Annotated in this window: 47 protein-coding genes and 1 pseudogene (1 of these 48 running past the window's edge); 43 read left to right on the top strand and 5 right to left on the bottom strand. The window is 60.0% G+C overall.

The window, feature by feature from the left end; all coding sequences use genetic code 11:
* The first annotated feature begins 213 nt into the window (after positions 1-213).
* Together HMPREF2919_RS04670 and HMPREF2919_RS04675 are read left to right on the top strand one after the other, a co-directional pair.
* The gene (locus tag HMPREF2919_RS04670; protein ID WP_049345492.1) at positions 214-951 is read left to right on the top strand and encodes a DUF6318 family protein; all 738 of its coding nucleotides are present in this window, start codon (positions 214-216) and stop codon (positions 949-951) included.
* Between the two features lie 126 nt (positions 952-1,077).
* On the top strand, positions 1,078-1,788 hold the full coding sequence (locus HMPREF2919_RS04675) for a DUF6318 family protein (protein WP_070666486.1): 711 nt from the start codon (positions 1,078-1,080) through the stop codon (positions 1,786-1,788).
* 185 nt (positions 1,789-1,973) lie between these two features.
* Here HMPREF2919_RS04675 and HMPREF2919_RS04680 read toward each other — a convergent pair whose 3' ends face one another.
* A complete protein-coding gene (locus HMPREF2919_RS04680; protein ID WP_044150409.1) occupies positions 1,974-3,242 on the bottom strand; it encodes a DUF349 domain-containing protein in 1,269 nt (422 codons plus the stop codon).
* Between the two features lie 302 nt (positions 3,243-3,544).
* Between HMPREF2919_RS04680 and hisS the strand changes: the two genes are divergently transcribed.
* Positions 3,545-4,906, top strand: a complete 1,362-nt coding sequence (gene hisS / locus HMPREF2919_RS04685; protein WP_049350086.1) for a histidine--tRNA ligase — start codon at positions 3,545-3,547, stop codon at positions 4,904-4,906.
* Positions 4,907-5,154: 248 nt separating this feature from the next.
* Here the strand turns inward: hisS and HMPREF2919_RS09280 are convergent, their stop codons facing one another.
* Positions 5,155-5,547: an endonuclease domain-containing protein gene (locus tag HMPREF2919_RS09280; protein WP_231840307.1), complete on the bottom strand. Its 393-nt coding sequence runs from the start codon at positions 5,545-5,547 to the stop codon at positions 5,155-5,157.
* 378 nt (positions 5,548-5,925) lie between these two features.
* A pseudogene (locus HMPREF2919_RS09365) lies at positions 5,926-6,111 on the bottom strand (type IV toxin-antitoxin system AbiEi family antitoxin domain-containing protein); the annotation flags it as partial.
* Positions 6,112-6,518: 407 nt separating this feature from the next.
* Between HMPREF2919_RS09365 and aspS the strand changes: the two are divergent.
* The 18 genes from aspS (at position 6,519) to HMPREF2919_RS09285 (ending at position 26,778) form a co-directional block, all read left to right on the top strand.
* A complete protein-coding gene (gene aspS / locus HMPREF2919_RS04695; protein ID WP_044145827.1) occupies positions 6,519-8,291 on the top strand; it encodes an aspartate--tRNA ligase in 1,773 nt (590 codons plus the stop codon).
* Positions 8,292-8,483: 192 nt separating this feature from the next.
* Positions 8,484-9,011 carry a P-loop NTPase family protein gene (locus tag HMPREF2919_RS04700; RefSeq protein WP_070666493.1) on the top strand — a complete coding sequence of 176 codons (528 nt, stop codon included), beginning with the start codon at positions 8,484-8,486 and terminating at the stop codon, positions 9,009-9,011.
* Between the two features lie 106 nt (positions 9,012-9,117).
* Positions 9,118-9,552 carry a D-aminoacyl-tRNA deacylase gene (gene dtd / locus HMPREF2919_RS04705; RefSeq protein ID WP_049327228.1) on the top strand — a complete coding sequence of 145 codons (435 nt, stop codon included), beginning with the start codon at positions 9,118-9,120 and terminating at the stop codon, positions 9,550-9,552.
* Positions 9,553-9,654: 102 nt separating this feature from the next.
* Positions 9,655-11,196 carry a replication-associated recombination protein A gene (locus tag HMPREF2919_RS04710; RefSeq protein ID WP_070666497.1) on the top strand — a complete coding sequence of 514 codons (1,542 nt, stop codon included), beginning with the start codon at positions 9,655-9,657 and terminating at the stop codon, positions 11,194-11,196.
* 37 nt (positions 11,197-11,233) lie between these two features.
* Positions 11,234-11,869: a hypothetical protein gene (locus HMPREF2919_RS04715; protein ID WP_070666500.1), complete on the top strand. Its 636-nt coding sequence runs from the start codon at positions 11,234-11,236 to the stop codon at positions 11,867-11,869.
* 666 nt (positions 11,870-12,535) lie between these two features.
* Positions 12,536-13,168, top strand: coding sequence for a 30S ribosomal protein S4 (gene rpsD, locus HMPREF2919_RS04720; RefSeq protein ID WP_005508739.1), 633 nt, complete (start codon positions 12,536-12,538; stop codon positions 13,166-13,168).
* Positions 13,169-13,473: 305 nt separating this feature from the next.
* Positions 13,474-13,911, top strand: coding sequence for a DUF948 domain-containing protein (locus HMPREF2919_RS04725; RefSeq protein ID WP_049327226.1), 438 nt, complete (start codon positions 13,474-13,476; stop codon positions 13,909-13,911).
* The gene (locus HMPREF2919_RS04730; protein WP_005508736.1) at positions 13,911-14,405 is read left to right on the top strand and encodes a hypothetical protein; all 495 of its coding nucleotides are present in this window, start codon (positions 13,911-13,913) and stop codon (positions 14,403-14,405) included. The genes HMPREF2919_RS04725 and HMPREF2919_RS04730 overlap by 1 nt, the downstream gene beginning before the upstream one ends.
* A 132-nt stretch (positions 14,406-14,537) precedes the next feature.
* Positions 14,538-17,225 (top strand): alanine--tRNA ligase, encoded by a 2,688-nt coding sequence (alaS, locus tag HMPREF2919_RS04735; protein ID WP_070666503.1) that lies wholly within the window; start codon positions 14,538-14,540, stop codon positions 17,223-17,225.
* A 2-nt stretch (positions 17,226-17,227) separates the two neighbouring features.
* Complete coding sequence (gene ruvX, locus HMPREF2919_RS04740) at positions 17,228-17,791, top strand: Holliday junction resolvase RuvX (protein WP_012903482.1); 564 nt, start codon at positions 17,228-17,230, stop codon at positions 17,789-17,791.
* Complete coding sequence (mltG, locus tag HMPREF2919_RS04745; protein WP_070666509.1) at positions 17,788-18,981, top strand: endolytic transglycosylase MltG; 1,194 nt, start codon at positions 17,788-17,790, stop codon at positions 18,979-18,981. Before ruvX ends, mltG begins: the two co-directional genes overlap by 4 nt.
* Positions 18,982-19,239: 258 nt before the next feature.
* A complete protein-coding gene (locus HMPREF2919_RS04750) occupies positions 19,240-20,175 on the top strand; it encodes a shikimate dehydrogenase (RefSeq protein ID WP_070666512.1) in 936 nt (311 codons plus the stop codon).
* Positions 20,176-20,294: 119 nt separating this feature from the next.
* Positions 20,295-21,512, top strand: a complete 1,218-nt coding sequence (gene aroC / locus HMPREF2919_RS04755; RefSeq protein ID WP_005508730.1) for a chorismate synthase — start codon at positions 20,295-20,297, stop codon at positions 21,510-21,512.
* Complete coding sequence (locus HMPREF2919_RS04760; RefSeq protein ID WP_070666515.1) at positions 21,512-23,137, top strand: shikimate kinase; 1,626 nt, start codon at positions 21,512-21,514, stop codon at positions 23,135-23,137. Before aroC ends, HMPREF2919_RS04760 begins: the two co-directional genes overlap by 1 nt.
* Positions 23,138-23,162: 25 nt before the next feature.
* Positions 23,163-24,293 (top strand): 3-dehydroquinate synthase, encoded by a 1,131-nt coding sequence (gene aroB, locus HMPREF2919_RS04765; RefSeq protein WP_049352486.1) that lies wholly within the window; start codon positions 23,163-23,165, stop codon positions 24,291-24,293.
* Positions 24,294-24,505: 212 nt separating this feature from the next.
* Entirely contained in the window at positions 24,506-25,069 is a 564-nt protein-coding gene (gene efp, locus HMPREF2919_RS04770; RefSeq protein ID WP_005505932.1) for an elongation factor P, read from the top strand.
* On the top strand, positions 25,069-25,479 hold the full coding sequence (nusB, locus tag HMPREF2919_RS04775; protein WP_005505934.1) for a transcription antitermination factor NusB: 411 nt from the start codon (positions 25,069-25,071) through the stop codon (positions 25,477-25,479). The genes efp and nusB overlap by 1 nt, the downstream gene beginning before the upstream one ends.
* A gap of 576 nt (positions 25,480-26,055) precedes the next feature.
* Positions 26,056-26,778 carry a hypothetical protein gene (locus tag HMPREF2919_RS09285; protein ID WP_070666518.1) on the top strand — a complete coding sequence of 241 codons (723 nt, stop codon included), beginning with the start codon at positions 26,056-26,058 and terminating at the stop codon, positions 26,776-26,778.
* A gap of 213 nt (positions 26,779-26,991) precedes the next feature.
* On the opposite strand, the gene HMPREF2919_RS04785 is transcribed toward HMPREF2919_RS09285, so the two are convergent.
* Positions 26,992-31,932, bottom strand: coding sequence for a DEAD/DEAH box helicase (locus tag HMPREF2919_RS04785; protein ID WP_070666521.1), 4,941 nt, complete (start codon positions 31,930-31,932; stop codon positions 26,992-26,994).
* A 272-nt stretch (positions 31,933-32,204) separates the two neighbouring features.
* On the opposite strand from HMPREF2919_RS04785, the gene pyrR reads away from it, so the two are divergent.
* The 19 genes from pyrR to rpsT all read left to right on the top strand — a co-directional run bounded on the left by pyrR (position 32,205) and on the right by rpsT (position 54,346).
* Positions 32,205-32,873 (top strand): bifunctional pyr operon transcriptional regulator/uracil phosphoribosyltransferase PyrR, encoded by a 669-nt coding sequence (pyrR, locus tag HMPREF2919_RS04790; protein WP_070666524.1) that lies wholly within the window; start codon positions 32,205-32,207, stop codon positions 32,871-32,873.
* Positions 32,870-33,871 (top strand): aspartate carbamoyltransferase catalytic subunit, encoded by a 1,002-nt coding sequence (locus tag HMPREF2919_RS04795; protein ID WP_070666527.1) that lies wholly within the window; start codon positions 32,870-32,872, stop codon positions 33,869-33,871. Before pyrR ends, HMPREF2919_RS04795 begins: the two co-directional genes overlap by 4 nt.
* A 30-nt stretch (positions 33,872-33,901) precedes the next feature.
* Positions 33,902-35,203, top strand: a complete 1,302-nt coding sequence (locus HMPREF2919_RS04800; protein ID WP_070506251.1) for a dihydroorotase — start codon at positions 33,902-33,904, stop codon at positions 35,201-35,203.
* Positions 35,204-35,347: 144 nt separating this feature from the next.
* Positions 35,348-35,887: a PH-like domain-containing protein gene (locus HMPREF2919_RS04805; protein ID WP_070604312.1), complete on the top strand. Its 540-nt coding sequence runs from the start codon at positions 35,348-35,350 to the stop codon at positions 35,885-35,887.
* 152 nt (positions 35,888-36,039) lie between these two features.
* Positions 36,040-37,227 carry a glutamine-hydrolyzing carbamoyl-phosphate synthase small subunit gene (gene carA / locus HMPREF2919_RS04810; protein WP_049327218.1) on the top strand — a complete coding sequence of 396 codons (1,188 nt, stop codon included), beginning with the start codon at positions 36,040-36,042 and terminating at the stop codon, positions 37,225-37,227.
* Positions 37,228-40,548 (top strand): carbamoyl-phosphate synthase large subunit, encoded by a 3,321-nt coding sequence (gene carB / locus HMPREF2919_RS04815; protein WP_070666530.1) that lies wholly within the window; start codon positions 37,228-37,230, stop codon positions 40,546-40,548.
* Entirely contained in the window at positions 40,548-41,444 is an 897-nt protein-coding gene (pyrF, locus tag HMPREF2919_RS04820) for an orotidine-5'-phosphate decarboxylase (RefSeq protein WP_070666533.1), read from the top strand. The genes carB and pyrF overlap by 1 nt, the downstream gene beginning before the upstream one ends.
* A 409-nt stretch (positions 41,445-41,853) precedes the next feature.
* Positions 41,854-42,234: an integration host factor, actinobacterial type gene (mihF, locus tag HMPREF2919_RS04825; protein WP_070666537.1), complete on the top strand. Its 381-nt coding sequence runs from the start codon at positions 41,854-41,856 to the stop codon at positions 42,232-42,234.
* A 41-nt stretch (positions 42,235-42,275) separates the two neighbouring features.
* A complete protein-coding gene (gmk, locus tag HMPREF2919_RS04830; RefSeq protein WP_012903499.1) occupies positions 42,276-42,833 on the top strand; it encodes a guanylate kinase in 558 nt (185 codons plus the stop codon).
* A gap of 299 nt (positions 42,834-43,132) precedes the next feature.
* On the top strand, positions 43,133-43,591 hold the full coding sequence (gene rpoZ / locus HMPREF2919_RS04835; protein ID WP_005505953.1) for a DNA-directed RNA polymerase subunit omega: 459 nt from the start codon (positions 43,133-43,135) through the stop codon (positions 43,589-43,591).
* A 37-nt stretch (positions 43,592-43,628) separates the two neighbouring features.
* On the top strand, positions 43,629-45,053 hold the full coding sequence (locus HMPREF2919_RS04840) for a bifunctional phosphopantothenoylcysteine decarboxylase/phosphopantothenate synthase (RefSeq protein ID WP_070666540.1): 1,425 nt from the start codon (positions 43,629-43,631) through the stop codon (positions 45,051-45,053).
* A 340-nt stretch (positions 45,054-45,393) separates the two neighbouring features.
* Positions 45,394-46,308 (top strand): RNase adapter RapZ, encoded by a 915-nt coding sequence (gene rapZ / locus HMPREF2919_RS04845; protein WP_049356891.1) that lies wholly within the window; start codon positions 45,394-45,396, stop codon positions 46,306-46,308.
* 107 nt (positions 46,309-46,415) lie between these two features.
* Complete coding sequence (gene yvcK, locus HMPREF2919_RS04850) at positions 46,416-47,468, top strand: gluconeogenesis factor YvcK family protein (protein WP_012903503.1); 1,053 nt, start codon at positions 46,416-46,418, stop codon at positions 47,466-47,468.
* 83 nt (positions 47,469-47,551) lie between these two features.
* Positions 47,552-48,517, top strand: a complete 966-nt coding sequence (gene whiA, locus HMPREF2919_RS04855) for a DNA-binding protein WhiA (protein ID WP_005505961.1) — start codon at positions 47,552-47,554, stop codon at positions 48,515-48,517.
* Positions 48,518-48,761: 244 nt separating this feature from the next.
* The gene (locus tag HMPREF2919_RS04860) at positions 48,762-49,904 is read left to right on the top strand and encodes a ComEA family DNA-binding protein (protein ID WP_070666542.1); all 1,143 of its coding nucleotides are present in this window, start codon (positions 48,762-48,764) and stop codon (positions 49,902-49,904) included.
* Positions 49,905-49,969: 65 nt separating this feature from the next.
* The gene (locus tag HMPREF2919_RS04865; protein WP_246824051.1) at positions 49,970-51,931 is read left to right on the top strand and encodes a ComEC/Rec2 family competence protein; all 1,962 of its coding nucleotides are present in this window, start codon (positions 49,970-49,972) and stop codon (positions 51,929-51,931) included.
* A gap of 197 nt (positions 51,932-52,128) precedes the next feature.
* Positions 52,129-53,163, top strand: coding sequence for a DNA polymerase III subunit delta (gene holA / locus HMPREF2919_RS04870; protein WP_005505965.1), 1,035 nt, complete (start codon positions 52,129-52,131; stop codon positions 53,161-53,163).
* Positions 53,164-53,178: 15 nt separating this feature from the next.
* Positions 53,179-53,826 carry a type II toxin-antitoxin system PemK/MazF family toxin gene (locus HMPREF2919_RS04875; protein ID WP_070593335.1) on the top strand — a complete coding sequence of 216 codons (648 nt, stop codon included), beginning with the start codon at positions 53,179-53,181 and terminating at the stop codon, positions 53,824-53,826.
* 256 nt (positions 53,827-54,082) lie between these two features.
* Positions 54,083-54,346 carry a 30S ribosomal protein S20 gene (gene rpsT / locus HMPREF2919_RS04880; RefSeq protein ID WP_005505969.1) on the top strand — a complete coding sequence of 88 codons (264 nt, stop codon included), beginning with the start codon at positions 54,083-54,085 and terminating at the stop codon, positions 54,344-54,346.
* 283 nt (positions 54,347-54,629) lie between these two features.
* Here rpsT and HMPREF2919_RS04885 read toward each other — a convergent pair whose 3' ends face one another.
* Positions 54,630-55,208, bottom strand: coding sequence for a hypothetical protein (locus HMPREF2919_RS04885; RefSeq protein WP_070593334.1), 579 nt, complete (start codon positions 55,206-55,208; stop codon positions 54,630-54,632).
* A 293-nt stretch (positions 55,209-55,501) separates the two neighbouring features.
* Between HMPREF2919_RS04885 and HMPREF2919_RS04890 the strand changes: the two genes are divergently transcribed.
* The 3 genes from HMPREF2919_RS04890 to lepA all read left to right on the top strand — a co-directional run.
* Entirely contained in the window at positions 55,502-55,837 is a 336-nt protein-coding gene (locus HMPREF2919_RS04890; protein ID WP_070593333.1) for a hypothetical protein, read from the top strand.
* Positions 55,838-56,206: 369 nt separating this feature from the next.
* Positions 56,207-57,229, top strand: coding sequence for a PAC2 family protein (locus HMPREF2919_RS04895; protein ID WP_070666548.1), 1,023 nt, complete (start codon positions 56,207-56,209; stop codon positions 57,227-57,229).
* 96 nt (positions 57,230-57,325) lie between these two features.
* On the top strand, positions 57,326-57,671 hold the beginning of the coding sequence (gene lepA / locus HMPREF2919_RS04900) for a translation elongation factor 4 (protein WP_371260001.1). Its footprint extends 1,496 nt past the window's final position; 346 of the gene's 1,842 nt are visible here — the first part of the coding sequence; its start codon is at positions 57,326-57,328; the stop codon falls past the right edge of the window.

The raw sequence follows: 57,671 nt of genomic DNA on the forward strand, positions 1-57,671 counted from the left end.
ATTCGCTGCACCGCGACTGGCCCGACATGTAAAGTCCACTGTGGGTCTTACGTTGAGAAGCCACATGTTCGCCGAGAAGCCACCATTCTCGTGGCTTTTCGAAACACATGTGGCTTCTCAGCTATCGGGGTTCTCCCCTTCAGCTGGTTAGTCTTCCGGTTTCTAACCAGCCCCCCTATTCACACTTCACACCGATACGAGGAATGTATTTCCATGACTTCCGTTATTTTGAACCGCCGCACACTGTTGAGCGGCGGTACCCTTCTGGGTCTTGGTGCCCTGCTTGCGGCATGCGGCCAGCAGGCGGCTAATGAGGCGAGCGCCTCGGCAGCACCGAGCGAGACCGCCTCCGCCACGCCGAGCGAAATGACTTCCGCTTCAGCTTCTACGGCGGCTTCCGATGCCTCTTCTGCATCAGCTACTCCGAGCCCGGTCATTACCCGCGGCTACTCCGGCGGCTCAAAGGCACCTGACGGGGAGTACCGCGGAGCTGACCCTAACGGTCCGGCACAAAACGTTCCGAAACCTGCATCACCTGAGGACGGATACCGAGAAAAATCCAATGAAGGTCTACGCAAAACACTCAACGCGTGGATTGAATGGAACAACTACGGCGCCCAAACCGGAGACTACAGCCAAGCACGCAAATTCGTTGATAGCAGCTTTACCGAACTACTAGACTCCTACGAAGGTCTTGAAGCCCTCTACAAGCGAGGCGGCTGGATTATCGCGGGACTTGATCACTACATTGCTGACGGGAACCCCTGGATCGAGGGGGAGACTTACTTCTGGAAGGCGTACCGGGAGTGGGGTTACGTTATGTACATTGAACCTAACGGTGATTGGAAGTCTTACGAGAATGACAGAAAGGATGACGACACGTGGAAGTTCTCGTTCAAGTACACCTCTGAGGGCTGGAAGATTATCGATTTTGAACAAGTAGATGACTAAATAGGAAATATAAAGCACTTATTAGTATCGCAAGAATTCTTATTCTTGCTTCGAGAATTTCTCTATCTTCCGCTTTCTAATCAGCATCCCCCATTCACACCACACCGATAGAAGGAATCTACTTCCATGACTTCCGTTTTTCTTACTCGTCGAGCGTTGTTGAACGGCGGCGCACTCATGGGTCTCAGTACCCTTCTTGGAGCCTGCGGTCAGCAAGCTAATAACGAGGCGGCAGCCACGACTTCCGCCGCGCCGAGCGAGACGGCTTCGGCGTCTGTAGCGGTGTCGGAGTCGCCTTCGGCAAGCGCTACCCCGTCTACTGTCCGAGGCTACTCGGGCGGATCAAAAGCACCCGATGGCGAGTACCGCCCTGCTGATAAATACGGTCCAGCACAGAATGTACCGAAACCCAATGCTCCGGAGGACGGCTACAACGAAAAGTCTCTAGAGGGCATACGCAAGACGATGGATGCCTGGATCTTGTGGGGTAATTACGGTACTCAAACTGGCGATTACTCGATGGCTTTCAAGTTCATGTCCCCTACTTTTGAAGACGAACGTAAGGCCTATACAGGCGTCGAGGACCTTTACAAGAGAGGCGGATGGGTCATTGGCGGTATAAACCATTATCTTGCTGACGGTAACCCCTGGTCAGAAGACGGTGAAACCTATTTCTGGAAGGCGTACCGCGAATGGGATTACGAGACTTATGTTGAATCTGACGGTAGCTGGCGCAAATGGAGTAATGACGATAAAACCGATGACACCTTTAGATTTGAGCTGAAGCACAACGGGCAGAAATGGGAAATCATGAATTATGAGCCCGTTGATGACTAGTCCCTCCAGCCGATCCTAAAAGTCCGCACCCCGCAGATATCCCGCATCCCACAGACACCCAGCAGACATTCCGCAGACACGCAGAAGCCACATGTATTTCAAGAAGCCACCAAAAAAGTGGCTTTTCGAAACACATGTGGCTTCTCGGCGTTAATTACACCGTTATTTAGACCGTCGGCTAGACCCTAGTTGCCGAAGCCCTGCAGGGTTGCTGCCCAGGCGCGGCGCGCCTCCAGAGCTTCCTTAGCCTTGGCGATCTTCTTGGAGTCGCCGCCCTTTTCAGCTGCTGCGAGCTCTGCTTCCAGCTCGGCGAGAGAGTCCTCGATCTGTGCGAGCAGGGAGTTCGCGCGTGCCGCCTTGGCGGGGTCGTTGCGCTTCCACTTTGCCTCTTCGGCGCCGTTGATTTCGTCCTGAATACGGCGCAGTTCGCCGTCGACGCGGCGCAGGTCGTTGCGGGGCACGCGGCCTGCCGCATCCCAGCGGTCCAGGATCTTCTCGAAGGATGCCTTTGCTGCCTCGATGTCTTCGACGGGCAGGAGTGCGCGTGCTTCTTCGAGCAGTGCTTCCTTGACCTTGAGGTTTTCGGCGTAGACTGCGTCCTGCGCTGCTTCGGCTTCGTTGCGGGCGTTGAAGAACACGTCCTGTGCCGCGCGGAAGCGTGCCCACAGCTTGTCGTCTTCGCGACGGTGGCCGCGGGGTACCTGCTTCCAGGCGCGCATCAGGTCGCCGTATACGCGGGAAGTCTCAGACCAGTCAGTCGAGGTGGACAGCTCTTCCGCACGTGCAATCAGCTCTTCCTTGGCGCGCTTGATGCGTGCGTTGCGGTCGTCGAGCTGAGAGAAGTGTGCGCGGCGGTTGCGGTCGAAGGTGGTGCGGGCTGCACGGAAACGCTTCCACAGCTCGTCCTCTACGCTCTTTGCCAGGTGAATTTCGCGCTGTGCCTTCTTCCACGCTTCGAACAGTTCGTTCATGCGGGAGTGGGAGTTCTTCCAGTGGATCTGGTCGGGGTCCTGGCCGGCGATCTGCTCGGCTTCCGCGACGATTTCTTCGCGGACGGCGAGGGCGCGTTCACGGTTTTCGGTGCGTGCCTGCTGCTGCTTTTCGCCGAGTTCAGCGATCTGCTCTGCGAGGGAGATGAGGCGCTTCTGCAGGCCGGAGTAGTCACCGACCATGTTGCGCACACCAATCTGTGCACCGATGGAGGTGATGCCCTTCTGCAGGTCTGCGGCAGGGGCGTTGTTGGCGAGGCGGGATTCGAGCAGGGCAACCTGCGCCTCGACGTTTTCAAACTTGCGGGCGAAGTAGCTGAGCGCTTCTTCTTCGGAGGCGCCGGGCAGCTGGCCTACGGCGTATTCTTCGCCGTCGACAATGACGAAGACGTGGCCGTCCTCGGAGACGCGGCCGTACTGGCGTGCCTTTTCGAGGTTTACAGTGTCGTCGGGTTTGGTAGTCACCGCTATAACTCTTTCACTCGGGGGTGCTGGGGGTGGGGCGCCTTTGCGCTGTTCCCCGTGGTGGGCACCCGTTTGGGTGTGCGTGTGCACCTCCTAAGCATAGCCTCTGTGGGGTGTGTGTGAGTAGTGTCTGGTCGTGTTGTGTTGTGGGCGAACCTGCCGGCTGCGGGTTTGCGCGGGTTTGTGTCGGGTGAGCTGGGGGAGTGGGTGCTGTGCTGGGGCGGGTGTTGGTATGATGGGTAGATATGCCCGGAGGTGTTCCGGGGTTTTGTTGTCGAGTTCTTTGTCAAGGAGTATCGCGTATGGCTCGCAAGGCTTCGCTGTCTGGTTTTCCCGAGTATCTTCCGGCTGAGCGGTTGGTTGAGAATCATGTTCTGGACACTTTGCGTGAGACTTTTGAGTTGCACGGTTTCTCCCCGATTGAGACTCGTTCGGTAGAGACTATTGAGCAGCTGCTGCGCAAGGGTGAGATTGACAAAGAAGTTTACGCAATTTCTCGCCTGCAGGAGGACGAGGCTGCGAAGGCTAAGGAAAAGCTGGCTCTGCACTTTGACCTGACCGTGCCGTTTGCCCGTTACGTGGTGGAGAACGCCGGTTACCTGAATTTCCCGTTCTCGCGTTACCAGATTCAGAAGGTGTGGCGTGGTGAGCGTCCGCAGGAGGGCCGTGCCCGCGAGTTCACTCAGGCTGATATTGACGTGGTTGGCGACGGTGAGCTGCCGTTCCGTTACGACGTGACCTTGGCGCTGGTTGTTGTTGATGCGCTGTCGAAGCTGCCGATTCCTGAGTTCAAGCTGCGTGTGAATAACCGCAAGCTGGCTGAGGGTTTCTATCTGGGCTTGGGTTTGACTGATACTGCGGCTGTTCTGCGTTCTATTGACAAGCTGGAGAAGATCGGTGCTGAGCGTGTGGCTGAGGAGCTGCAGGCTGAGGCTGGTGCGAGCGCGGATGCTGCCGCTGCCGCCTTGGAGCTGGCGCAGATCCGCACTGAGGATGCTTCTTTTGTGGAGCAGGTGCGTGCGCTTGCGGCTAAGTATTCGGTGGAGCATGAGCTGCTGGATCAGGGTCTTGCTGAGCTGGCTGAGGTCATTGAGGAGGCGGCTCGCCGTGCGCCGGGTAAGGTGCTGGCTGACCTGTCGATTGCTCGCGGCCTGGACTACTACACCGGCACCGTGTATGAGACTGTTCTGGTTGGTCACGAGTCGCTGGGTTCGATTTGCTCGGGCGGCCGTTATGAGTCGCTGGCGTCGAACGGTAAGAAGACGTACCCGGGTGTTGGCCTGTCGATTGGTGTGACTCGTGTGGTGGCTCGTATTCTGTCGCAGGGTTTTGCGCAGGCGAGCCGTAAGGTGCCTTCGGCTGTGTTTGTTGCCCTGACGAATGATGAGGGCTGGTCGGCCGCGAATGATGTTGCAGATGCGCTGCGTGCCCGCGGCATTGCCTGCGAGGTGTCTGCGAATGCGGCGAAGTTCGGTAAGCAGATTAAGTACGCTGAGAAGCGCGGCATTCCGTTCGTGTGGTTCATTTCGTCGGATGAGTCGGGTGCCCCGGTTCACGAGGTGAAGGATATCCGTTCGGGTGAGCAGGTTGCTGCTGATCCGGCTTCGTGGATGCCGCCGGCTGAGGACCTGCACGTTCAGATTGTGCGTGCTGAGGGCCTGTAAACATTAGGGGCCTGTCATCTTAGGGCCTGTAATGCCTGCGGTGTTTTGCCGCTGTAGTATCTGGCTGCTGTAATAATTTGGTTACTGTAGCCTGCATATGGATGTGTACCCGCCTGGTGGGGAGGACTGACCTCCCTGCCGGGCGGGTCTTTTGTGTGAGCCCAGATTTTCGATAGGTTAGTGTCTTCGCCGTGGGTCTTTAACCCGGGGTGAAGGCGCTAACCTATCGACTGAGGCGTTTCCTCGCTTTATCTCAAGAGTAGTTTCCGCAAGTGGGTGATGACTTCCCGCTCTTTTTGAAAGATGTCAGCCCATGTGAGGTGTACGACCGTCCAGCCGGCGCGGGTTAGAGCACGGTCGCGGGTGGCTTCGTAGCGGTCCCTGCCGGGGTGGTCCACGTATTTCTGTTCGCCGTCGAACTCGAGAATGACGCGCGCCTCGGGCCAGGTGAAGTCCACTCGATAGTTACGGCCTTCGCATGAAATCGGGTACTGCGTTACGGGGAGGGGCAGCCTGTGCTCCATGAGTAGGCACCGGGTGAGGCTTTCACCAGCCGACTCGCTGGATGCATCCACCGCCTGCGCCAGGAGAGGCCCGGCGGAGCCGCCGTACCCGGTGAGGTTCAGTAGAATCTCAGTCACCTCGTGGGGTTCCAAGAGTTTCCGCCGCATGATGGAGTCAGCGAGGACCACCGCCTCCCGAAAGGGCATGCTGCGAGCACAATCCTGCAGCGTGCGAGCCACCGTCGTAACCATGATGGATGTGCCCGGCAACCTGGTGACTTCCTCGGGGCCAGGGGCGCTGTAATGCCGGGTGATTCTTCCCTTGTCAGAGGTGCTATGACTACAGCTATACACGCTTATCATTTGGGGAACAGAGAGTACATCAAGTCCCCATAGCGCCGCGGCTGATGTGTGGGAGAAGATTCCTTGAAGACCCATCATCTGAGCAGCGATGCACCGTACCGTGAGCCGCTCTTCGGGGGTGAGCGCTTGGGCATCGCGGGTGTAAATATAGGCTCCTCGCTGGATACGTTGCAGAGACCCTTCCGCCACTAGCTTGCGAATGCGTTTTGGCCCGATTCCTCGCAGGTTGAGCATCTGGGAGTTCAGCACGAATGGGTGCAGATCTGCGGCGCGGGTAATTTCTGGTGTAGCCGGTAGTACGTTTGGGACGCGTTGCCACGGAATAGTTACGGTGTTCATAGGCTTTATCCTGGCAGGCTGTGTGAGGTTGTGGGGCTTGTTTGTGAAATCTGTGGATAACTTCGCGGATTCTACCGAAAAAGTGTTTGTCCACAGGCATGCGGAGTGGATTCCCCGGTAATACTTCGATAGGGTAGTGGCTTTTCGATAGGTTAATGCCTTCACCCCGGGTTAAAGACCCATGGCGAAGACACTAACCTATCGACCGCAGACACCCACGAACCTGCCGCCCTACCCGCATCCCGCCTCCGCACCCCATTTTCTGGTGCCTGACTTGCCCCGACCCGCCATCGACCTGCCCGGAGGGGATACAATATATGAGGCGCACGCAGTGTGCGCATATCATCAACCGCGTGTACCCGGCTACTGTCTATAGTCGTGAGGTGCCCGCTATGAAAGGAATGTCTGTGCTTCGCACTCACACCAACGGCGAGCTGACCGCCGCAAATATTGGAGAGACTGTTACCCTGACCGGTTGGGTGGCTCGCCGCCGCGACCACGGTGGTGTCGCTTTCGTTGACCTGCGTGACCGTGAGGGTGTCACCCAGTGTGTTTTCCACAATGAGGCTGATTTTGAGCACCTGCGCAACGAGTATGTGCTGCGTGTGACCGGTCTGGTGACTAAGCGCCCGGAGGGTAACGAGAACCCGAACCTGGCGACCGGCGAGATTGAGGTTGAGGTGTCCGCCGTTGAGGTGCTGAACACTGCCGCTCCGCTGCCTTTCCAGATTGACGAGCACGTTGAGGTGGGTGAGGAGGCGCGCCTGCGCTACCGCTACCTGGATCTTCGCCGCCCGGAGCCGGCTCGCATCATGCGCCTGCGTTCGGACGCGAACCGTGCGGCACGCAACCTGCTGGCCGAGGACGGCTACATTGAGGTTGAGACCCCGACCCTGACCCGTTCGACCCCTGAGGGTGCGCGTGACTTCCTGGTGCCGGCTCGTCTGGCTCCGGGTTCTTGGTATGCTCTGCCGCAGTCCCCGCAGCTGTTCAAGCAGCTACTGCAGGTGGGCGGTATTGAGAAGTACTACCAGATTGCTCGTTGCTACCGTGATGAGGATTTCCGTGCGGACCGTCAGCCTGAGTTCACTCAGCTGGACATCGAGGCTTCCTTCGTTGATCAGGAAGACATCATTGAGCTGGGCGAGCGCATCGTTGAGGCTGTGTGGAACCTGATTGATGTGAAGGTTCCCCGCCCGATTCAGCGCATGACCTACAAGGATGCGATGGAGAAGTACGGTACGGACAAGCCTGACCTGCGTTTTGGTCTGGAGCTGACTGAGCTGACCGAGTACTTCAAGGACACCACTTTCCGCGTTTTCAAGGCTCCTTACGTGGGTGCTGTTGTGATGCCCGGCGGTGCTTCTCAGCCTCGCCGTACCCTGGACGCTTGGCAGGAGTGGGCGAAGCAGCGCGGCGCTAAGGGTCTGGCTTATGTCCTCATTCAGGAGGATGGCGAGCTGACCGGTCCGGTGGCTAAGAACATTACTGACGCTGAGCGTGCTGGCCTGGCTGAGGCTACCGGTGCGAAGCCCGGCGACTGCATCTTCTTCGCTGCTGGTGAGGCTAAGGCTTCCCGTGCGCTGCTGGGTGCTGCTCGTGTTGAGATTGGTCACCGTACCGGCCTGATTAAGGACGGCGAGTGGTCCTTCGTGTGGGTTGTTGACGCTCCCATGTTCGAGTCTTCTGCTGAGGCTACTGAGTCCGGTGACGTGGCTCTGGGTCACTCCGCGTGGACTGCTGTGCACCACGCGTTCACCTCCCCGAAGCCCGAGTTCATGGATACTTTCGACACTGACCCCGGCTCGGCTCTGGCGTACGCTTACGACATTGTCTGCAACGGTAACGAGATTGGTGGCGGTTCAATCCGTATTCACCGCCGTGACGTGCAGGAACGCGTGTTCGCTGTGATGGGCATTGGTGAGGAAGAGGCTCAGGAGAAGTTCGGCTTCCTGCTGGATGCGTTCAAGTACGGTGCGCCGCCCATGGGTGGTATTGCGTTCGGTTGGGACCGTATTGTGTCTCTGCTGGCTGGCGTTGATTCGATTCGCGAGGTTATTGCGTTCCCGAAGACCGGTAACGGTTTCGATCCGCTGACTGCGGCTCCTGCACCGATTACTCCGGAGCAGCGTAAGGAAGCTGGCGTTGATTTCAAGCCGAAGAAGAAGGACGAGGAGTAATCTTCTCTAGTCTTTGGTCGTGCGCCCCGTAGGGGTGTGGGCCTGTGCGGCGTGAACCTGGCGGGCGTTGAGTTGTGCCGGGGTCGCCGTTGAGGGTGGGCTGTGTATTCTGCTGGTGCAGGGTCGCAGCCCACCTTTTGTATCAACTGGCGTGCGTGCCGATTTGTGTACTAACCAAAGGGGGAGGGGAGCATGCGTATTCTGATTGCCGGCCCGAGCGGTAGCGGTAAGACGACGTTCGCGGCGCGGTTGGGGCGCCTCCTGGACATTCCGCATACGGAGATGGACTCGTTGCATTGGGGTCCGAACTGGACTCCGCGCCCTAGTTTTGAAGCGGATGTTCAGACGCTCATTGAGCGGCCTGCGTGGATTACGGAGTGGCAGTATCCGCAGGTGCGCGGCCGCCTGCTGGAGCGTGCGGATGTGGTGATTTACTTGCACTATAGCCGTGCGGTGGTTATGTGGCGTGTGGTTCGCCGGACGGTGCGCCGTGCCGTGACGGGTCAGAGGCTGTGGGCTGATAATGTGGAGCCGCCGCTGAAGAATATTCTGCGCGACCCGGACAACATGATTCGGTACACGTGGAGGAGCTACCCGCACGTCGGGGAGTTGCTGGCGGAGGCTCGCGGGCAGCATCTGCAGAAGCGTTTTATTGAGTTTCGTACCCCGCGGGCGGCGAACCAGTTTTTGCGTGCCGTGCAGTTGCGCGGCGTGCTCTGAGGCTGTTGCTTCTAGAACTGCGGCTCCCCTAAACCAGCCGCTGAGAGTGGTGTCGAAAGAGATGTATGAGCCCGGCGAAGGCCGGTTCCATGATGAAAGGTGAACGATGCGAGTAGTTATTCAGCGCGTGACCCGCGCGGCGGTACGTGTGGCGGGTGAGACGGTCGGTGCGATTGAGCAGCCCGGCTACCTGGTTCTGGTCGGTATCACGCACGGTGACGGTGCGGCACAGATTGCGAAGCTTGCCGATAAGACCGCGAACCTGCGCCTGCTGGAGGGGGAGAAGTCCCTGCTCGATGAGGGCGCACCCGTACTGGCGGTCAGCCAGTTCACCCTGTACGGGGATGCGAAGAAGGGCCGCCGCCCCTCCTGGTCTGCTGCTGCGCCCGGTGCGGTGAGCGAGCCGCTGTTCAACGACTATGTTCAGGCGCTGCGTGAGCGTGGCCTGCACGTGGAGACCGGCGTGTTCGGTGCGGACATGCAGGTGGAGCTCGTCAATGACGGCCCGGTGACCCTGATTCTCGATAGTGAGACCCTTTAAGAGCGGCGCTAACCCGTGTGGTGTCACGCCGCGAGCTAAATCCGCAGCTGTATATCCACACCCCGTACCCGCCTCCAGATTGTGAAACGATAGAGTAAGACTATGGCTGATTCCCTCTTTGATCTTGAGTTGCCCGATGACGGGGACCGCGTGAGCCTGATTGGTGCGCCCGCTGAGGAGCCCTCCTCCTCGCGTGCCTCTGCGTCGCGTGCGTATTCTGCCCGTTCGGCGTCTCGTGCGCCGTTGGCGGTGCGTATGCGTCCGCGCACGATTGATGAGGTTCTCGGCCAGGAGCATCTGCTGACTCCGGGTGCGCCTCTGCGCGTGTTGGCGGGGGAGAATGCCGGCCCGGCTGGCCCGTCCTCGGTGATTTTGTACGGCCCTCCGGGTACGGGTAAGACCACCCTGGCGCATGTGATTGCGCGCGCGCCGGGTCGTAAGTTCGTGGAGCTTTCGGCGATTACCGCGGGCGTGAAGGATGTGCGCGCAGTCATGGATCAGGCGTTGCTCGACCGCGACATGTACGGTACGACCACAGTGCTCTTCCTCGACGAGATTCACCGTTTCACGAAGGCTCAGCAGGATGCGCTCCTGCCCGGCGTGGAGAACCGCTGGGTGATTCTGGTGGCGGCTACGACGGAGAACCCGTCGTTCAGCATTATTTCGCCGCTGCTTTCGCGCTCGCTGCTGCTGCGGGTTCATTCGCTGGAGCAGTCCGATATTGAGCAGCTGATTGACCGTGCGTTGGCTGACCCGCGCGGTTTTGACGGTGCGGCGGTCATTGATGAGGATGCGCGCGCCCACCTCGCGGCGGTTTCGGGAGGCGACGCTCGCCGCTCCCTGACCTCGCTGGAGGCGGCGGCTGCGATTGCGTTTAGCGAGGCCGAACAGGCTTCGGCAGAATCTGCCCGCTCCGCCGAGGATTTGGCAGATTTGGCAGACCCGGCGGGGGAGTCGGGGGAGAAGTCTACGAAACCTGCCGCGCCCGTGCGCATCACCCTGGCGCATGCTACGGAGGCGGTGGACCGCGCCGCGATCCGCTACGACCGTTCGGGCGATCAGCATTATGACGTGGTGAGTGCGTTCATTAAGTCCATGCGCGGCTCTGATGCGGATGCCGCGGTGCACTATCTGGCGCGCATGTTGGAGGGCGGCGAGGATCCGCGTTTTGTGGCGCGTCGCATCATGATTTTGGCGAGTGAAGATATTGGCCTGGCTGATCCGCAGGCGTTGCAGGTGGCGACGGCTACGGCGCAGTCGGTGGCGCTGGTGGGCATGCCGGAGGCGCGTATTATCCTCTCGCAGGCGGTGATTTATTGTGCGCTCGCGCCGAAGTCGAACGCGGCGTATAACGCGATTAACCGCGCGATTGCGGATGTGCGTGCGGGTGCTTCGGGTCAGGTTCCGGTGCATTTGCGTGATGGTCATTATGCGGGGGCTAAGCAGTTTGGTCACGGCGTGGGGTATGTGTATGCGCATGATGAGCCGGGGCATGTGGCGGCGCAGCAGTACCTACCGGATACTCTGCGCGGCACGGTCTACTACGAGCCGACGCAGCACGGTTTTGAGCGTACGTTGACGGAGCGTCGTGAGCGTATTCGCCGTATTTTGGATGCGGCACCGGTGCAGGATACGACCCGTTAGCTTACGCGGCGCCTAGTAATACTTAGGAAATGAACGGATGAAGCTCTCTCTTTCCTCACCTCCTATAACTGCTACCGAGCTGGTGCATGATTTCAGCGGGCTTAGTTCGCGAGGTGAACTTTATGCTGGGCGGAAGGCCTATTGTTTGGCGCGCCGGTCGGCACTTTACATGAAGGGTGAGCCGGAGCTTCTGTCGGAGGCGGGCCTTCGCTTTACGGTAGGTGACGGTACCTATGAGGCGACCGTGTGTCTCGTGCATCAGAAGTACGTGGACTGGCATATTGTGAGTAACCCTCTGCAGGGTGGAATTGCCGGTCAGAGGTCTGCTGTAGAGGTAGCTTTTGGCCCGTACACCCATGTTTTCACCCCGTATTCTCTGCTCCATGCTGTGGCTCCGGAGGGGTGGACTACGTGGCGTGAGGTGCTTGACAGGGAACTGCTCACTTATACGCTACTTTTTGCAGAGGTGACAGATAATCTTGCGGGGGATATGCGCAGCCTACCGTCTGTTGTTGAGCTTTTTGGTGTTCCTGCTGAGGAAGTCGTTCTTTTTGTGTTCGATATTGAATGGGATGATTCTGCTTTGCCGAACCCAGACGAGGTCGTTGCAGAGCTTCTTGCCTCAAACGAAGGTACAGCTGCTGCACTGTGTGGGTACAGTTTTACGGCGTAGATTTGCTTGCGCGATGAGCCCCGTATCAACTAGCCGCGCGGGAGGGTTCGCCGGGCAGCTTACCCACCCCTCCTAAAAGAGGGTAAACAGAAAGCGGTGCGTAGTACCTCGGTAGTACTGCGCACCGCGTCAGAGTTTTGAGTTGTGATAGACGTCTTGACTGTCGGCCTTCCCGGAAGGGCGGACGCCAAGCTTGTTATGGTTTCTAGTCTAGGCGATATGGGGGTCTGATTCAAGCTATTCCCATAAAGACACAGGTTAAAAATAACGAAATGATTACAATCCAACATCCCAGCACCGCAATTTTTTGGGGAAGTCGCACCTAAATAGCTCTGACGGGCATAAATAATTCCTGTGGGGTCGTGTGGGTAAGTGTCAAAAACCCACACGCACAGTGATTTGAACCAAAGATTTCCCAAAAGGCTGGTAAAGCCCTGGCGCATCCGGTAAGCTTGACGGGTCTGGCAATTACTATGCCCGCATTCGTGCGAGCGTCAGTAATGTAGCTGCGGGGTACTCTGCCCCGAGCTCTCCGCCCCACCGCCGTACAGCAACGACCGAACCGGTCGCGTACGGATCCCGGCGGGGTCAACCGAGGAGGCCAGTATTCAACAGACCGAGGCCCCACCCGCAAGGGTGCAGGAGCCTCACATAGAAAGGTAGATTGTGGCTAAGCACAACCGCACCCGCCGTACCGTGCGTCAGTCCCGTGCCCTGGGCATTGCACTGACCCCGAAGGCAGAAAAGTACCTCGAGCGTCGTCCTTACGGCCCCGGCCAGCACGGCCGTGCCCGCAAGAAGGCTGACTCCAACTACGCTACCCAGCTGAAGGAAAAGCAGCGTCTGCGCGCTCAGTACAACATCCGCGAGGCACAGATGCGCCGCGCATACCTCGAGGCAAAGCGTACCGAGGGCCAGACCGGTAAGAACATGGTCGAGCTGCTCGAGACCCGCCTCGACGCTCTGGTTCTGCGTGCAGGCTTCGCCCGCACCATTGCACAGGCACGTCAGATGGTTGTTCACCGTCACATCATGGTTGACGGCGTTCGCGTGGACCGCCCCTCGTTCCACGTCAAGCCCGGCCAGCTGATCCACGTTCACCCCAAGGCTGAGAAGACCACCCCCTTCCAGGCTGCGGCTGCAGGTGAGAACCAGGCAGTTCTGCCCGAGGTTCCCGCATACCTGAACGTTGAGATCGAGAAGCTGCACGCAAAGCTTGAGCGCAAGCCCAAGCGCGAAGAGATCCCCGTGATCTGCGACGAGCAGCTGGTCGTTGAGTACTACTCGCGTCTGGCATAATCTCGATTTTTCGAGAAGCAACCCGTCCTGCACCGTTCGGTGGGGGCGGGTTGTTCCCGTTTAACGCGTGGGTTTTTGGGGCTTATACACTACAGGGCTGTGGCGCTGCTGAACCTGTGAATCTTCCGTCGCTGGGAGTTTCATGAGAGTTTAGGGGGCGCTTGAAGGATTTTTCGACTAAAATAGGGGATTGAGCTGTGTATATAGTCCTGAACTGTATGCACGATCCGGCTGCGCGCCACGGTGGCGTCCAGCCTTGTACGACTATTGATAAGCATCATGCATTGAGCGGAATGGGGTTATAGATGACCGGCGGAGATATTGCGGGCCTGATTGCAGCAGGAGTTTTTGCGATTCTGGTGGCTCTGCTTGCGCTACCCATTATTCGCCTGACCAAGGTGTTTGATGAGCTTATCGTGACGATTCGTTCGCTCAACCAGAGCACCGGCCCTCTCATTGAAGAGGTGACCCGTACTGTGGTGACCACCAATGAGCAGCTGGAGAAGGTTGACGACATCACCTCGAACGTTTCGGATGCGTCCGCGAACGTTTCTGCGCTGTCCTCGCTGGTGACTTCGACTGTGGGTCAGCCGCTGATTAAGGTTGCGTCCTTCTCGTACGGTGTGCGTCAGGCGTTCCGCGGCGGTAAGTCCGGCGATGCACACGGCACCGCCAACACTGGTAGCACTGGCGGTCAGTACGGTTCGGCACAGTCCTCTTACTCTGCAGGCGGTGAGAACTAATGGGTCTGCTTCGTTCAGCTCTTCTGCTTGGCGCCGGCGCGGCGGTTGGTTACTTCGCTTCCAGGCGTGCCGCCTCCGAACCTGCTCAGCGTACCCCCGGCAGCGCCCTGCTCATGCGTGAGCATGGTGAGCTTGCCCTCAACCCGGAGTCTCAGATGGGAAAGTTCTTCGATTCGCCGATTGGCAAGCCCCTGCAGCCGTATGCGTTGCGTGCTGTTGAGTTTGCCGCCCGCGTGCGTGAAGGCATGCAGGAGAAGGAGATGGAGCTCAACGCTAAGGTGGAGCGCCAGAAGCAGGATCTGCGTCCTGGCTCCCTGGATACGTGGGACCGCCAGATGAGCTCGGCTGAGATTGAGTCCACGAACCGCCGCCTGGCTGAGCGTGAACTCATTGAGGTGGAGGCTGAGATTGCCTCCTTGGAAGAGGCTCAGAAGCGAGCACGTGAGCAGCGTATTGCGCGTGACCGTCAGCTCGGTGACGGCTTCTTCAACTAGGTTTTAAAAGATGGTGTTTTCGCCCGTAAACCACGGTACGAGACTGGCTCGATTAGCCATTTTGCTCTCGGGCAGGCACCATAGGTCAGTAGACTAATTTAGAATTTCGCACAGATTACTCTAAGGAACGAGATGCTCTCACAGGAGATTTCTAAGCGCTGGATCGATTTCTTCGCTTCCCGCGGCCATACTGTGGTGCCTTCGGCATCGCTGATTTCGAACGAGCCCGGCGCTATGTTCACCATCGCCGGTATGGTGCCGTTCATTCCCTACTTCCTGGGCCGTGAGACCCCTCCGTTCTCCCGCGCGACCAGCGTGCAGAAGTGCATCCGCACCCTGGACATTGAAGAGGTCGGTAAGACTGCGCGTCACGGTACCTTCTTCCAGATGGCTGGTAACTTCTCCTTCGGTGATTACTTCAAGGAGAAGGCGATTCCTTTCGCTTACGAGCTGCTGACCACCCCTCAGGATAAGGGCGGCTACGGCCTGGACCCCGAGCGTCTGTGGGTCACCATTTATGAGGGTGACGATGAGGCTTTCGACATTTGGCACAACAAGGTGGGCTTCCCGGCTGAGCGTATTCAGCGTATGGGCATGAAGGAAAACTACTGGTCCACCGGTCAGCCCGGCCCCGCAGGCCCCGACTCGGAGATCTTCTACGACCGTGGCCCCGCGTATGGTAAGGAAGGCGGCCCGGCGGCTGACGACGACCGTTACATTGAGATTTGGAACCTCGTGTTCATGCAGTACCAGCGTGGCGAGGGCATCGGTAAGGATGACTTCGAGATTCTGGGTGACCTGCCGAAGAAGAACATCGATACCGGTCTGGGCGTTGAGCGTCTTGCCATGCTGCTGCAGGGTGTTGAGAACTTCTACGAGACCGACCAGGTTCGCCCCGTTCTGGATGCTGCTTCTAAGCTGTCCGGTAAGAAGTACCACGGCTCTGAGTCCGCTGAGGACGAGGGCTATGAGGACGACGTGCGTATGCGCGTGGTGGCTGACCACATCCGCTCTTCGCTGATGCTGATTGCTGATGGCGTGACCCCCTCCAACGAGGGTCGCGGCTACATTCTGCGCCGTCTGATGCGCCGTGCGATTCGTGCGATGCGTCTGCTGGGTGTGACTGAGCCCTGCCTGCCCGTACTGTTCCCGGCTTCGCGTGATGCGATGAAGGGTGCGTTCCCGTACGTTGCTGACGACTTCGAGCGTATTTCCCGTATTGCGTACGCTGAGGAGAAGGCGTTCCTGCACACCATTGAGACCGGTACTGAGCGTCTGGAAGAGGCTGTTGCTGCGGCTAAGAAGGACGGCTCTAACGCTGTTTCTGGTGCTGAGGCGTTTGCTCTGCACGACACCTACGGCTTCCCGATTGACCTGACCCTGGAGATGGCTGCTGAGGCTGGCGTGAAGGTTGACGAGAAGTCCTTCCGTGAGCTGATGGCTGAGCAGCGTCACCGTGCGCAGGCTGACGCTAAGGCGAAGAAGGGCGCGTTCGCTGACCTGTCTGAGCTGCGTAAGCTCGTGGACGAGCGCGGCTCCATCTTCACCGGTTACACCGAGCTGCGTACTGAGACTAAGCTGCGTGCAATCCTGGTGGACGGCGTGTCCGTGCCCGCCGCCAAGGCCGGCGACAAGATTGAGGTCGTCCTGGACGAGACCCCGTTCTACGCCGAGGCTGGTGGCCAGGCAGCCGACACCGGTGTTATCACCGGTAACGGCTTCATCATTGACGTTCAGGACGTTCAGCAGCCCGTGAAGGGCCTGAGCGTTCACCGCGCCGTTGTGCGTGAGGGCGAGGTTCACGTCGGTGCCGATGTTGTGGCACAGGTTGACATTCAGCGCCGCCGCGACGGTGAGAAGGCACACTCCGGTACCCACATCATTCACGCTGCCCTGCACCAGGTGCTCGGCAACGAGGCTACTCAGCGTGGCTCTTTCAACAAGGAAGGCTACCTGCGCTTCGACTTCGCGTGGGGCGAGGGCCTGTCCGAGTCCGCTAAGCGTGAGGTGGAAGAGGTCGCTAACCTCGCAATCCGCGATAACCACGAGGTGATTACCCGTGAGATGCCGCTGGCTGAGGCTAAGGCTCTGGGCGCTATGAGCCTCTTCGGTGAGAAGTACGGCGACGTGGTGCGTGTTGTTGAAATCGGCGGCGAGTTCTCCCGCGAGCTGTGCGGTGGTACCCACGTTGGTTCGTCCGCTGAGATTGGTTCGCTGACCCTGCTGACCGAGGGCTCTGTTGGCTCCGGTAACCGCCGTGTTGAGGCTCTGGTGGGTCTGGATTCCTTCAACCACCTGGCTGCTGAGCGTACCCTGGTGAACCAGCTGACCGGCCTGATGAAGGTTCAGTCTTCCGCTGATCTGCCGGAGAAGATTAACCAGACTCTGGCTAAGCTGAAGGCTGCTGAGAAGGAACTAGCTCAGCTGCGCCGCGAGAAGCTGCAGGCTGAGGCTGGCAAGCTGCTGGAGAACGCACAGACCATCGGTTCTGTTCGCGTTCTGGCACATGACGCTGGCGAGCTGGACGCTAACGGCGTTCGTGACCTGGCTCTGGATCTGCGTTCGCGCTTCGGCTCCGAGGCTGCTGTTGTCGCCGTGGTGGGTGTGGCTAATGGCCGCCCCGTCGTCCTGGTGGCAACCAATGAAGGTGCTCGTGAGGCTGGCGTGAAGGCTGGCGCTCTGGTTCGCGTCGCTGCCGGTGTTCTCGGCGGCGGTGGCGGCGGTAAGGACGACGTCGCTCAGGGTGGTGGCCAGGACGCATCCAAGATTGGTGCTGCACTGGACGCTGTCCGCGACGCTATCGCACAGGCTCAGGCCTAAACATGGCAGAATTCCAGCGCGGAGTGCGGATGGGTGTCGATGTGGGTAACGCCCGCGTCGGCACCGCCCTCAGCGACCCCGACGGTATTCTCGCCACCCCGCTCAAGACGCTGCGCCGCGACGCGAAGAAGAACTCTGACCGCCGCGTTCTGCGTAAGCTGATTGAGGTGAACGAGGTGGTGGAGGTTTTCGTCGGGCTTCCGAAGACCATGCGTGGTGGGGATTCTCCCTCCACGGAGATGGCTCGGGAGTACGCTCAGGCTCTGCGCTCCGAGCTGGATGCCGAAGAGAAAACACACATTAACATTTGGCTGGTGGATGAGCGACTCACCACCGTGAGCGCTCACCGTGCACTGCACGAGGCTGGGGTTTCCAGCCGAGATTTCAAGACTATGGTTGACCAGGTGGCGGCTGTGAACATTTTGCAGTACAGCCTGGATGCCCTCAAAGCGGGGCAGTCCGTAGCCGGGTACAAGGTGAGCGATCCGGCCCACGAAGAAAACCGACCGTCCGAGTCAGAAGGGACCACGGTCGGTGCCGTCAACGAAACGGAGAACCTTCAGTGACCGAACAGAATAAACATCCCGAAGAGAGCGGGCTCGACCTCTTTAGGCCGACAGCCGAGGATGAACGTAAGGGCATCACCGGCATCACGATGGAACAGGAAATCGTGTCGGTGGCTACGTTGCGTGCGCGTAAGCGCCGCCGCCACGCCGTTTTGCTGGGCGCAATTTCCTTGTTTATCGTGGCTCTGGTCATTATTTCTGGTGCCCTGATTACTCGCTATGACCCGTTCAAGACTCGTGACTACTCGGGTGGCGGCAATGGTACGACCGTGACGTTCACGATTCGTTCCGGCCAGTCCACCGCGCAGGTGGCGCAGGAGCTTGAGGCGGCGGGCGTTATTGCTGATGCTGATAAGTTCGTTGAGGTGTACACCAAGGAGAGCAAGGGCAAGTACCTGCAGCCTGGCACCTACGAACTGCAGCAGCACATGAGCAGCTCGAGCGCGATTACGACCATTATCGAGGCGAACAGCAACGTACTGTACCTGGCGATTCCGCAGGGTAAGCGCGTGAGCGAGACCATCGATCTGATTGTTTCTGGCTCCGATGGCGCGTTCACCCGCAAGCAGGTTGAGGACGCGGTCAGCAACTACACCCAGTACGGTGTGCCGAGCAACTTCCCCTCGATTGAGGGTTGGTTGCACCCGGGTGAGTACCGCTTCCCGAAGGACACCGACATCAAGAAGGTCATTCAGACCATGGTTGATAAGACCAAGGCTGACCTGAAGGAAGCCGGCGTGAGCGGCGACCAGAAGACCTTCGAGGTTCTGACCATCGCCTCCATCGTGGAGCTTGAGGCTCAGCCGAAGGACTACGTGGCGGTTGCAGGCATCATTGAGAATCGTCTGAACAACCCCGATGGTGAGACCTCGGGTCTGATCCAGTCGGATGCGACCGTGACTTACGGTCTGGGTGTCCGTTCGTACCACCTGACTGAAGAGCAGAAGGCCGATAAGAGCAATAAGTACAACACTTATGCGAATAAGGGTCTTCCGAAGGGTCCGATTGGTTCCCCGCAGCTGGCTTCGATTAAGGCTGCTGCGGCTCCCGAGAAGAACCCGTACTACTACTGGGTGACTGTGGACCTGGACTCCGGTGAGACTAAGTACTCCCGCACGTACGCTGAGCACCAGCGTTATGTTGAAGAGTACAACCAGTGGTGTTCTAAGCACCCGAACCGCTGTAGCTAAGTTGTAGCTAATCGGTTTAGCTGGTAGCTACGATTTAGTAGCTTTGGACTGAAGGTTCCTTGCTGAGGCGGGTACCGCCTCCACGAGAGTGGGGGAGGTGCCCGCCTTTGCTGTACCTGAATATTGGTTTGTCCCTTAAAATGGGTAGAGTGCGCCTATGAACGCGGGTTCGTGGCGTGCGTGTCCGCAAGCCCGCAAGCCCCGAGCGTTGAGTGTTGAGAGTGTTCCCCAGCGTTGAGAGCGAAAGAGTATCTATCGATGAAGACTGAACCGTACCGCGAAGCTCCGTATCTTCGCCGCGCCTACGTGCTGGGGCACCCTATTGCGCATTCGCTGTCGCCTGCGCTGCATCGTGCCGCGTATGACTTTTTGGGTGAGCAGAATTTGGGTTATGATCGCCGCGATACTCTGCCCGATGATTTGCCGGAGATTATGCACGGGGTGCGCCACCCGAAGGGTACGGAGGACGCCCCGTATATTGCGGGTCTGTCGGTGACGATGCCGTTGAAGACCGCGGTCATTCAGTATTGCGATGAGCTGAGTGAGACTGCCCGAGTGACCGGTGCGGTGAACACGGTGTATCCGCGCGGTGAGAAGGTGCTGGGCGATAACACGGATGTGATTGGCATTGTGAACGCGCTGCGCCACGCCGGTTTGGAGCCGCAGCCGCTCAAGGATTCTGCCGCGATTGTGGGCGGGGGAGCGACCGCTATTTCTGCTTTGGCGGCGTTGCACGCGTTGGGGTACCGCCGCGTGAGCGTGTACGCCCGTTCCCTGCATAAGCTCGGTAGCGTGCAGGAGGCGGCGGACCGCCTGGGCGTTCAGATGGAGCAGATTTCCCTAGTTGAGCTACCGCAGAATCTTGCGGAGCGCGGTCATCACCCGGTGGTGTCTACTCTTCCTGCTCGTGCGGCGGATGAGTGGGCGAGCCAGCTGAGCGGGCTGAAGGGCGCCTCCGCGACGCACCGGCCGGTACTGCTCGATGTTGCGTATAACCCGTGGCCTTCGGTGCTGGCGAGCGCTTGGGAGGCTAGCGGCGGCACGATGGTTTCTGGCCTGGAGATGCTGCTGTATCAGGCGGTGGAGCAGGTGCTGCTGTTTACCGACCGTGAACTGCAGCCCGCCGAACTGCTGGGTCTAATCAATGCGATGTGCGCGGCGGTTGATCTTGCGCCTCGTGCTTCCGTTTCGTGAAAAAAGCGTGCTTTCACTCGCTCAGTAAACAGGCATTTTATACACTATTTATACACGTGAAGAATTATTATTCCTTCCTCCTGCGCTGCGGTGCGGGTGCGATGAAAAGAGGTTAACCTATGGCCCTGCGTTGGCTCACTGCCGGAGAATCCCACGGCGAGGCGCTCGTCGGCATTATTGAGGGCGTACCCGCCGGTGTGGAACTCACCAGCGACATGGTGCGTGACGCCCTGGCTCGTCGCCGCCTTGGCTACGGCCGCGGTGCCCGCATGAAGTTCGAGGAGGACCGCGTGCGCATCCTGGGCGGTGTGCGTCACGGCCTGACTCAGGGCGGCCCGGTCGCGATTGAGATCGCGAACACCGAGTGGCCCAAGTGGACTGACGTGATGAGCTCCGACCCGGTGGATCCGAAGCTGATTGAGGGTCGTGCGCGTAACGCTGCGCTGACCCGTCCGCGCCCCGGTCACGCCGATTTTGCGGGTATGCAGAAGTACAACTTCTCTGAGGCTCGCCCGGTGCTGGAGCGCGCCTCCGCACGTGAGACTGCGACCCGCGTGGCTCTTGGCGTGGTTGCCGCCCAGATTTTGAAGGCTCTGGGTGTTGAGCTGGTTTCTCACACCGTGGCTGTGGGTGGCGTGCACGCTCCCGAGGGCGCCCCGGTGCCTTCGCCCCGCAACGTTGACCAGCTGGATGCTGACCCGCTGCGCTGCTTCGACAAGGCAACCTCCGACGCGATGGTTCAGCGCGTGGACGAGGCGCACAAGGACGGCGAGACTCTCGGCGGTGTGGTTGAGGTGCTCGCATACGGCATGCCTCCCGGACTGGGTTCGTACGTGCACTGGGACCGCCGCCTGGACGCGCGCCTTGCCGCAGCGCTGATGGGTATTCAGGCGATTAAGGGCGTTGAGGTTGGCGACGGTTTTGCGACCGCTGACCGCCCGGGCACTGCCGCTCATGACGAGATTTCCATTGGTGAGCACGGCGTAACGCGCGATACCAACCGTGCAGGTGGTATTGAGGGCGGCATGAGCATTGGTGACCTGCTGCGTGTGCGCGCGGCAATGAAGCCCATTGCGACCGTGCCGAAGGCCCTGAAGACCATTGACACTTCTACCGGTGAAGAGGCTCGCGCCCACCACCAGCGTTCGGACGTGTGTGCTGTTCCCGCCGCAGGCGTGGTAGCGGAGGCTATGGTCGCCCTGGTGCTCGCTGAGGCTGCGCTGGAGAAGTTTGGTGGCGACTCGATTGGTGAGACTCGCCGCAACATGGATTCCTACCTGGACGCTATTCCGGCGTCTCTGGCGTGGGAGTCTAACGTGGCTGGTTGGGACGCGTAGTGCCCCTTCCGGCGGAGTCTGAGGGCCGCGGCGCGAAGGGTCGCGGTTCCGGGGAGGTTTCTGTGGAGCAGGGTGTTCGCCCGGTCGCTTCGAGCCCCCTTGCGCGTATTGCTGCGGCAACGCAGCGTGCGCGAGGGGGCGCTTCGCCGCGCCCGGAAACCGGCACAGAACCCGGTGTATCTGAACCCGGTGTACCTGCTGCGGCTGAGCAGAGTGTTGAGGCTGCGGGCGCTGGGGCTGTTGAGGCTGCCGCATCGGTTTCTTCCGCATCGGTTTCTTCCGCGTCAGTTTCTTCTGCGCGCCCGGCTTCTCGCGTGCCCACCCCCGCTGACCTGATGCGTTCCGGGGCCCGCCCCCTGCCCGCCGCCGCTGCGGCGAACACGCAGGGTGTGCGCCTGTACGCCTCCTCGGTATCTGAGGACGCCGACCCGGCGCTCGGCCTGGATGAGGACCTGCGCCTGAAGCTGCTCAGCGCCCTGCAGGGCATGGGCACCGCTGAAGAGGAACCCCGCAAGGAACCCGCACAGGCGGATGCACCCAAGCCCGTAGCTCCAAAACCGGCCGCGCCGTCAGTAGTCGCTGCCCCCAAGCCGACTGCGCCTAAGCCGGCCGCACCGTCGGTAGTCGCTACGCCCAAGCCGACTGTGCCTAAGCCTGCCGTGCCCAAGCCGGCACCTCCGAAGCAGGCTCAGCCTGCAGAAGCGGCGGGGGAGAGCGCTTCTGCTCCCGTGCAGAAGGCTGAACCCCAGTCTGCGCCGGCTGCGCCCGCAGCCCCCGTAGGTGTGCCCGCGGCTGAACCCGCCAAGCCGGTCCGTCCGACCCCGGCGCTGTTTGGCAAGGTTCAGGTTGCCGCGCCCGCAGTACCTGCCGCGCCCCCCGCGGAAGAAGAGAACCAGGCGGGGGAGAAGCCCCTCGACGCTTCCGAGCTGCCCGCAACCCTGGCTGAATCTGTGGCACCCGCAGAGCTCACCGTCCCCACAGAGCTTGCTGTCCCCGCAGACGCGCTCGCAGAAGACGAGTCCGCCGGCGCTCGCATCCACCCGCAGCAGGTGCGTGAAATGCACGAGAACTTCGCGGAACGCTCCCGACCCATCGTGCTCATTGGCCCCATGGCGGCAGGTAAGACCTACATTGGTACGCACCTGGCGCGTTTCTACGGCTACGAGTTCCTCGACGCCGACCAGCTCATCGTGGAACGCTACGGCGAAGTCTCCGAAATCTTCGAGATTTTCGGTGAGGCGTACTTCCGCGAGCTCGAACGCAAAACCATCGAAGAGGTCCTCACCTCGCCCGTGTACCGCAACACGGTGTTCTCCCTCGGTGGCGGCGCGCCCATGACCGACTCGGTCGCGGAGCTGCTCAAGGACGAATGCGTGGTGTACATCCTCGTTGATGCTGACACCGTCACCCCGCGCATTACCGGCAATAAGACCCGCCCGCTGCTACAGCCGAACCCGGTCGAGCGGTGGACCGAAATTTTTGAGCGCCGCCGCAGCCGATACGAAGAGCTGGCGCACTTCACCCTGGACGCACGAGGCGGCCGCCCCATCACCGAGATGACCGCCGAAATCCAGGCGTACGTGACCGCAACCCGCACCTCCCGCGCGCAGCGCCCCCAAGCATAACCCCTCACCTGTGAAAGGACACATGATGAGCACTCAGCCCACCCCCACTTTCGGTGCCTCCGGCGCGGAAGATATTACCCGCATCCCGGTGACCGGCAGTTCCCCGCGTGAGAACTATGAGGTTCTCATCGGCCACAACCTGCTCGGTAAAATCCCCGAAATTCTGGGCAACCGCGCCAAGAAGGTGCTCGTGATTCACCCGCGTGCCCTGCGTTCCACCGGTGAGCTGGTCATGGAAGACCTGCGCGCCATGGGCTACGAATCGTTCAGCGCCGAAATCCCGGACGCTGAGGAAGCGAAGCACTACCAGGTGGCGGCGTTCTGCTGGCAGGTGCTCGGTCAGAACGACTTCACCCGCACCGACGCGATCATCTCCGTGGGCGGCGGCGCTATTACCGACGTTGCCGGCTTCGTCGCGGCAACCTGGCTGCGCGGCGTGCGCGTTATTCACATTCCGACCACCCTGCTCGGCATGGTGGACGCTGCCGTGGGCGGTAAGACCGGCATCAACACCGCCGAAGGTAAGAACCTGGTCGGCGCGTTCTGGCCGCCCGCAGCGGTGCTCTGCGAAATCGGTACCCTGCGCACCCTGCCTGAACATGAGCTGCTGACCGGCATGGGTGAGGTCGTCAAGTGCGGCTTCATCGCAGACCCCGAAATCCTTGACCTGATCGAGGCGAACCCGAACGCCGTACGCGACTCGCAGTCCGCCGTGATGCGTGAACTCATTGAACGCAGCGTACGCGTGAAGGCGGAGGTCGTCTCCGAGGACCTGCGCGAATCCGGCCGCCGCGAAATCCTGAACTACGGCCACACCCTCGCCCACGCCATCGAACGTAACGAACGCTACCAGTGGCGTCACGGCGCGGCAGTGTCCGTCGGCATGGTCTACGCCGCCGAACTGGCGCTGGCAACCGGCCACGCCGACGAAGAACTCGTGGCACGCACCCGCCGCATCCTCGAATCCCTGGGCCTGCCCACCTCCTACAAGGCTGACGCATGGCCCCAGCTGCTCGAAGCGATGCGCCGCGACAAGAAGGCACGCGGCAACCTGCTGCGCTTCATCATTCTTGACGGTTTGGCTCGCCCGCGCGTCTACGAGGTGCCGGACGACTCGATCCTGTACATGACCTACCAGGAAATCATCTCCGAGTAGTTGTGAGTCCCGTATATTCACCGGATGCACTCGGTACGTATTTGCTAATACGCGCCAGCCGGGCGGGGTGCACAAAAAAACTGTGGCGCCCCTGCTAGGCAAACTCGTGCGCATCCTGTAGAATGTACGGGACATATTTTTGCTCATTGAAAACTTAGCGCCTCGCCGGGTACCACTACGGCGTGAGCGTCGATGACACGAAGGAGAGCCCCATGGCATCCACTACCGATATTAAGAACGGCGCCGTCCTGAAGATTGACGGCAACCTCTGGTCCGTCGTAGAGTTCCAGCACGTTAAGCCCGGTAAGGGTGGCGCGTTCGTTCGCACCAAGCTGCGCAACGTTACCTCCGGCAAGGTCGTCGACCGTACCTTCAACGCTGGCGCTAAGATCGAAACCGCAACCGTTGACCGCTCCGACTACCAGTACCTGTACCAGGACGGCGACGACTACGTCTTCATGGACATGAAGACCTACGACCAGATCAACGTTCCCGCAACCGTTGTTGGCGACGCAGCAAACTACATGCTCGAGTCCCAGACCGCAACCATCGCAATGCACGAGGGTAGCCCCCTGTACATCGAGCTGCCCGCATCCGTGGTCCTCGAAATCACCTACACCGAGCCCGGCCTGCAGGGTGACCGCTCCACCGGCGGCACCAAGCCCGCAACCGTTGAGACCGGCTACGAGATCCAGGTTCCCCTGTTCCTGGAGACCGGCACCAAGGTCAAGGTTGACACCCGCACCGGTGAGTACCTCGGTCGCGTGAACGACTAATGAATTCGCGTACGAAAGCCCGATTGCGCGCCCTCGAAGTGCTCTTCGAGGCGGATCAGCGCAACGAAGATTATATTGAGGTACTCCGCCGCCGCCGACTGTACACGGTAGCGCAGATCTCTGCTTACTCTGAGGAAATCATTCGTGGCGTCCGCGACCACGACGAAGAAATCCGCGAGTTTGTGGAGACTTACGCCCGTGACTGGTCCTTCGAGCGTATGCCCGCCGTGGACCGTGCCGTGCTGCGTATTGGCACTTGGGAGCTTCTGTACAATGACGAAGTTCCGGATGCTGTCGCAATTTCTGAGGCTGTCGGTCTGGCGCGTGTGCTGTCCACGAATGAATCTCCGAAGTTCGTGAACGGTCTGCTGGATAAGCTCCGTCAGGTGAAGCCGACCCTGCTCGCGTAAGACGTCCCGCCGCGGCCTGCCCGCTAGCCCGTAGCTGGTTGGTTCGCTGTTTGAGGATGCACCCGCAGGGGAGCGTACGTGAAACCCCCGCTGTACTGTAGTTCGCTACAGGACGGCGGGGGTTTTCTGTGTCTAGGTTGCGCTTGGTTGGTGCAGTTCTGCGTGGGGTTCCGTATTGGGTGCGGATGCGCTCGCAGGATTTGTTAGCAACAGTTGAGGCTTCACCGGACAACGCGGGCGGGGGAGTGCCCCCTCTGCGGCGCTGAGCGCCTTGAGGACGGAGCCCCCGCCCTGCGTGCCCGGTATGCGCTCGTGCAGTATCAGTTACTCACCTTGAGCGGATGCGGTCGCCTCGCGTGCCCGGCATGCGCCTCTATGCATACCTCAGATATGCCCTTGTCTGCACCTATATGAACGGAATATTGCCAAAATGGACAAATAGGGAACCAGGGTGTGTGCTCTGTGGATATATGTTAGGATAATGGCATCAACCGATAACATTCCGCTGAATTCCACACGTTGTTGCGTGGATAATTCTGCGGTTTTACACAACCACACACCAGAAAAGAACCAACAATGATGTTCAACCGTAGTTCTATTGCCGCGCTTTCTGCGGCAATGATGCTCACCCTGTCCGCTTGTTCTGGCGGCGCGCAGGTCAGTGCAGAATCGAGTGCTTCCACTTCCGCGAGCGCTGAATCGGCAAGTGCCGAAGCTTCCGCAACTCCCACTCCTTCACCCACTCCGACGGGTTATGAGCCCGTGCTGATTCGTGCGAACGTTGATTTGGATAACCCGTCGAAGGAAGCAGCAGATGCGACCCTCAAGGCTGCATACGATGCGTTGGAACAGTACCGACTCATTTGGAATGCATGGATGCATGGGAGCATGGAGCACACGAGCGATGAAGAGCTGCTCCGATACGTGCATAAAAACTTCCTGGAAGACACAAAGGAGGAAGTGGAGAATATTCAAAAGTTCACAGAAGAAAACCACGGTCCTATCAAGGGCGAAATTGCCTTCAATAACATCGATCCAGTCACCTATGGAACCATGAACGACGATGGTTCTGTCTCATACAACACCGGCGCAACCATCACGTTCTGTGAAGACTGGAGCAACGTTCGCTCTGCTGAGGGTAAGAAATTTAAGGACCCGCAGCTAACGCGACGGGTCTTTGTTGTTCGCCGTTCTGAAGATAATGCGTTTGTTGTTATCAAGTCTGAGACCCTTCATAACGGTTGCGGAGACGAAGCAGACGCTACGAGCGAGGCGACCGCATCCGCTCAAGGTGAGTAGCTGATGTGCCCTGTACAATGTGCCTCGGCTGCTTTTGGGCAAGGTGCCCACTAGCGGAATGAGTACAGAAAACCCGGCTAACCTGTAGTTTGTTACAGATTAGCCGGGCTTTTATATGTATCCAGGGAGCGCCAGAATGGGGAGAGCCCCACCGTGTACTACGCACGGTGGGGCTCTCCCTTTATCTCATTAGCTCTCTCGCAAGCTCTCAGGTTAGGCGTTGTCCTCCAGAACCTCGAAACGGGGGAGCGTACCCACCAGCTTCTGAGTCTCCAGCGAGACAGTCACCAGACGCTTGATCAAGTCGACGATGTACCGCGGGTCATTGACAGCACGGCAGTAATCGTTCGGGTCATTCGTAATGAGCGACTTCTTATCAGTCTTCACCTGGTAGCGGTCGATGACCCATTCCAGTGCAGACCTGCCGTTCACCTGGTACTCGTAGGCTTCCTCCGGGATGCCCTTGAGAGTCAAGTGCCCGTTGTACTTGATGCGAGTCTTATCCTTCTTGGGACCAAACTGTAGCTTCTGCACCCGGTAGAACTCGAAGCGCTCCTCAAGGTCCTCGGGAGCGGGGGAGGAGACCACCTCATCGAGAGGGTAGGGCTCCACGCTCTCGTAACCCAGGTGAATCTCTGCCAGGGCGCGACCAGCACGCGAGTACTCCCAGAAGCCCTTCACCAGAGGGATACGCGGGAGCATCTTCTTCAAATCCGCCGCGTACTTCTCACGGTACTCCGGGTGGTGCAACAGCGCGTAGATGTAGTAGAAGATATCCTCCTTCGCGATGCCCTCGTCACCATAGGTGCTACGGTATGCTACCAGGGTAGCGTCGGTAATGTTCTCCTTGCGGGTGTAGCCGTCCACGACCTCGCCGCCGCCCAGGTTGAGGTTGAGTCCTCCGTCATCCTCAACGACCGGCTCATAGGTGTAGAGGCTAAAGGTCTGAGCATCTCCCACGAGGTGCAGGTCAGGTAGCGTGTCGGTAATAAGCACGCTGAAATCCTTGGTACCGGCAACTGAAGTGATAATCGCGATGTTTTCGTGCTCCGGGGTCGGGAAGAGCTTCTGCAATTGGTACGTACGATTGTTGAACTGGTTCGTCAGATCGAAGTACACCGATTGCTTACAGAACGGACGGTACAGTGAAGCGCGCACCTTCGAGGGGTCAAAGGTACCCTTCTTACCTCGAACGATATCGGTCTTGTTGATAGCGTCCCAGGTAAACTGCGTCGAGTCGAAGTCAACGAAATCTTCGACTTTAATTTTATTCGCGGGTCCGTCAGCCTGCTGGTAGCGGTCGACCTCGGAGTTGTAGAACTCAATCATGCGGCGCACATTGTCCTCGACCGCGCGTACCGAGAAGTTGTACACCCACGCGTCACGGCTCGTCGCCAGGCCACGAGAGTAAAGCTGGAAAACGCCCGGGGTGTTCGGCTTACCCTTGGTCGCCTTATCGCCGATGGGCTGGTAGGTGTCGTACTTCTCATTGCGATGATTAATCCAGTCGGCAGCCTCGTTGGGAACAATAACCTCCCACTCGGTATGCGCGATAGAACCCTCTCGCGCGATGATGTCGAGCTTCTCCTCGCGGCTCAGGTAGTCGCCAATATCGCGGTAGTGCAGCACGGCCTCGCCCGTGTGCGAGGGGTCCTTCACGAGCACGCAAATAGTCACAGGGGTACGGGAACCCGAACCGAAAATCTTGCCGCCCTCGCGGCGAGACTGCTCGCCCGAGGTGCGCTGGTTACCGCGCAGGTTGTACACGTATAGCTTCGAGAATTCGCCCACCAGGCACTTGCGCAGGCCATCCGCCGCGTTGCCGTCAATGAAAGAGCCGTTGGAAACGAAAGCAATGACACCGCTATCCTTCACCCGGTCCGATGCCCAACGAATCGCACGAATATACGAGTCGTAGATGCTGTTCTTCAGCGTGGCCGTAGAACGCGCAACGTAGGTATTCTCGATGCGCTCATCCAGCTTGGGGTACTTCTCGTTCTGGTTATTATCATTCGCGCTGTTCTGACCCGAGGAGTACGGCGGGTTCATCACAATCACCCGAATATCCTGCTCAAGCTCACGCTCCGCGCGCTCGCTATTGGCGCGGAACGCCGGCAGGTTCAGGTGGTGCGAAGACTCGGAAAGCTGGAAGGTATCCGTCAGAACCATGCCGTTAAACGGCACATACTCCGACCCCAGGCCGTGCTCCTGCGCCACCTCGCCGTACACCGTCTCGATGTTAATCGCCGCAATGTAGTACGAGAGCAACACAATCTCATTCGCGAACAGCTCGCGAGTGTACTTGCGCTCCAGGTCCTCGGGGCGAATCAGACCCAGCTGCAGCAGGCGGGTGATGAACGTACCCGTGCCCACGAAAGGCTCAATAATGCTCACGCCCTCATCAGAGAGCGACTTGCCGAAGGACTCCCGCAGAGCCACATCCGCCGAGCGGAGGATATAATCCACCACCGGAACCGGGGTAAAGACAATACCCAGGCGCTCCGCAATGCGCGGGAAGGCGTTCTGGAAGAACTTATCGTAGAGGTCCTTAATCACGTGCTGCTTCGCCGCCGCATTATCGAGGTCCTTCACGCGACGCTGAACCGACTCGTAGAAGGCCGACAGCGACTCGCGCTCCTTCTCAAAGGCCGCGTTCGCGTTCAGATGGTCCACCACGTTCTGCATGGCCAGCGAAATCGGGTTCAGCTCGGTAAAGCGGTGCCCGGCGAACATCGCGTCAAAGACAGGCTTCGTAATCAGGTGCTGTGCCAGCATTTCGATGGCCTGGTCCTCGTCAATCGCGGGGTTCAGGGTCTGCTGCAGGCCCTCCACAAACTGAGCGAAGACGGTGCGCAGCTCGCTTTCGGGAGCCGCCTCATCCAGCAGGTGACGAATCATCGTGATATGGCGGCCCGCAATGGTCGCAATATCCTTCGACCAGTCATCCCAGTACTCGCGGGTGCCCACCTTGTCCACAATCTTGGCGTACACGCCGTCCTTCCACTCCTGGGCGGGGAAGGTCAGGGTCGTCTGCTCAGCCGGGGTGATGGAATCATTTGGTGCCTCAGTATCGTTCGCGCCGATGCTGTCCTTCTCCTTCTTCGGCGCCAGGTCAACGGTCTGCACAATAATCGACTCGGGGTCGGAGGCGTTCAGCTCGATCTGGTGAATCGTCGCGTCCATGCGCTCATCGTGCGCGCGGAGCGCCTGGAGCACCTGCCACACCACCTTGTAGCGCTTGTTATCGCTCAGTGCCTGCGCGGTGGACATGCCGTCGGGAATAGCAATCGGCAGAATAATGTAGCCGTACTTCTTACCCTCGGCGCGACGCATCACGCGGCCCACCGCCTGAATAACATCCACCATGGAGTTGCGGGGGTTCAGGAAGAGCACCGCGTCAAGGTTCGGAACGTCCACGCCCTCGGTCAGGCAGCGAGCGTTCGTCAGGATGCGGCAAATCGGGCCCTCCTCATTCGGCTCCTGCTTGAGCCAGTTCAGGAGCTCGGCACGGCTCTGCGCGTTAAAACCGCCGTCAATGTGACGAACCTGCACGCCCAGGTCGTCGGTCAGGTCGTCGTTCTCGCGGTTGCGCAGGTTAATGCGCACGAGGTCCTCGAACTCGCGCTCAATCTTCTGGGAATCCTTAATCGAACGGCTGAAGGCCACGGCACGCTTCATGGGCTCGATGTCATCGCCGAAGGAAGCCTCCAGCTCACCGCTGCGGCGCTTGGCGAGGCCGTTCCAACAACCCACCAGCTTCGCCACATCATCAATGGCGAGCTCGTTAGACTCATCAGCCAAAAGGTTCTGGAAAGAGGTCGCAATCTGCGACTCGGAAACGCCCAGCACCAGAACCTTGTAATCGGTCAGCAAACCCTTCTCAACAGCCTCGCCAAAGCCGATACGGTAGAACACCGGACCGAAGGTATCCATGTCATCCATGGAACAGAGCACGGCGGCCTTCTCGCTCGCCTGGAACTTCGTGTCCTCATTAAAAATCTTGGGGGTAGCCGTCATGTAGACGCGCTTGCGGCCCGACACACACGTATCGTCGTGAATCTTCACGAAGTTCGACTCCGATTCATCCGCCAGAGTCACACCGGTCGTGCGGTGCGCCTCATCGCAAATAATCAGGTCAAACTCGCCGACACCCGCATCCTGAGCCGCAGACACAGCATCAATAGAGTGGTAAGTAGAGAAGACCACTTCAAGGCCCTCATCCAGCGGGTTAGCGTTCATCGCGTTTGCCAGCTTGGTGCCGTCCGTCGTGGCAGGTATCTGCAGGTCCTCAACGCGCAGGTCTGCTAGGTCGTCATTAGCACCACCGCGCTTCCTCTCGCGGCCCACCTTCGAATCGGAGCACACCGCATAAGCATGGAACGGACCCTCAATCTCGTTCGAGAACTCCGAAATGGACTGCGACATCAGCGCCAAGGAAGGCACCATAAAGAGCACACGCGCGTGACCGCCATTCTGCTCGGCAAACTTCTCAGCCAAGCGAATAGCGGTAAAAGTCTTACCCGTACCGCAGGCCATAATCAGCTGACCGCGGTCGTTCTCCTGCAGACCAATCAAGGTATTCGTAATAGCTCGGTCCTGGTGCGGGCGGAGCTCCTTATGCGGCTTGTGACCCACCTGCTGCTCGCTCGGGTCATCCAGGGAATAAGTCGACCAATCGATATTAGAATCGCGGAAATTCTGCAGGCCCATGCGCTGCACAGGGAAGCGCTGCTCCTCCAGCATCTTCTCCGCATTCTTCGACCACTTATCGGTCGTGGACACAATAATGCGGTGCGTAAACGGCTCACGACCAGAAGCCGAAATAAAGGAATCGATATTTTCCTTAGCAATCGTGCTCTGCTCATCGTAGAACTTGCACTGAATAGCGGTCACGCCGCCGTCAACATTCTCAGCCACCAGGTCGATACCAATATCGCCGTAGCCCTCGCGGCCCTCCCACTCGTTCCACAGATGCACATCCTTATACAGGCGGCTCTGGATACTGTCCTGGGTCAGGAACAGCTTAGTCAGGCGCTCCAAACGGTCGCCCTGTTCGCGGGTATTACGGGCAGTATCTCGAAGCTGATGAATCAAGCTGTCAAAGTCCCTCGACGTCTTCGTCGAAGCGTCGGCAGGGGTGCCGGAGGCGGTCATGAACTCTCCTAAATGGTGTGAGTTGATAGAGATGTACCCCTTCATCTTATATTGCGGCGGGTTAGATAGCCTCTCCAACGGTTATTGGGGCTCCTGGGGTTTATCAGGTGCGGTAATTCTGTGAAGGTAAGAGCCAGCCAGAAAGTCTTTCTACGTGGTGATTCGAAGTGAGCGGTCTCTCGCCGAACCTGAACGTAGCCTGTGAACTGTGGTACCCTACTAGAAGCACAAAACCTTTAAATCCGTCCCGTGAGGCGGGGAAGGAGACGGCTATGCCTGGGTCAACTGTACCCACATCCGGCGCGAACCAGGGGCGAAATGTAACCGCAGCCCCCCATTCGGCAACCCCTCAAAGCACCTCCGAGGACGCGACCACCGTCGGCCGCACCATCCTCAGCGAGGACGAAATCCGCCGCGCCCTCACCCGCATCGCCTACGAAATTATTGAAACCAATAAAGGCGTAGAAAACCTCGTACTCATCGGCATCCGCTCCCGCGGCGTGCCCCTCGCCGTACGACTCGCAGCCCGCATCCAAGCCATCGAGCCGAACTTCAACGCAGAAACACGAATCGGCGCCCTGGACATCACCGCCTACCGCGACGACCAGCGAACCGGCGGCACCACCTCCCCAGATACCGCAGGGGAGAGCATCATGCCCAGCATCGGCATTGAAGGTAAAACCGTAGTCCTCGTTGACGACGTCCTCTACTCCGGCCGCACCGTACGCGCCGCCCTCGACGCACTCAACGCCCACGGACGACCCGCCCTCGTACGCCTGGCAGTCCTCGTAGACCGCGGACACCGGCAACTACCCATCCGCGCCGACCACGTGGGCAAAAACCTGCCCACCAGCGCCAGCGAAACCGTGCGCGTCGTACTGACTGAAACCGACAACGCAACAGACCGAGTTGACATTATCCAGCTGGGAGGGCTCTCATGAAGCATCTGCTCGACACCCGCGAACTAACCCGCGAAGAAGCCATCGAAATCCTTGACGTCGCCGACTACATGGCGCAGGTCAAAGCCGAAAACCGCACCCTCAACGTGCTCAACGGCAAGACCGTCGTCAACCTCTTCTTCGAGGACTCCACCCGAACCCGCCTCTCCTTCGAAGCCGCGGAGAAGCGCCTGGGCGCCGCCGTCACCAACTTCTCCGCATCTGGCTCCTCCCTGTCTAAGGGCGAGTCGCTCAAGGACACCGCGCAGACCCTCAAGGCGATTGCCGCGGATGCGTTCGTGATCCGCCACTCGGCATCCGGCGCACCGCAGCGCCTCGCCGAGGCAGGCTGGACCGACATTCCCGTGCTCAACGCGGGCGACGGCACCCACGCACACCCCACCCAGGCACTGCTCGACGCCGTATCCCTGCGCCAGTACAAGGCAGAACGCGACGGCCTGAACAGCCCTCGCGGCACCGACCTGTCCGGCATGCGCGTGCTCATCGTCGGCGACATCCTGCACTCGCGCGTGGCACGCTCCAACCTCTGGCTGCTGCACACCCTCGGCGCGCAGGTCGTCTTCGTCGCACCGCCGACCCTGCTGCCGCTGAACACCGCCTCCTGGGTTGAAGAAGCCGGCGTAGAGATTTTCCACGACTTCGACGAAGCCATCGCCACCAACCCCGACGCCGTCATGCTGCTGCGCATCCAGAAGGAACGCATGAACGCCGCGTACTTCCCCTCCGCAGAGGAGTACACCGACCTGTGGGGCCTGACCGCCGAACGCTTCGCAACCCTGCAGTCACAGCCGCAACCGGTCGCAATCCTGCACCCGGGCCCCATGAACCGCGGCCTGGAAATCTGCACCGAAGCCGCCGACGCCACCAACTCCTGGGTCCTGCGCCAGGTCAGTAACGGCGTGGCGCTACGCATGGCGGTGCTCTACCTGCTTCTGACCGACGGCTCCAGCGCCAAGCTCTACGCCGGCGACGAATCCTAAACGACCTTCCTAACGAGAGGAACCAACACCATGAGCAAGTACCTGATCAAGGGCGCAAGCCTCTACGGCGAAAAGGTCGCCGACATCCTCATCGAGGACGGCGTGATTAGCCGCATCGCAGAGAACATTGACGCCGCAGACGCACAGGTCGTCGAGGCGGCAGGCCAGGTGGCACTGCCCGGTCTGGTCGACATCCACACCCACCTGCGTCAGCCCGGCTACGAGGCATCCGAAACCGTTGAGACCGGCACCCGTGCAGCAGCCCTGGGCGGCTACACCGCAGTGTTCGCCATGGCAAACTCCATGCCCGTGGCAGACACCGCCGCAGTCGTTGAGCAGGTTGACCGCCTCGGCAAGGAATCCGCATGGTGCCGCGTGCAGCCCATCGGCGCAGTAACCGTGGGCCTGAAGGGCGAGCGCCTCTCCGACATTGGCGGCATGGCGAACTCCACCGCGAACGTGCGCGTGTTCTCTGACGACGGCATGTGCGTGTACGACCCCGCCGTGATGCGCCGCGCCCTCGAATACGTCAAGACCTTCGACGGCGTTATTGCGCAGCACGCGCAGGAGCCGCGCCTGACCGAAGGCGCCCAGATGAACGAAGGTAAGGTGTCCGCTGATCTGGGTCTGACCGGTTGGCCCGCTGTCGCTGAAGAGGCAATCATTGCCCGCGACGTGCTGCTGGCTGAGCACCTGGACTCTAAGCTGCACATCTGCCACCTGTCCACCAAGGGCTCCATTGAGGTTGTGCGCTGGGCTAAGTCCCGCGGCGTGAAGGTGACCGCGGAGGCAACCCCGCACCACCTGCTGCTCACCGACGAGACTGCACGCACCTACGACCCGATTTTCAAGGTGAACCCGCCGCTGCGCACCGAAGAGGACGTCATGGCGCTGCGTCAGGCTGTTGCTGACGGCATCATCGACGTGATTGGTACCGACCACGCACCGCACCCGGCAGAGACCAAGGAATGCGAGTGGGCGTGCGCCGCGAACGGTATGACCGGTCTGGAGCAGGCACTGTCCATCATCCAGATGACCCTGGTTGACACCGGCATGATTACCTGGCGCGATGTGGCACGCATCCTCTCCGAGGAGCCCGCGAAGATTGGTCGCCTGGACCACGAGCAGGGCCGCCCGCTTGCCGAAGGCGAACCGGCAAACATTGTGCTGGTCGACCCGAAGGCAACCCGCGTGATTAAGCCGGAGGAGCAGGCTACCAAGGGTAAGAACAACCCCTACCGCGACATGGAGGTGCCCGGCTCGATCCGTGCAACCTTCTACGCTGGCCACCCGACCGTGCTGAACGGCGAGCTGGCAACCCCGCGCCGCTAAACCCGCGAGGCGAACGCACGTGGTGACCGTGCCTGGCGGTGGTAGGTTCACGCCTGCCACCGCCTCGCCGGGAGCACCGCCCCCAACCTCACCAACCCAGGCCGAGATCATCGACCGAGACCCCAACCGAAAGAGAGAACCTTCGTGGGAAAGTTCCTGACCGCCATCATCTGCATCGCCCTGGTCGCCCTGTGCATCTACGGCATGTGGCACGGATGGCGCTCGCGCCTGGCACGCCAGGCGAACATGTTCGGCTCCCTCAAGGAAGTTCCCGAACGCTACGAGGGCATGACCGCTGACGCCGCTTTTGAGGGCGAGTACGTCAGCACCACGATCTTCGGTAACTGGCTGGACCGCGTGGGTTTCGATTCGCTCGGCTTCAAGAGCAAGTCCACCCTGCTGATTTACCCGGACAGCATCATCTTCACCCGTAACGGAGCGAAGGACCTGTGGATTCCGGCGAAGAAGCTCGCCGTCATCACCACCGACCGCGGTATGGCGGGCAAGGTTGTGGAGAAGAACGGCCTGGTCGTGATTGGTTGGACCCTGGACGGTCACCGCGTGCAGACCGGCTTCCGCACCCGCTACGCCGAGGACAAGCAGGCGGTACTGCAGGAGCTGCGCCGCATCGCCCCGAACGCGGTGGATGCGCCCGAGAAGTGGACGGCAGAACCGGAAGCCTAAATCCCGGTGTAATATCCCTGCGCACCCACACCCATAGATTTTGCCTGAGGTCAGGCGAACACCCGCCGAAGGCACCATAGACTACCCCGGAACCTGCACGGTAGAGGCCGTACAGGAAGCGGGGGAGAACACCAGAGAAAAGGAAGAAGAGCATGACTGACATGACACGATCCGGCGCCCTGCGTACGGACCGCGCGCTGCTCGTCCTGGAGGACGGCACCGTCTACCGCGGCTACGGCTACGGCGCAACCGGCGCGTCCCTGGGCGAGGCGGTTTTCTCGACCGGTATGACCGGCTACCAGGAAACCCTGACCGACCCCTCCTACGCGGGTCAGATTGTGGTTCAGACCGCTCCCCATATCGGCAACACCGGCGTGAACACCACCGACGCTGAGTCCCGCAAGATTTGGGTTGCCGGCTACGTGGTTCGCGACGCAGCACGTGTGGCATCCAACTGGCGTTCTGAGCGCACCCTCGACGAAGAGCTCATCGAGCAGGGCATCGTCGGTATTCAGGGCATTGACACTCGCGCCCTGACCCGCCGCCTGCGTTCGAGCGGTTCGATGCGTGCGGGCGTGTTCTCCGGTGAGCACGCAGAACGCCCCGAAGCTGAACTGCTGGAGGAGGTGCGCGCCTCCGAGCCGATGGCTGGCCGTAAGCTCGCTGACTCCGTTTCGGTTGACACCGCCTACACCGTTGAGCCGCACCAGTTCAACTGGTTCGCACCCCCGGTCGCAACCATCGTCGCCCTGGACCTGGGCATTAAGTCGATGACCCCGCAGCGTTTCGCTGAGCGTGGCGTGCGCGTGCACGTGCTGCCCGCAAGCGCAACCCTCGAGGACATCTACTCCCACAACCCCGACGGCGTGTTCTTCTCCAACGGCCCCGGTGACCCGGCAACCGCTGACGAGCAGGTTGAGCTGCTGCAGGGCGTGCTGCGTAAGGGCACCCCGTTCTTCGGCATCTGCTTCGGTAACCAGCTGCTCGGCCGCGCCCTGGGCTTCGGCACCTACAAGCTGCCCTTCGGCCACCGCGGCATCAACCAGCCGGTCATGGACAAGACCACCGGCAAGGTTGAAATCACCGCGCAGAACCACGGCTTCGCTGTGGACGCGCCGATTGGCGACTACGTGACCGCACCGAACGCTGAGTTCGGTCAGGTCATGGTCTCCCACGTGGGTCTGAACGACAACGTGGTTGAGGGCCTGACCTGTAAGGACATCCCCGCGTTCTCCGTGCAGTACCACCCCGAGGCTGCCGCGGGCCCGCACGATTCCGCCTACCTCTTTGACCGTTTCATCGACCTGATGGTCGCAACCAAGACTGCAAAGGAAGCATAAATGCCTCGTCGTACTGACCTTAATAGCGTCCTCGTCATCGGTTCCGGCCCCATCGTCATCGGTCAGGCAGCGGAATTTGACTACTCCGGCACTCAGGCACTGCGCGTGCTGAAGGAGGAGGGCGTGCGCGTCATCCTCGTGAACTCGAACCCGGCAACCATCATGACCGACCCCGAGTTCGCGGACGCCACCTACATTGAACCCATCACCCCCGAGGTGATTGAGAAGATCATCGAGAAGGAAAAGCCGGACGCAATCCTGCCGACCCTGGGTGGTCAGACCGCGCTGAACGCGGCTATCTCCCTGGATGAGCGCGGCGTGCTCGCCAAGTACAATGTTGAGCTGATCGGCGCGAACATTGAGGCGATTAACCTCGGTGAGGACCGTGAAGCATTCAAGGGCGTGGTGGATCGCGCCGGCGGCGAGTCTGCACGCTCGGTGATTGTTCACTCCATGCCGGAGGCGCTGGAAGCCGCTAAGGAGCTGGGCTACCCGATGGTGGTCCGCCCCTCCTTCACCATGGGTGGTCTCGGCTCAGGTATGGCGTACAACGAGGAAGACCTCTACCGTATTGCTGGCGCCGGTATTCAGTACTCGCCGACCAGCGAGGTCCTGCTGGAGGAGTCCATCCTCGGCTGGAAGGAATACGAGCTGGAGATGATGCGTGACACCAACGACAACGTCGTGGTCGTCTGCTCCATCGAGAACTTCGACCCCGTGGGCGTGCACACCGGTGACTCCATCACCGTGGCACCCGCACTGACCCTGACCGACCGTGAGTTCCAGAAGCTGCGCGACATCGCGATTAACGTGATTCGTGAGGTTGGCGTGGACACCGGTGGTTGTAACATCCAGTTCGCGATTGACCCGAAGACCGGCCGCATCATCGTCATTGAGATGAACCCGCGCGTGTCTCGTTCCTCGGCGCTCGCGTCGAAGGCTACCGGCTTCCCGATTGCGAAGATTGCGACCAAGCTGTCCCTGGGTTACACCCTGGATGAGATTCCGAACGATATCACCCAGAAGACCCCGGCGTCCTTCGAGCCGACCCTCGACTACGTGGTCGTGAAGGTTCCGCGCTTCGCGTTTGAGAAGTTCCCGGCTGCTGACCCGACCCTGACCACCACCATGAAGAGTGTTGGTGAGGCTATGGCTCTGGGCCGTAACTTCACTGAGGCTCTGCAGAAGGCGATGCGTTCGCTGGAGCAGAAGGGTGCGTCCTTCTCGTTCAAGCCGCTGTCCCTGTCTGAGGCTGAGCTGGCTGAGCTGGTTGAGAAGACTAAGGTTGCGACCACTCAGCGTATCTACCAGGTTCAGCAGGCTCTGCTGGCTGGCGCTACCGTGGAGCAGCTGCACGAGGCGACCAAGATTGACCCGTGGTTCCTGGATCAGCTGGTGCTGCTGAATGAGGTTGCCGGTGTGGTTCACGCTAAGCGTGACAACCTTGACCCGGAGACCCTGAAGCTGGCTAAGCGTCACGGTTTCTCGGACGCTCAGATTGCTGAGATTATCGGCTCTTCTGAGGATGTTGTGCGCGGTGTTCGCCACGCTCTGGGTATCCGCCCGGTCTTCAAGACTGTTGACACCTGTGCAGCCGAGTTTGAGGCGTTCACTCCGTACCACTACTCCTCCTACGACCTGGAGGATGAGGTTGCGCACCACGAGAAGCCCTCGATTATGATTCTGGGTTCGGGCCCGAACCGTATCGGTCAGGGTATCGAGTTCGACTACTCCTGTGTGCACGCTTCGCTGGTGCTGCGTTCGCTCGGTTACGAGACTGTCATGGTCAACTGCAACCCTGAGACTGTTTCGACTGACTACGATATTTCGACTCGCCTGTACTTTGAGCCGCTGACCCTTGAGGATGTGCTTGAGATTGTTGAGTCGGAGCGTCGTACCGGCGGTCTGATGGGCGTGTTCGTGCAGCTGGGCGGTCAGACTCCGCTGAAACTGGCTCGTGCCCTGAAGGATGCGGGCGTGCCGATTCTGGGCACCACCCCCGAGGCTATTGACCTGGCTGAGGACCGCGGCGAGTTCTCCCGCGTGCTGGAGGAGGGCGGCCTGATTTCGCCCAAGAACGGTACCGCGTTCACTTTCGAGGGTGCTAAGCGCATCGCTGACGAGATTGGTTACCCGGTTCTGGTTCGTCCTTCGTACGTGCTGGGTGGCCGTGGCATGGAGATCGTCTACGATGAGGCGAACCTGGCACGCTACCTGGAGAACGCTACCGAGGTTTCGCCTTCGCAGCCCGCTCTGATTGATAAGTTCCTTGAGGACGCTATCGAGATTGACGTTGACGCCCTGTTCGACGGCGATGAGCTGTACCTGGGCGGCGTCATGGAGCACATTGAGGAAGCCGGTATTCACTCGGGTGACTCTTCCTGTACTCTGCCTCCGATTACTCTCGGCCCGGACATCATCGCGAAGGTGAAGGACGCTACCGAGAAGATTGCTCGCGGCACCGGTGTGCGCGGCCTGATTAACATTCAGTTCGCGTACGTGTCTGAGAACCTGTACGTGATTGAGGCGAACCCGCGTGCGTCTCGTACTGTTCCGTTCGTGTCGAAGGCTACCGGCGTGCAGATGGCTAAGGCTGCTGTGCTGATTGGTCTGGGTAAGAGCATTGCTGAGCTGAAGGCTGAGGGCTACCTGCCGTCGAACATGGATGGCGCATCCCTGCCTGAGGAGACTGCGATTGCTGTGAAGGCTGCGGTTCTGCCGTTCGCTCGTTTCCGCACCCCGGAGGGTGTTGTGGTGGATTCGCTGCTGAGCCCGGAGATGCGTTCGACCGGTGAGGTCATGGGTCTGGATAAGCACTATGACACCGCGTTCGCGAAGGCTCAGGCTGGTGCTGGTTCGCCGCTGCCCACCTCCGGTAAGGTGTTCATTTCGGTGGCTAACCACGATAAGCGTAACGTCATTATTTACGCGAAGATGCTGGAGTCGCTGGGCTTTGAGATCGTTTCGACCGGTGGTACCGCTGAGATTCTGCGCCGTAACGGCTTGAACTCGGTGATTGTGGCTTCGAAGTTCGCTGAGGCGAATGGCGACCACTCGATTGTGGACATGGTCCGCAACGGTGATATTGACCTGATTCTGAACACCCCTGCCGGTGGTGCTGCTCGTAGCGATGGTTACGAGATTCGTGCTGCTGCTGTTTCGGTGGGCTGCCCGGTCATGACTACCATTTCTGAGTTCGCTGCGGCTGTTCAGGCGATTAATGCTCTGCGTGAGCACAGCTGGGACATCATGAGCCTGCAGGAGCACGGCGTTCAGCTGGCTGCCGCTGTGGATGCTCGTTCCGAGGGTGGCGAGGCGTAATGTCCGCTGCTTTTGGTGATCGTCTGGCGAAGGCGATGGCGGAGCGCGGCCCGCTGTGTGTGGGTATTGACCCGCATCCGAACCTGCTGGAGCAGTGGGGTCTTGAGGATTCTGCTGCCGGCCTGGCTGCTTTTACTGAGGCGGTCTATGAGGGTTGCGCACCGTTTGCGGCGGCGTTGAAGCCTCAAGTGGCGCTGTTTGAGCGTCACGGTTCAGCTGGTCTTGCTGTGCTGGAGGCGCTGTTTGCCCGCGCTGCCGCTGATGGTGTGCTGATTGTTGCTGACGCTAAGCGCGGCGATATCGGTTCGACCATGAAGGCGTACGCGGATGCGTGGCTCGGCTCGTCTTCGCCGCTGGGTACCGATTCGGTGACTTTGAGCCCGTATCTGGGTTTTGAGTCGCTGCGTCCGGCGCTGGATTTGGCTGATGAGAATGACCGCGGCACTTTCGTGTTGGCGCTGACCTCGAACCCTGAGGGTAAGAGCGTTCAGCACGTGGGCGCGTCGGAGTCTGGTCATTCTGGCGAGTCTGAGGGTCATTCCGGCGAGTCTGGGGGCGCTGTGGCTAAGCGTATTATCGCTGCGGCTACCGCTGAGAATGCTTCCCGCGAGTGGGAGCAGATGGGCCCGTGCGGCCTGGTGGTTGGCGCGACCGTTGGTCAGGCGCTGGTTGATTTGGGTATTGACCTGGGCGTGTTCAACGGCCCGATTCTGTCGCCGGGTTATGGTGCGCAGGGCGCTTCGGCGGCTGACCTGTACCGCGTGTTTGCGGGTGTTGAGTCGCAGGTGCTGGTGAATTCCAGCCGTGGCGTGCTTGCTGCTGGCCCGTCGGTTGAGGGTTTGGCGCAGGCGGCGCAGGCGGCTCGTGATGACCTGTTGGCGGCTCGCGGCGCGTAGTTCGCGTGTTGTGTGAGAGGGGCGTGTGCTCCGGGTGGATTCTGTTGAGGGTCTGCTCGGGGTGCGCGCCCCTTTTGCATACCCCCTGTGTGTGCCTGTTTTATCGCATTTTTTCGGTACATCCGCATGCATAATTTTGCCGCCGCCCGCTCGCGCCGATGCGAGTTTGCTCACCTCTGTAGCGGGGGAGTGCGCCCGCTCTATGAGGTGCGTGCGTGGCTCCACTTTTGATAGGGCGAATACTCCGCTATGCTATAGGGGTACTCCCTAATATTTACGTGCTGACGTGCGTAGACGCATTGTTGGTGCGAGGGTGAGTGCCGCGGGTGGAACGAGGATTCTCGTGCTATCCGTGTTACATTAGTTGATAAGTAAAATTCTATAACTCGCAGAAATGGGGGACCCAACCATGCCGCTGACTCCGCTAACTGAGGATGCGCGCGCCTCCGCCCGCGAGAAGGCAGTACTTGCCCGAGCACACCGCCAGGAAATTAAGCGTGCACTGAGTGACCGTGAACTTTCTGTGCGTCAGGTGCTCGATATGGTCGATTCCGACCCTGCACTGGCTAAAATGCCGGTGGGGCAGATGCTGCGCGCACTTCCGGGCATTGGTGCCGTTCGAGCTGAACGCATCATTGAAGAACTTCATATTGCACCGACTCGCCGCCTTGGCGGCCTTGGTGTACACCAGCGTCGCAAGATGGTGGAGTACTTCAACCGTAATTCGCGGTATTTGAACCGTGCACGTCGCAGGACTAATACTCTGCCTCCTGAATCTTCTCAGCCCTAATACCTCGTGCCTTCAGCCGATGAAGGCGCAGTAAGGAAGCTATGTCTCAGCCGACTCTCACCGTACTGGCTGGCCCCACTGCTGTTGGCAAGGGTACGGTGTGCCAGTACATTCGTGAGAACTACCCGAACGTGTGGTTCTCTGTTTCCGCTACTACTCGTGATCCTCGCCCCGGTGAGGTTGACGGTACTCACTACTATTTCGTTTCGATGGAAGAGTTTGACCAGATGATTGCTGACGGTCAGATGCTTGAGTACGCTGTGGTACACGGTAAGAACAAGTACGGTACTCCGCGCGCTAAGGTCCAGGAGGCTCTGGATGCTGGCCGCCCGGTGATTCTTGAGATTGACCTGCAGGGTGCTCGCCAGATTCGCGAGACCATGCCTGATGCTCGCCTGATTTTCTTGGCTCCTCCGAGCTGGGATGAGCTGGTGTCGCGTCTGGTGGGTCGAGGTACCGAGAGTGAGCAGGAGCAAGCTCGTCGCCTTGAAACCGCGAAGGTTGAGTTGGCTGCTGAGAAGGAGTTTGACGTCACGGTCGTCAACGACACTGTTGAGCGTGCAGCGAAGGAGATCGCTGAGCTGATTGGCGCCGCCTAATCTGCATGCTTTGCGTTCGCGGTGGGGCTAGAGTTTCTTCCGACCTGTGGTTCTGCCGTGAGGCGTTGTGAAGGGTGGGGGTTCCGAAGAGTTTTCTTCGGAGCCCCCACCTTTTGTTTGCCCTGTGTCTGCTGGTTCGGGGTTTTTATCTGGGCTGGTACGTGCGTTTTAGCCGTTGAGAGGGTAGAATAGTTCTTTAGTTTTGACCGTGCCCTCAGTCTGCCCGGTTTGCGCCATAGCGCGAACGGTGTGCGGGGGTGTTCGGTACGTACATTCCATCAAGCTATTTGGAGTTTTTAGTGGCAAACGAAATCAAGGAACACGAGGACTACAACTTCGTTGACGGTGTCGCTCCCGAGGGCATCGTGAGCCCCAGCGCTGACGCGCTGATTGAGAAGGCTGAGTCCAAGTACGGCCTGGTGATTTTCGGTGCCCGCCGTGCACGCCAGATTAACGCGTACTACGCTAACCTGCAGGACAATACTGCTGCGCACGTTGGCCCGCTGGTTGACGCTGAGTCGAACGAGAAGTCCCTGTCGGTGGCAATGCGTGAAATCATTGCTGACCGTGTTGTGGCGGAGCACCGCCCGGACGCAAAGTTCGACGAGGACGGCTACCCGATTCCCGAGGACCTGTCCGCTGTGATTGATTTCAGCGCGGCTGAGTTCCCCGGCGCTATCGAGGAGGAGTACATCCCCGCAGGTAGCGAAGAGGTTATCGCTATCGAAGAGGTTATCCTCGACGAGTCCGCTGAGTAATCTGCATTCTTTCAGGTTAAGGATTCTTTAACGTACCATGCGCATTATCGTTGGTATTGGAGGGGGCATTGCTGCGTATAAGGCGGCGATGCTCCTTCGTCTTTTTGCGAAGAATGGCGACGAGGTGATCGCCATGCCCACCCCGAACGCGACGAAGTTTGTGGGTGTTCCCACGCTGGAGGCGCTGAGCGGCAACCCCGTCTCAACGGACGTGTTTGACCGCGTGCCGGAGGTGAACCATGTGCGTCAGGCTGAGAAGGCTGACGCTGTGGTGATTGCCCCGGCGACCGCCGACCTGCTGGCTCGTTTGGCGGCTGGTCGTGCCGATGATTTGCTGTCCTCTACCGTGTTGACCACGCACGCCCCGGTGATTTTGGCGCCCGCGATGCACACTCAGATGTGGGAGCATCCGGCGACTCAGGCGAATGTGCAGACTCTGCGTTCGTGGGGTTATCACGTGATTGAGCCTGCGATTGGGCGTTTGACCGGCCCGGATTCTGGTCCGGGCCGCATGCCTGAGCCGGAGGACATTTTCGCGGTCGCGCTGGATGTGATTGCCCGCTTCCCGAAGGGTCAGGTGCACCCGGTGTACACGCCCGGTTACGCGCCGACTGAGCCCCTGTACACGGGTACGGAGCAGGAGCGTATGGCGGCGGCGCGTGCGGCGACGCTGACTTCGGCGCTGCTGGGGCAGGTTGATGCAGGCCAGGGTGAACCCAGCCAGGCAACTGGCGCATCCGAATCGCTGCGTGGTCCTCTGGCCGGCCGCCTCGTGGTCATTACCGCTGGCGGCACCCGTGAGGCACTGGACCCGGTACGCTTCCTCGGCAACCGTTCGACCGGCAAGCAGGGCGTGGCGCTCGCGGAGGCGGCACGCGATCTGGGCGCGACCGTGCACCTGATCGGTGCGAACCTTGAGGTTCCCGCGCCGGAGGGTGTGCAGGTGACCCGCGTGGTGAGCGCCCTGGAGCTGCGTGAGGCGACCCTTGAGGCGAGCGCGGCGGCGGATGTGCTGATCATGTCTGCGGCGGTGGCTGATTTTAGGCCCGCCGAGTTTGCCGAGTTCAAGATTAAGAAGAGCGCAGATTCTGAGGATGCGCCGGTGATTCAGCTGGTGCGCAACCCGGATATTCTGCGTGAGGTCGTGGTGCGCCGCCAGCAGGCTCGTGAGACGGGGGAGAGCACCCTCGGTCCGAAGCTCATTGTTGGTTTTGCGGCGGAGACCGGTTCGGCGGAGAAGACTCCGTTGGAGCTGGGTCGTGAGAAGCTGCAGCGTAAGGGCACGGACTTCTTGGCGGTCAATACGGTGGGTGTGAATCGTGGTTTCGGCACGGACGATAACACGATTACGCTGCTGTCGACTCTGAATGATGAGGCGCCGGTGTTCTCCGGTTCGAAGAAGGAGCTGTCTGTGCGTCTGTTGGAGCATGTGGCGGCTTTCCTGCCTGAACTTTCTGCCTGAGTTTTCTACATAAGGCAACCTGGCGTATCCGCGTAAAGTATTCGGAGCGTTTATAGTGTGGAGCCCGTGCGGTACTTCCTGTGGGAGGTATCGTGCGGGCTTTGCTGTACCCTCCGTAGCTCTGCCGCCTGCCTCTTTCTGTAGACCCCTCGGGGAGCATTATGTGCAAGCACTTGTGATGCGGGTTTCTTTCTTCTGGGGTTCCTTCTGGGGTTCCGCCGGGGGAGCATCTCATATTTCTGTCATAGTGGTGAAATTTCTGACCGTACCCCTGAACCGTCAGATAAAGGTCTAGTATCATGGCATAGAGAGTATTTCGCGTTGAAGGGGAAGAAGCACCATGCCCGAGAATCAGAGCAAGCCCGCCACGGTACAGCCCGCCCAGAGTGAGGAGCGTCCTCAGATTCTGGTGATCACCGGTATTTCCGGTGCAGGCCGCAGCACCGTCGCAAACGTACTGGAGGATGAGGGCTGGTACGTTATCGATAACATCCCGCCGCAGATGCTCGGTTCCCTGGCTGATTTGGTGACCCGCGACGGTGCGCGAGTGCCGAAGGTGGCGCTCGGTATTGACGTCCGCGCCCGCGCCCTGTTCTCTGATTTGCCCGCTGCAATTGAGACTTTGCGCAAGTCCGATATTGACTTCTCCATGCTCTTCCTTGACGCCAAGGACGAGACCATTATTGCCCGCTACGAGGCTCAGCGCCGCCCGCACCCGCTGCAGGGTGAGGGCCGCGTCCTCGACGGTATCCGCGCTGAACGCACTCTCTTCGAAGGTCTGCGCCTCGCTTCTGACCGCACCATTGACACCACCGGCATGAACGTGCACGAGCTGGCTCGTACCGTGCGTGAAATGTTCGCTGAGGGTGCGGATAAGAAGCTGAACCTGACCGTGATGAGCTTCGGCTTCAAGTACGGTGCGCCTTCGGACGCTAACTACATGGCTGATATGCGTTTCATCCCGAACCCGCATTGGGTTCCGGAGTTGCGCCCCCTGACCGGTCAGGACACCCCGGTGCGCGACTACGTGCTGGAGCACGCCGGCACCGAGGAGTTCATCAGCAACTACCTTGCGGCTCTTCGCCCCGTGCTTGAAGGTTACCGCCGTGAGGGCAAGTACTACGCCACCATCGCAATTGGCTGCACCGGTGGTAAGCACCGTTCCGTGGCTGTGACGGAAGAACTGGCTCGTCGTCTCTCTGCTTTCGGTGAGCTGAACGTGAATGTTCAGCACCGCGACAAGGGCCGCGAGTAAGTTCCACCCGGCGCGTCCCAACCACCGCGTCGTGTTTCATTAGCCGCCGTCCGGCCCCGCACCCGTGGGCCGGCATACCATTCCTTCCGGGTATGTGAGGTATTACTATGTCCACCCATTCGACCAGTTATGACACTCAGGGCATTCCGCGCCTGCCGGCTCTGCCGACTCAGGCGTTGCGCCTGTTGAAGACCACGCACCGTTCGCCGAAGGTCACGGCGATGGGCGGCGGTCACGGGCTGTACGGTTCCCTGTCTGCGTTGCGCCACGTCACGCCTGATTTGACGGCTGTTGTGACGGTTGCTGACGATGGCGGTTCGTCGGGTCGTTTGCGTGAGGAGATGGGTATTCTCCCTCCGGGGGACTTGCGTATGGCGCTTTCTGCGCTGTGTGATGACACCGATTGGGGTCGCACGTGGCGTGATGTGATGCAGCATCGTTTTAGCGCGCCCGAGGGGTACGAGGGCGAGTTCCCGCTGGATTATCACGCGCTCGGTAACCTGCTGATTGCTACTCTCTGGCAGCTGCTGGATGACCCGGTTGCGGGTCTGGACTGGGCGGGTGCGCTGCTGAATGCGCGCGGCCGCGTGCTGCCGATGGCGTTGGATCCGATGGTCATTTACGGCACCGTGCTGCGTGAGCATAACGGCGGCGGTATTGAGCGCGTGAAGGTGGTCGGCCAGGTGAACCTCTCTAAGGAGGAGCGCGTTCACGATATCGGTTTGACCCCTGAGAATGCTCGCCCCTGCCCGGAGGCGCTCTCCGCTATTGAAGAATCGGACTGGATTGTTTTGGGTCCGGGTTCTTGGCGTACGTCGGTTCTGCCGCATCTGCTGTTGGACGCTCAGCGTGAGGCGATTATCCGCACGGAGGCGCGCCGCTGCGTGGTCATGAACCTTTCCGACGATAAGGAGACGGTCGGCTTCACCCCGGCAACGCACTTGGATTTGTTGCGCCAGTATGCCCCGAAGCTTCACCTTGACGCGGTGATTGCTGACGCTGACATGCAGGCTGATCACCGTTCCGAGCTGGAGCGTGAGGCTTCTGCGATGGGTGCGAAGGTTGTGTGGGCGCATCTGCGTTCGAGCTCCCAGCCGAATGTGCACGACCCGCTGAAGCTTGCGGCTGCGTATAACGAAGCGTTTGAGCTGAGCTCCTAGAATCACCGTTGCGGCTGCTATTTTGGTGTGCCCATTTCCCGAAGTTATAGACTCTTAGACACTACGCCCAGAAGGACCTGTTCATGGCATTAACCACGCTCGTCAAGGACGAACTCGCCAACTACGAGGCAACGAAAGTCTCTGCTCGTAAGGCAGAAATCTCTACGATTCTGCGTTTTACCGGAGGCCTGCACATTGTCTCGGGGCGAATCGTGGTGGAGTCTGAGGTCGACCACGAAGCAACCGCCCACCGCATGCGCCGCACCATCGCGGAGATTTACGGCCACGACTCTGAGCTGACCAGCGTCAGCGGTGGTGGCCTGCGTCGAGGCGGCCGCTACATTGTGCGTGTGGATCACGGCGGTGAGGCGCTGGCTCGCCAGACCGGTCTGCTGGATTTGCGTGGCCGCCCGGTGCGTGGTCTGCCGCCGGCTGTGGTGAACGGCTCCCTGCAGGACGCCGAGGCGGTCATGCGCGGTGCGTTCTTGGCGCACGGTTCGCTGACTGAGCCGGGTCGCTCCTCCTCCCTGGAAATTACCTGCCCCGGTCCGGAGGCGGCGCTCGCGCTGGTGGGTGCGGCTCGTCGCCTGGACATTATTGCGAAGGCACGCGAGGTGCGCGGCACGGACCGTGTGGTGGTGCGTGACGGCGAGACGATTTCGCAGCTGTTGGAGCGTATGGGCGCGACCGGCACCCTGACCACGTGGCGTGAGGCGCGTACCCGCAAGGAGGTTCGTGCGACCGCGAACCGTCTGGCGAATTTTGATGATGCGAACCTGCGCCGTAGCGCTCAGGCGGCTGTTGCGGCGAGCGCTCGCGTGGAGCGTGCCCTGCAGATTCTGGGTCATGAGGCGCCGGATCATCTGCGCTATGCCGGTGAGCTACGTGTGTTGCATAAGCATGCGTCGTTGGATGAGCTGGGTCGTCTGGCTGATCCGCCGATGACGAAGGACGCGATTGCGGGCCGTATTCGTCGCCTGCTGGTGATGGCTGATAAGCGTGCTTCGGAGCTGGGCGTTCCGGGTACTGAGTTGCCGCGTGAGGACTAAGCGAGGGCTAGATTCTGGTCTGTGCGGCGCGGTCTGCGCGTGTGGCGGTGCTTGTGTCTGGGCATGTGGCTGAGGTGTTTGTGACGGTTTTATGACAAACCGAAACCCGCCGTTTTTGAACAAAAACCGCATATTTTTCAAAAATGAGCCTGTGGATAGCTTCTTTCTCGTTGTTCGAGGGGAGTTATCCACAGGTTCTTTGTTCGCGCTCGTGCGTTCGCGCGCGTGAGCCTAGGGTAGGGGTATGACGAGCATGACCCCCAACCCCGACCAGAACGCTGTACAGAGCCCTGCGCAGGACAGCGCAGCCCAGCCTGGCAACACAACCCAGCAGGGCGGCGCGCAGCGTAGCGCCCGCTCCCTGATGAACAGCCTCTACCGCAGCCCCCGCGCCCGCAAGAACGGTGCGCCGGATGCCGAGGACACCGTGCCGCTGGCTATTGCCGCTGAGGTAACGCCCGCGGAGGCGCCTGCCGAAGAAACACCTGCCGAGCCCGCGGCATCCCAGCCGGAGTCGAATGGTTGGGCTGACTGGGATCAGCAACCCGATTGGAACGAGGTGGACGACTGGGCGGAGTGGGAGCAGGCTGATCAGCCCGGCACCACCCGCAGTGCCCGTTGGGGCTTGTCGCCGCGCGTGCTGCTTCTGGTGGCGGTGTTGGCGTTGGGTGCCGTGGTGTGGGGTGTGACCCAGTTTTCGGCGGCGCCGCGTGCCGAGCAGGTCGCCTCCCCGAGTGCTTCCGCCGAGTCGGTGCAGGCGGTGGGTGCCCAGCAGAGCCCCGGTGCTCAGCCTGGCACCCAGTCTACTGCCCAGCCGGGCGCTAACCCGAGTGAATCTGCGCAGAGTGGCGCCTCCGGTGAGGCTACCGTGCGGGTGCACGTGGCGGGTGCCGTGAACAACCCCGGCGTGTACACGCTGCCCGCGCAGGGTCGTGCCGTGGATGCGATTGCCGCCGCCTCCGGTGCGGCCGCGGATGCTGACCTGGACCGCGTGAATCTTGCCGGTGCGCTCAGTGATGGGGTGCAGATTTATGTGCCGCATCGTGGCGAGACGGCTGCTCCGGCGCAGATTCAGCCTAACGGTGGTACGGCGAATGCGGGTCAGGGTAACGCGGCGAATGGTGCATCGCAGGGTGGCACTCAGCCTCAGCCTGCACGCACGCTAACTCCTGCAGGCAGTGCGCAGAAGGGTTCAACCCCGGTGAACATTAACACCGCCACCGCTGAGGAGCTGCAGACCCTGCCGCGTATTGGTCCGGCGATGGCTCAGCGCATTATTGCCTGGCGTGAGGCGCACGGCGGTTTCCGTAGCGTGGATGAGCTGGATGCGGTGCCCGGCATTGGTCCGTCGATGCTGGAGAATCTGCGCCCGCTGGTGACGGTCTAATGCCCCGGCAGAACCGCAGGCCGAATCGCTTGCAGGCAGGGGAGCGGGAACTCTTTCCCGGTTCCTTGCGCCTCACCCGGCGCCTCACCGGGTCGGCGGCTACGGCGTATGACCGTGCCCGCTACCGCTGGAGCATCGGCGCTGAACGGTGGCGTACCCGCCGCGATGAGCAGGAGCTGCGCGCCCAGGGAAGCCTCATTCACCTGGACTTTCGCCTGAGTTTTACGGTGCTGGCACTGTGGGCTTTTACCGCGGCGGCGCTGACCGTGGGCACGTGGCGGGTGGTGCATCCGCTGGCGTGCGTACTTATTGCCCTGCTGGGGTGCCTGGCGATTCTGCTGTTCTTTCCGCCGCGTGCGGTGATGCCCTACATCCTGCTCTTTCGCACGACCGGTCAGCTGGTTTTTCTGGCGTGTATTGTTACGGTTCAGGCGGTGCTTTTGTGTGCTACGGGGGTAGATGCATCCCGCGCCACGCTACAGCAGGCTCAGGGTGCTTCGCTTCGTTTGAATGGCACGGTGGAGCAGGTTCGCCGCGTGGATCCGCGCACTACTCTGGTGGTTATTAAACTGGAGGAAATTCAGGGGCGGAGCGTGCGTGCGCTGGTGAATGAGCGGGTGCGCGTGTACCGGCGTGACGGTTCGGCAAAGAGCACTGCGCAGCGTCTAGAGGCACGTTCGGCGGCGAGTTCGGCGACTCAACAACAGGGGAGCGGCACCGTGCGCTCGCAGGCGATTTATCCAGGCATGAAGGTGACCGCCCTCGGTACGGTGGAATTCAACGGCTCCACGGCGAAGCTGAGCGGCGCGACTATTTTTCCTGCGCCCGCCTACGGTGCCGGATCGAACGCTGTCACCCGGACGGCGGCGGAGCCGTACCTGTCCACGGTCAAGGAGCAGCTGCGCACCCGCGCCTTGGACACTCTCGGCACGGAGTCGGCGGCGCTGGTTTTGGGTACCGCCTACGGGGACGATTCGCTGATGAGTTCCACCGCGCGGGAGGAGTATAAGCTCAGCGGGCTCAGCCATATTACGGCGGTGTCCGGGGCGAATATTGCCATTGTGTTTTTGGGTGCGTACCGGCTGGTGTTGGCTATTCGTCCGTACCGCCTCGCCAGCGCATACCTGCTGTTCCGTTCCTGGATGCAGTGGTTGCGGGGGAGAGGCGCGGCTCGTTCTCGCCGCCCCGCCCACTCTCAACAATCGGCCTACCCTCAACAACCTACCCCGCCAAATGCCCACGCCCTGCCGCCGCTCGTGTACCGGCTGAGCACCTTCGCCATTCCGCACCGCGTCATGGTGCTGTGCGGGGTTGCGGCGGTGCTCGCCTACGCCATGCTGCTGGACTCTGAGGGTTCCGTGATTCGTTCCCTCGCCATGGGCCTGCTCGGTGCTTACGCGATGCTGCGCGGTTCGGGTCGCCAGTCTTTGGCGGCGCTGCAAACAACGGTGCTGATGTGTCTGCTTGCCGCCCCGCACCTCGCCGTGGATATGGGGTTCGCCCTGTCGGTGACGGCAACCTCCGCGCTGATCCTGCTGGGCCCGCCGCTGATTCGCCTGCTCATGCGCATCATGCCGGTGTTCTGCGCGGAAATGCTCGCCGCGCCCATCGTGGCATCCCTGTGGTGCACCCCGCTGATTTTGGCGATGAGCGGTAAAGTGCCGCTCTACTCGGTTCCGGCGAATCTGGTTGCCGCTCCTTTGGCGCCGCTGAGTATGCTCGCCGGGCTGGTTGCGCTCGGATTCATGCTCCTGGGTTTGCCCACTGCGGCGGATCTGTGTCTTCGCGCCGGTGGTCTTGCCGCGCAGGGCATCGAGTGGGCGGCACACACTGCCGCGCATGCGCCGGGTAACCCGTGGGAGCCCGGTTCGAGCGTCCCGGCGGTGGTGTGGAGCGCCCTCTGCGTGCTGGCGTTGAGCATTGCCCTCTGGTGGGTGGATGCGCGCCGCTACCGTGCGGTCACGCACCGGCAGTATTTGCGGGTAGTACCGCACACCGCGCGCTCCCATCAGCCCGCCCGTTCCTAACCGACTAACTGCGGGCATCTAACCGCAAACATCTACCTCTGACCGACTGACCCTGACAGACTACCCCTAACCACCGCTAGGAGGCATCTGAGAAGAAAACGCTATGATGGATACTCGAGACTCTACCCGCGCAGCACCCCCGTGCGTAGCGGGGCCGAGTTCAGCCCGTACCCTGCAGATAAAGGCGAGTGATAAGCGTGTCCGAGCGTAAGCGTTCAACCCAGCGTGGTGGTTCCCGAGGCTACGCCCGCCGAGGCGGCCCCGCCCTCGACACCGCGTGGCGTACCGTCACCCCGGCACCCGCCGTCATGCTCTACGGCCCGGAGGAGTACTTCGCCTCCCGCGCTGCGGCGCGCCTGCGTGAGTTGTTCCGCAGCATCCACCCGGAGGTGGACCGCGTTCAGATTAACGCCGCCACCTACACGGCGGGGGAGCTGATTCTGCACGCTTCGCCCTCCCTGTTCGGTTCGGCGAAGATCATTGAGGTTGAGAACGTCGCCTCCATGAGCGACGAGTTTTTGACCGATACGCTCGCCTACCTGAACGCCCCCGAGCCGGACATCATGCTCATTCTGAACCACTCGGGCGGTAACCGCGGCAAGAAGCTCATCGACCTGGTCCGCTCCCAGTTCGTGCTCATTAACTGCAAGGCGCTCAAGACCGACCGTGAGAAGAGCGAGTTCTTGGCGGGGGAGTTTGCCGCCGCTCAGCGCCCGATTACCGGCGGCGCTCTGGCGTTGCTGACGGCCGCCGCCTCCGACACTGCTGAGCTTGCCGCCGCATGCCAGCAGCTGCTCTCAGACGTACCCGGCGACATCACCGAAGAGGCTGTGAACCGCTACTACGGCGGCCGCACCGAGGTCACCGCGTTCCGCGTCAGTGACGCCGCGATTTCCGGTAACGCCCCGGAGGCTCTGCGTCTGCTCCGCCACTCTCTCGCCACCGGCACGGAGCCGATTCCGATGCTGGGCGCGCTCGCCATGCGTATCCGTAATATTGCGCGCGTGCACCACGTGCGTATGAGCGCTAACGAGCTGGCGCGTGAGGTGGGTATGTCACCGTGGCAGGTTGAGCAGGCTCAGCGTGACGGCCGCCGTTTTACCGGCGCCCAGTTGGCGCATATTGTGCAGCTTCTGGCTGATGCGGACGCGCAGCTGAAGGGTGAGTCGCAGGACGCGGTGTATGCGGTGGAGCAGGCTGTTTTGGCGATTGCTCTACCTCCGCGCCTGTAGTGCATAATAGAGCCCATGCTCGAAATTCTGAAGAAAATTTTCTTTGCCCTGCTGCCCTTCCTGCAGAAGGCGGCAGAGGATGCCCTCAACGACGCTACTGCGTCTAAGGGCGGCTCCGAGTCCTCCCAGAAGAGCGAGTCCCACAAGGGCGAATCTCGTCAGGGTGAGGCTCGTGCCTCCGGCTCTTCGGCGCCTAAGCCGAGCGCTCCGAAGTCTTCCTCGGCACCTAAGCCTTCCGCACCGGCTTCGACCGGCGCATCCGACGGTTCGGATTACCCGGGCGATTACCGCGACATGATTAACTTTGAGTACTCGCCTTCCCTGGACGGCGACGCTGACCCGGGTGAAATCGTGTGGACGTGGGTTCCCTTCGAGGAGGACCACTCGCAGGGTAAGGACCGCCCGGTGATCCTGGTGGGTCGTGACGGTGAGTACCTGCTGGCGCTGATGATGACCAGCAAGGACCACAATAACCGTGAGCACGCTGATTCGAACTACCTTGATATTGGTTCGGGTCCGTGGGATCCGCAGGGCCGCGCTTCTGAGGTGAAACTGAACCGTGTGATTCGTGTTCGCCCGGATTCGATGCGCCGTGAGGGTGCGATTATGCCGGAGGATACGTTCCGCCTGATTGAGCGTGCGTGGACTCGCCGTAACGGCTAGCACCCTGTGCTTTACGCCGGGAACCTGTTTGGGCGACCGGCGTTAGATGTGGAAGCTGCGTGTAGCGGTTTTCACAGTATTTTTCTCTCCGCGAGGGTCTGTCGTGGAGGCTGTTCATCTGGTATTATGTGTGGTTGAGTGTCCGATGGTCATCGGGCACTGCTGGCCGGTTGCCATAGGCATCCCCACGCCGCTCAGTCGATGATCGGCCAGCGTCGCCCTCACCGACCAATAAGACAAAACAGAAAGTTTAATTGTGGCTAACATTAAGTCTCAGAAGAAGCGTATCCTCACCAACGAGAAGGCTCGCCTGCGCAACAACATTGTAAAGTCCGAGCTGAAGACCGCGACCCGCAAGGTCAAGGCTGCTGTTGAGGCACAGAACCAGGAAGCTGCTGTTGAGGCTCTGCGTTTTGTGAACCGTAAGCTGGACAAGGCTGTTTCCAAGGGTGTTCTGCACAAGAAGACCGCTGCAAACAAGAAGTCCGGTCTTGCTGCGCTGGTAAACAAGGCTTTCTAAAACTTGCGGGGTACCTAAGTACCTCTCTGGTTTAAGGGCAGAGACCCCCTGTGTTCCCCCTCCTCTAAGGGGAACGCAGGGGGTTTCTTTATGCCCGAATCGTTTATTGTGGGTGTTTACCCGTTATAAAGTTGTGAGTAAATCGCAATCAATCTATGTACCTGATGACGCTCTCCGAACTATAACCTAGTTATCGCGAGGCATAACTAAAGTTAGAGGATCCTTCGGAAAGACCCTTACCAGTTCCTGGTTATAAATAGATTGATGATGAACTCAACCTATTTTACCTATTTAGTAGGAGGTCGAGATTATATTCAATTGGGACGCAGAGGATATTATCCCGCCCGTCGATTCGGAGACGCAGGTTTAAGTCTGACCCATGATGATATAGTTCAAATCGGACCATCTCGCCAGAGCCAAACTCTTTCTCAATAGTCTCTTTGAGGTTTTCTTGATTCCCAAACTCGCTTAAGTTAACCACCTCAAGAACCTTAATAGGGCCCATAGTGACATTACGTAGCCTAAAGGTTTCCTTCCCTAATACATGAGTCAGTTCAAACTCAGGCCGCCATAGGTTGGAAGCAATATCTGACATCTGCTCAAGCAATTCCTCAGCCTGATTGACTTGTTCTTCCGCAGCCTTTGCGGAGCGTTCAGCCTGCTTGACCTTTTCTTGTGCAACTTCTGCAGAACGCTGAGCCGCATCACGCATATCTAGAGCTGCTTTATGCGCTTCATCTGCCTTTGCCTTGGCCTCCTTAGAGCCAAGGGCTTGACGCCACGTAATATAGGCAAAAATCGCCGAAACGATAGCTCCAAGGGCCGACAGACCAGCAAAAAAAATTTGAAAAAATTGATCCATACTAACCATTCTAAGTAAATGCGGTCCGATACAAATAGCAAGCCGATATCTATACACATCTGCTTGTAGGTGATGTATTCGTAGCTGACGACTCGTTACTGAATTTTTTAGCAGGATTATGGGGAGGCGCCCGCGCCCGGTGACGAAACTGCTTGCGGGTCGCGGAAGAGGCCGTATAGTGGGAACTATCAGCGGTACCGCACACCGCCCGCACCTATCTTTAGCGCCCCACGCGGCGTTGCACATGGCGCCGGTGTGGGTACACATTTTTGCATATTATCAGGAGGTTCCCCATGAGTAGCGAGATTGCAGAAGAAGCTTACGATTATCGTGAAGACCCTGAGTATTGGCGTGCCCCGTTCGATTTTACGAAGCCCATATCTGATGCAAATACTCCGGAGGGGTGGATGCGTGCTGAGTTGAAAGGGCGTTTTTTCAACGCTCCGGTGGCACGCCCCGGTGCCGAATATGAGTGGGGTTTAGCAGAGATTAAGCGTAGGAACGAAGCTAAGGAATTCCCCTTCAAATATAGCGAAGTAACCAGGTTGTATCGTGAGAAGGTAGCTAATGGTGAGTTGCCGGATGTTTATGCCGGTACTCCATACGATTTGGCGCTTCTGCCTTTCTAAAACTTGCGGGGTACGTGAGTACCTCTCTGGTTTAAGGGCAGAGACCCCCTGTGTTCCCCCTCCTCTAAGGGGAACGCAGGGGGTTTCTTTATGCCCAGATTCTCACCCAGATTCTTGGCACGGATTCCCTGCCCAGATTCGGGGAGGTGCCCGCCCGGTGACGAAACCGCTTGCGGGTTGCGGAAGAGCCCGTATAGTGGGAACTATCGGCGGTACCGCACACCGCCCGCGCCCTAGCAATAGTGCCGTATAGACGGTACCGGGGGAGTGAGCATCGCCGATACACACCACACAACCACCGATGGTTCACCGGCAACTTTCCATACACCCCCATGTACCCGGTGAACCGACCACGAGCTAAGGACAACGATGAGCCAGCCGAACTTCCCGCCCGCCCGACTCTTTGACGCTTTCGCCAAGCCCGCCTCCACAGAACAGCCCGCGAAGAAGGGCCTGCTTGGCAAGCTGGGCCTGGGCGAGTCCTCCGAGGAGGACAACTACACGACCGTCATGCTGGTCGGTTTCAACTCCGCGAAGGAACCCCCGGGCAACGGCGAGGACGCCCTCGACGTGATTCACCGCGCATTCGACCCGTGCGATGAGAGCCCCGGCTTCGACATGGACGACTTCTACGACTATGCTTCCGTCGCCCCGCAGCTGCAGAACAGCGACGACTCCGAATCCACGGTTCTGGTGTGGCCCAAGATGTTCTACAACATGGTCACCATCCCGGAGCGTCGCCTGCGCCTGCTCGTGGTGACCGGCCCCGCTCCCAGCCTGTGCCTGCGGCGGTTCATGACCCGCTTCTTCAAGTACGTGAAGAAGCTCCACGTGGACCACGCGATCTTCGTTGAGACCTTTGAGGATCAGGTGGCGCACACCCGCCCGTACCCGTACACGCTGACCACTCACGACGAGAAGCTGGCGGCTATCCCCGGTATTCTGCACGAGTACTTCACCGGTTCTACCTCGGTGACGATGGCAATGTCTGCGCTCGCCGCCGAGCACGGCCTGTCCTCCTCGGTCATGCTGCGTATGAGCATCCCGGGGTATCTGAGCTTTGACCAGCAGAACCCGCGCGCGGTCGTGAGCCTGATCGAGGCGCTGGAGGTCATCCTCGGCATTAAGGTTGAGTCGGAGGAGTACGACCGCCTGCGTACCCACGCTGATGAGTGGGAGGCGGAGCTCGCCGAAGAAATGGCGAAGGACTACGAGAAGGTCGAGCTGGTGCGTGAGATTGAGCAGAAGATGGATTCGACTCTGCGCACTGTCTCCGGCGAAGTGATTGCCGAGGATATTGAGGGCTACCTGGATTCCCTCAGCGGCGCCTCCGAGGGCGTAAATCCTGCCGATGATGGTGCGGATTCCGCGGAGGATTCTTCGGAACGTTAGGTCCGTTCGCACATATGGCGCGGGTATGGGAAAATGATAGGTAACTATGCCCATACCCGCAGCCAGCATCTCGAAAGGATGATGTGATTGGCACCCATGTCGAAGAACCCGCCCGTTCCGGCGGCGACCGACCCCGCGATTATTCGCAACTTCTGCATTATCGCCCACATTGACCACGGTAAGTCCACCCTCGCGGACCGCATGCTGCAGGCCACCGGCGTGGTTGCCCCGCGCGATATGAAGGCGCAGTACCTGGACCGCATGGACATTGAACGTGAGCGCGGTATCACCATTAAGTCTCAGGCTGTGCGCATGCCCTGGGATGTTGACGGCACCTCCTACGCGCTGAACATGATTGACACCCCCGGCCACGTGGACTTCACCTATGAGGTGTCCCGCTCCCTGGCCGCGTGTGAGGGTGCGCTTCTGCTCGTGGACGCCG

This window comes from Rothia sp. HMSC068E02 (assembly GCF_001813565.1).
Classification (GTDB): Bacteria; Actinomycetota; Actinomycetes; order Actinomycetales; family Micrococcaceae; genus Rothia.

Coding starts and splice junctions, on each gene's coding strand:
- HMPREF2919_RS04670 (WP_049345492.1), top strand. CDS start 214: ATGACTTCCGTTATTTTGAACCGCCGCACACTGTTGAGCGGCGGTACC.
- HMPREF2919_RS04675 (WP_070666486.1), top strand. CDS start 1,078: ATGACTTCCGTTTTTCTTACTCGTCGAGCGTTGTTGAACGGCGGCGCA.
- hisS (WP_049350086.1), top strand. CDS start 3,545: ATGGCTCGCAAGGCTTCGCTGTCTGGTTTTCCCGAGTATCTTCCGGCT.
- HMPREF2919_RS04700 (WP_070666493.1), top strand. CDS start 8,484: ATGCGTATTCTGATTGCCGGCCCGAGCGGTAGCGGTAAGACGACGTTC.
- dtd (WP_049327228.1), top strand. CDS start 9,118: ATGCGAGTAGTTATTCAGCGCGTGACCCGCGCGGCGGTACGTGTGGCG.
- HMPREF2919_RS04710 (WP_070666497.1), top strand. CDS start 9,655: ATGGCTGATTCCCTCTTTGATCTTGAGTTGCCCGATGACGGGGACCGC.
- HMPREF2919_RS04715 (WP_070666500.1), top strand. CDS start 11,234: ATGAAGCTCTCTCTTTCCTCACCTCCTATAACTGCTACCGAGCTGGTG.
- HMPREF2919_RS04725 (WP_049327226.1), top strand. CDS start 13,474: ATGACCGGCGGAGATATTGCGGGCCTGATTGCAGCAGGAGTTTTTGCG.
- HMPREF2919_RS04730 (WP_005508736.1), top strand. CDS start 13,911: ATGGGTCTGCTTCGTTCAGCTCTTCTGCTTGGCGCCGGCGCGGCGGTT.
- alaS (WP_070666503.1), top strand. CDS start 14,538: ATGCTCTCACAGGAGATTTCTAAGCGCTGGATCGATTTCTTCGCTTCC.
- ruvX (WP_012903482.1), top strand. CDS start 17,228: ATGGCAGAATTCCAGCGCGGAGTGCGGATGGGTGTCGATGTGGGTAAC.
- HMPREF2919_RS04750 (WP_070666512.1), top strand. CDS start 19,240: ATGAAGACTGAACCGTACCGCGAAGCTCCGTATCTTCGCCGCGCCTAC.
- aroC (WP_005508730.1), top strand. CDS start 20,295: ATGGCCCTGCGTTGGCTCACTGCCGGAGAATCCCACGGCGAGGCGCTC.
- aroB (WP_049352486.1), top strand. CDS start 23,163: ATGAGCACTCAGCCCACCCCCACTTTCGGTGCCTCCGGCGCGGAAGAT.
- efp (WP_005505932.1), top strand. CDS start 24,506: ATGGCATCCACTACCGATATTAAGAACGGCGCCGTCCTGAAGATTGAC.
- nusB (WP_005505934.1), top strand. CDS start 25,069: ATGAATTCGCGTACGAAAGCCCGATTGCGCGCCCTCGAAGTGCTCTTC.
- HMPREF2919_RS09285 (WP_070666518.1), top strand. CDS start 26,056: ATGATGTTCAACCGTAGTTCTATTGCCGCGCTTTCTGCGGCAATGATG.
- HMPREF2919_RS04785 (WP_070666521.1), bottom strand. CDS start 31,932: ATGACCGCCTCCGGCACCCCTGCCGACGCTTCGACGAAGACGTCGAGG.
- pyrR (WP_070666524.1), top strand. CDS start 32,205: ATGCCTGGGTCAACTGTACCCACATCCGGCGCGAACCAGGGGCGAAAT.
- HMPREF2919_RS04795 (WP_070666527.1), top strand. CDS start 32,870: ATGAAGCATCTGCTCGACACCCGCGAACTAACCCGCGAAGAAGCCATC.
- HMPREF2919_RS04800 (WP_070506251.1), top strand. CDS start 33,902: ATGAGCAAGTACCTGATCAAGGGCGCAAGCCTCTACGGCGAAAAGGTC.
- carA (WP_049327218.1), top strand. CDS start 36,040: ATGACTGACATGACACGATCCGGCGCCCTGCGTACGGACCGCGCGCTG.
- carB (WP_070666530.1), top strand. CDS start 37,228: ATGCCTCGTCGTACTGACCTTAATAGCGTCCTCGTCATCGGTTCCGGC.
- pyrF (WP_070666533.1), top strand. CDS start 40,548: ATGTCCGCTGCTTTTGGTGATCGTCTGGCGAAGGCGATGGCGGAGCGC.
- mihF (WP_070666537.1), top strand. CDS start 41,854: ATGCCGCTGACTCCGCTAACTGAGGATGCGCGCGCCTCCGCCCGCGAG.
- gmk (WP_012903499.1), top strand. CDS start 42,276: ATGTCTCAGCCGACTCTCACCGTACTGGCTGGCCCCACTGCTGTTGGC.
- HMPREF2919_RS04840 (WP_070666540.1), top strand. CDS start 43,629: ATGCGCATTATCGTTGGTATTGGAGGGGGCATTGCTGCGTATAAGGCG.
- rapZ (WP_049356891.1), top strand. CDS start 45,394: ATGCCCGAGAATCAGAGCAAGCCCGCCACGGTACAGCCCGCCCAGAGT.
- yvcK (WP_012903503.1), top strand. CDS start 46,416: ATGTCCACCCATTCGACCAGTTATGACACTCAGGGCATTCCGCGCCTG.
- whiA (WP_005505961.1), top strand. CDS start 47,552: ATGGCATTAACCACGCTCGTCAAGGACGAACTCGCCAACTACGAGGCA.
- HMPREF2919_RS04860 (WP_070666542.1), top strand. CDS start 48,762: ATGACGAGCATGACCCCCAACCCCGACCAGAACGCTGTACAGAGCCCT.
- HMPREF2919_RS04875 (WP_070593335.1), top strand. CDS start 53,179: ATGCTCGAAATTCTGAAGAAAATTTTCTTTGCCCTGCTGCCCTTCCTG.
- HMPREF2919_RS04885 (WP_070593334.1), bottom strand. CDS start 55,208: ATGGATCAATTTTTTCAAATTTTTTTTGCTGGTCTGTCGGCCCTTGGA.
- HMPREF2919_RS04890 (WP_070593333.1), top strand. CDS start 55,502: ATGAGTAGCGAGATTGCAGAAGAAGCTTACGATTATCGTGAAGACCCT.
- HMPREF2919_RS04895 (WP_070666548.1), top strand. CDS start 56,207: ATGAGCCAGCCGAACTTCCCGCCCGCCCGACTCTTTGACGCTTTCGCC.